Source organism: Pseudomonas bananamidigenes, assembly GCF_001679645.1.
Lineage (GTDB): Bacteria > Pseudomonadota > Gammaproteobacteria > Pseudomonadales > Pseudomonadaceae > Aquipseudomonas > Aquipseudomonas bananamidigenes.
The window spans coordinates 1-56,777 of sequence record NZ_LRUN01000042.1; the positions used below are offsets into that span (position 1 = coordinate 1).

The following is a 56,777-nucleotide window of genomic DNA, read 5'->3' on the forward strand; positions in this document are numbered from 1 at the left end:
CCCCCAGCCTCTGAGGATCGAAAACCATGCGCCCGCCCTACCGCACCGCACTGTTTGCCAGCCTGCTCGCCATCGTGTGTGCCGGTGTGCTGTGGGCTGCTTACGACTGGTTTCAGGGCCGTTACCTGCGGGCCTTCAGCGAACACACCGCGGTGTTTTCCGGCGACCCGCTGCGCCTGCCCGACGACCTCGCCGGCCCCGGCAATATCCGCCTGGTGCACTTCTGGGATCCGGCCTGCCCGTGCAATGTCGGCAATCAGCAGCACCTGACCGAGATGGTCGAACAGTTCGGCCCCAAGGGTGTGGAGTTCTTTGCCGTGCAGAAGGCCGGCAGCCACGGCCAGTTACCCGCCACTCTCAGCAACCTCAAGACCATCGCGGTGCTGCCCGGCTCCGAACAGATCCCCGCCAGCCCCGCCGTGGCGATCTGGGACCGCAGCGGCCAGCTGGCGTACTTCGGCCCCTACAGCGAAGGCCTGACCTGTAATTCCAGCAACAGTTTTATCGAACCGATCCTGCAGGCGTTGAGTGATGATCGTCCGGTGAGTGCGACTCATACGTTGGCGGTGGGGTGTTATTGTCCATGGGTGAGTGGGGAGTGATCAGTCTCGGGTCCACGATAGACATTACATCAACCCCAAAAGACGCCAGAAACATACTGATAGCCAAAAACTAAACCGCCTTGAATCCAGGCTTGTTATTGGCAGCGCGCCACTCTTTGACCTCCTTTACAACTCCTTCAGGACTGTCATCTCTATCATCTCTTGGGTAATAGATCAGATCCGAGCCGTCCGGATGCTCTGTTAACCGTCTGAACTCAATTACCAGTTTTACACCTTCCTCCTCTGTTCGAGCACCAGCATCAAAAATAGAAATTACAAAGTCCAAAAATTCCGCTTCCGTATAGTCTGAAATATTTAACATTCCATCATCCTACGAAATGGCACTCCTGACAAAAATATGCCAGAAGCGCTGTAATAACTTAATAAATCAATTTTTAAACCCAGGCTTTCCGTTGGCAGCCCGCCACTCTTTAACTTCCTTCACAATACCTTCCGGGCTATCTTCTCTATCATTCCGTGGATAGTAAATCAAATCCGAACCATCTGGATGTTCAGTCAATCGCTCAAACTCAAAAATCAATTTAACGTCTTCCTCTTCCGTCCTGGCTCCACTTTCACAAATCTCAACCACAAGATCCAAAAACTCTTTTTCCGTATAGTCGGAAATTAACTTGTCACTCATACTGACTCTCCTTCTTATGAATTTCCTTATGGCGACGAGGAGTAACTATCCGAATATTTTCAAGACCATAAACATTACCGCCGCTTGAGATTCTTATCTTGTGATGCAACTCAAATTTCACTGCCTCTCCTGCTCGCTCCAGTTTTGAAACGTAGGGTGACTTTCCTTTCTCCATCGTAGACCGGTTCTGTTTTTGAAACTGAGCCGCCAACTCCGGATCCCCGGCCACCGCCTTCCAGAACGCCTCCCGAAACGCCCGAAAATTCCTGAACTCCCGCCCTCGCAACTGATCGGCAATCTGCACTGGCACCGGCGCGCCTTCGCCTTGCGATGCGCTGGCAAGCCAGTTCCCCGACACCACCTGACCCATCCCTGTCGCGACGCCCGGATCCTCCCGCCGGTCCCGAAACATGATGTAGTTCGGCGGCAGCCCGGAGTCCGGCGGGAACACCAGGACATAGTCATCGAATCCGGCTTCGGAAACCGCCGGGAACGAATCGAGGCGTCCCTCGACCGGGATCACCGTCGCTCCGGTGTAGACCGGTGGATCCGACGGTTCGGCCGGTGAGATTGTCGAGCTGTTGCCCGGATTTACGATCGGCGTCCAGGTCAGGGTGCGTGGTGGAACATCGGCGGTGGTTGCGATGTAGACGTTGCGTTCGGCGTCGTAGGAAGCCGCCAGCACCCTGACAGTCGATGGAACGTTCAGGCCATCGGTCCTGACGACAAAGACCTCTGACTGTCCGCTCGCATCGGTCTTCGAACTGAATCGGTAAGGCAGATCGACCGCGCCCTCGGCAGCCGCAATGGCGTGCAGGTCTGGCGCCGGATCAGGCGCGATGTCCGACAGCGGCGTACTGAACGCATAACGGTCCGGCAGTTCGCCGTTACCCAGTTTCGAGGAGTAGACCAATGCGCTGACACCGACCACCGCGCCTGCCCCGACACTGACCGCCAGACTGCCCAAAGCCGTAATGGCGCTGCGAACCGCCGCTTGCAGGCTGACCGAAGCGGCCTCGGCAACCGCCAGGACTCCGGCCGACGTCATGAACAGCGGTCCAGCCGCAGAAGCGGCACCCGGTGCGCCGAAGGTATGGGCGGAACGAAGAGCCTCTGCCGCTGCCCGCGCTTGCTCATCGGCGATGCGTCTTGCTTCTGCCTCGGCGGCAATTCGCGCCTCTTCCCGCAGGCGTGCCTGCTCCTGCAAATGCCAGGCTTCCTGCTCCCGGGCAAGGCGTATCTCCTGCTGCAACCGCTCCGCCTCCTGAGCCCGGGCGATCAGACCGGCAAATGCGTCCGCCGCCGCGACCATATGCCGGGCGTTTTCCGAATGCAGAAGCGAAGCGTGATAGTCCTGCCAGCGCGTGCCCAGATCCGTATTGGCCTGCAGGTCCACCAGGTTTTTCAACGCCTCGAGCTCGGGCTTGCTCAACGGGGCGTTGATCGCCGGGTTGGCGATCGCATAGGGCCGGACGGCGGCTTGCTCGGCGGCGCGAATGTTGTCCGCTGCAATTTTGTAATTCGTGAGTGTTTGAGAAAGACTGCCCCCGGTTGACCCCGCCGCCGCAGCGATTCTTTCAACGAGAAATCCCGGCAGAAACTGGAAGCGGATATTCGTTTCCAGATTGACCACGGACAGCCTTTCGGCAGCAAGAATCTCCCGAGCGTCCCTGGTCAGTTGCGCTGCACCCTCCACCTGACTTCTTTGTGCAGCCAGGCCCGGTAGTTGATTGCCGATAATGGCCATCACCCATGCAAGGCGCCGCAGCTCCATGGCCGAACGATAGGCCCTGTCGATGGCCGCATAAGCGATGGAAATATCCGGCACCGGCGACGCCAGACTTTCCCGTATTTTCCTGAAGGACAAATCCTTCATCAGGAAAAACGGATTATGACCATACAAGGAATAAGCGCCCTCGGTATGGGCACGATACTCCAGCAACTTCGCGTGAATAACCTGAATGGTTACTTCCTGATCGGCCTTGACTTTCTGAAGCAATGAAAGTCCGACACCGGCCGCCTGCCTGGCCTGCTCTACTTCATTAGTGGCGACAGCTCCGAGATTGCTGAATATTCCCGCGTACTCAAGATCAATATGTGCCTGAGCATTCTGCTGCTCATGCATCAAGTCATCCCAAATAAACGGAGTTAACGGATTCAGTTGACCAGAACCTTGACCGATGCCTCTATGCGGCCCTTCATTCAATCCCCAACTTCCCGAAAAAAACCCACCTTGCGCCAATCGAACCGGCGCAGTTGTCTGGATGGGTATCGGTGCCAGTTCATATTTCCCCGGTGCGGTCTGCTTGTGCGGTCCAAGATAGTTTTCAATATCACTCATACGACTTCTCCATGTCAGTTATTCCATGTATCGAATTCGCAAACTTCGCTTTAGTCCTCCGTTTTTTCTCGAGGTCTTTTATAGGCCTGCCCCGTTAAACGTCGCAATAACAGACCTGTAGTGCACTTCCCGAAAACCTGAAGGAAACTTCCTATTCCAGAAATACTGTGTTATGAAATCCCGGTTGCGCGCTTCAACTGGATCAGCACCATCAATGCCTTCATATAAATAGAACGACAGGGAGCAGATTTTTCATGAAAAAAGGCTTGACCGTACTTGCGCTGCTGATCGTCATTCCCGCCATCGGAGTTGGCGGATACCTCTACAGCAAGCAACCGACGCGTCAGGGCCAGGTGGAGTTGCGCAACCTGCAAGGCTCGGTGACGGTGCGTTACGACGAACGCGGCGTGCCGCACATCCGTGCCGAAAACGAAACCGACCTTTATCGCGCCCTGGGCTACGTGCACGCCCAGGATCGTCTGTTCCAGATGGAAGCCATGCGCCGTCTGGCCCGGGGCGAACTGGCCGAAGTGCTCGGGCCGAAACTGCTCGACACCGACAAACTGTTTCGCAGCCTGCGCATCCGCGAGCGCGCCGCCAGTTACGTGGCCGGCCTGGACAGGCAGTCACCGGCGTGGAAGGCCCTGCAAGCCTATCTGGACGGCATCAACCAATATCAGGACTCGCACGCCGCCCCTGTCGAGTTCGACGTGCTGGGCATCCCCAAGCGGCCTTTCACCGCCGAAGACACCATCAGCGTCGCCGGCTACATGGCCTACAGCTTCGCCGCTGCGTTTCGCACCGAACCGCTGCTGACCTACGTGCGCGATCAACTGGGCGCTGACTACCTCAACGTCTTCGACCTCGACTGGCAGCCCAAGGGCGTGCTCGCCAAGGGCCGCGCCGGCACCGCACCGACCCTCGCTGCCGATGACTGGAAAGACCTGAACGCCCTCGCCCGCCTCAGCGAGCAGGCACTGATCGACAACGGCCTGCCACAGTTCGAAGGCAGCAACGCCTGGGTGATTGCCGGCAGTCGCAGCAAGGGCGGCAAGGCCTTGCTGGCCGGCGACCCGCACATCCGTTTCTCGGTGCCGTCGGTGTGGTACGAAGCGCAGCTGTCGGCGCCGGGCTTTGAACTCTACGGCCATCATCAGGCGCTGGTGCCGTTTGCGTTTCTGGGACACAACCTGGATTTCGGCTGGAGCCTGACCATGTTCCAGAACGATGACCTCGACCTGATCGCCGAAAAGGTCAACCCGGACAACCCGAACCAGGTCTGGTATCACGGCCAGTGGACGGACATGGTCAGCACCGAGCAGCAGATCGCCGTAAAGGGCCAGGCCCCGGTGACCATCACCCTGCGCCAGTCGCCCCACGGGCCTATCGTCAACGATGCACTTGGCACCGCCGCCGGAAAAACCCCGATTGCCATGTGGTGGGCGTTTCTCGAAACGCCGAATCCGATCCTCGATGGTTTCTACCAGCTCAACCGCGCCGACACTCTCGCCAAGGCCCGCGCCGCAGCGGCCAAGGTGCAGGCGCCGGGATTGAACATCGTCTACGCCAACGCCAGGGGCGATATCGCCTGGTGGGCTTCGGCGCTGTTGCCCAGGCGTCCGGCCGGGGTCAAACCCGCGTTCATCCTCGACGGCAGCGGCAACCAGGCCGACAAGGACGGTTACTTCCCGTTCAGCGCCAACCCGCAGGAAGAGAACCCGGCCCGGGGCTATATCGTCTCCGCCAACTTCCAGCCCGTGTCGCCGACCGGCCTGGAGATTCCCGGTTATTACAACCTTGCCGACCGTGGCCAGCAACTCAACCGCCAGCTCGCCGACAAGAACGTGAAGTGGGACAACGAGGCCAATCAGAAGCTGCAACTGGGCACCACCACCGGTTATGGCCCGCGCGTGCTGGCGCCGCTGCTGCCGGTATTGCGTGAAGTGGTGAGCGACCCGGCACAACTGAAACTGGTCGGGCAACTGGCGCAGTGGCAAGGCGATTACCCACTGGACTCGGTCAGCGCGACGGTGTTCAACCAGTTCCTCTATGACCTGGCCGACGCGGCAATGCGTGATGAGCTGGGCAACGACATGTTCGAGACCCTGCTGTCGACCCGCGTGATCGATGCGGCGTTACCGCGCCTTGCGGCGAATGCCGATTCACCGTGGTGGGACAACCGCAACACCCCGGGCAAGGAGAGCCGCGCCGACACCGTGCGCACCGCATGGCAGGCGAGCATGGCGCACCTGAAACAGACCCTCGGCGACGATCCCTCCGGCTGGCAATGGGGCAAGGCCCACACGCTGACCCATGGCCATCCGCTGGGGCAACAGAAACCGCTGGACCGCATCTTCAATGTCGGCCCGTTCGCCGCACCCGGCTCCCATGAAGTACCGAACAACCTCTCGGCGAAGCTCGGCCCGGCGCCGTGGCCGGTGACCTACGGCCCGTCGACCCGGCGGCTGGTGGACTTCGCGGATCCGGCTCACAGCCTGACCATCAACCCGGTCGGCCAGAGCGGCGTGCCGTTCGACAGCCACTATGACGATCAGGCGGAGGCGTATGTGGACGGGCTGTATGTGCAGGCGCATTTCAGTGATGAAGAGGTGACGGCGAATACGCGCAGTACCTTGAAGCTGTTGCCGGCGCGGGCAGCTCAATAGATTTTTGCTGACTGGAGCGGCCCCTTCGCGAGCAAGCTCGCTCCCACATTGGATCGCGGTTTCCTGTGGGAGCGAGTTTGCTCCGGGCGGCGTTCCGACGAAGGGGCCATTCAGAACAAAACAGATCTCAAACCATCGCCGCAAAATTCGACCGGAATTGCTGCGGCGTCACCCCCAGCCGCCGGTTGAACACGCTGCGCATGTGTTGCGCGTCGCGAAACCCGCACTGATACGCCACCGTTTTCAACGGCGCCGTGGTGCTTTCAAGCATGACCCGCGCCGCATCCACCCGCGCCCGCTCGACGAACTCCGCCGGAGTCACTTTCGCCTCTCGGGCAAACACCCGGGAGAAATTCCTCGCACTCATGTTCGCGGCATTCGCCAGATCGGCGATGGTCAAGTCACCGGTGAGATTGGCCAGCACGTACAACTGCACCATCGCCACCGCCGACGTCGGTTCGGCATGCGGCGTGAGAAACGGACTGAACTGCGACTGCCCGCCCGAGCGCTGGGTGAACACCACCAGCCGCTTGGCCACGCTCAGCGCTGTGTCGGCCCCGTAATCACGCGCCAGCAGGTACAGCGACAGATCGATCCCCGCCGTCACCCCCGCCGAGGTGTAGAGCTGACCATCCTCGACGTACAACCGATCGGCCTCGACCCGGCTCGACGGGCACAACTTCGCCAGCGCGCCGGCGTCGTTCCAGTGAGTGGTGACCGTGTGTCCCTCCAGCACCCCGGCACGGGCGAGCATGAACGCACCGTTGCAGATCGAGCCGAACCGCCGCGCCCGTCCGCAGGCTTCCCGCAGCCAGCGATCGAACGTTTCGCCGAAATCCAGGAACGGCAACTGCGGTCCACCGGCCACCAGCAGCAAATCGTACGCCTGCGATGCATCGCTGAAATGCCGGTGAGCACTCAGTGTCAGCCCGTTCGAACACGCCATCGGCCCGCGCTCGACGCCGATCACTTCCAGCCGGTAGTGATTCTCCGGCGCCAGGAAGCGATTGGCCTCGGCGAACACATCCATGGGACCGCTGACGTCCAGCGCCTGCACGCCGGGAAACACCACGATGGCAACGGTTCTGTTCATGGCGATGTCGGCTCCCTGGAATGGCGAATCAGCGCCAACCCTAGCCAATCCTCGCCACAGAAGCGAGCTGGCACGATTTGCAGGTGGAATGGCAAGGATCGCAGCCATGGATCGATTGTCCGGCTCTGCCCCCGGGAACAGACTTTCTTCACCAGCGCCGCAACGGCGTTTTCGACGAGGAAGCTCAACATGACCACGACCATTGCCGGTATCAAGATCCCTGACAGCGCCCTGGCGCGAGCCACCACCGAATACATCCGCGACATCGAATCCGATTTGCTTTACCACCACTCGCGCCGGGTTTTTCTGTTCGGCGCCTTGAGCGGTGAACGCAAGCAATTGGCCTACGACCCTGAGCTGCTGTACGTCGGCGCGATGTTCCATGATCTGGGTCTGGTCGAAGGTCACCGCAGCGATGACGAGCGTTTCGAAGTCGATGGCGCCAACGCGGCGGCCGCATTTCTCAAGCCTTACGGTCTGAGCGACGACGACATCGAACAGGTCTGGCTGTCGATCGCCCTGCACACCACGCCAGGCGTGCCGAAGCATTTGCGGCCGACCGTGGCGCTGGTGACCGCTGGCGTCGAAATGGACGTGCTGGGCATGGATTACGCGGCGTTCACTGCCGTGCAGCGTGAGGCGGTGGTGCATGCGCACCCACGGGGCGAGGGTTTCAAGGAGTGCATCATCTGCGCGTTTGCCGACGGCTTGCGTCATCGCCCGCAGACCACATTCGGCAATGTGAAGACCGATGTGCTGAAAGATCAGATGCCGGGGTTCAAGCCGATGAATTTCGTTGACGTCATCCGCAGTTCTCCCTGGTCTGCATAAACGAAATGTGGGAGCGAGCCTGCTCGCGAAAGCGCGGTGTCAGCCAACATCTGAGTCGACTGGCACTCCGTCTTCGCGAGCAGGCTCGCTCCCACATTGGGATTCGGGTTGGCCTTGAGGAAGGGCCAACCCGGTTTTGCTCACGCCACTTCCGGCGTCGGCGCCCGGCGCACGTCCGGTTGCTTCCACGAATCGGCGGCACTTTCTTCGATGGCCTGCTGGATCGCCTTGCGGCGCGCCTCTTCGGCACGGCGGCTGAAGAACCAGACCATGAAGGTCACCAGCGACACTGCCAGCAGAATCAGGCTGGCCACGGCGTTGATCTCCGGTTTCACACCCAGACGCACCGCCGAGAACACTTCCATCGGCAGGGTCGTCGAGCCGGGGCCGGAAACGAAGCTCGCCAATACCAGGTCATCCAGCGACAGGGCGAAGGACATCATGCCGCCCGCCGCCAGCGATGGCGCGATCATCGGGATGGTGATCAGGATGAACACCTTCCACGGCCGCGCACCCAGATCCATGGCGGCCTCTTCGATCGACAGATCCAGCTCACGCAGACGCGCCGACACCACCACCGCCACATACGCCGCACAGAACGTGGTGTGAGCGATCCAGATGGTGACGATACCGCGCTCCTGCGGCCAGCCGATCATCTGCGCCATCGCCACGAACAGCAGCAACAGCGACAGACCGGTAATCACCTCGGGCATGACCAGCGGCGCCGTCACCAGGCCACCAAACAGCGTACGGCCCTTGAAACGGGTGATGCGGGTCAGCACGAACGCCGCCAGCGTACCCAGCGCCACTGCCGCGACGGCGGTGTAGCAGGCGATTTCCAGCGAACGCACCACCGAGCCCATCAGTTGCGTGTTGTCGAGCAGGCCGACATACCACTTCACCGACCAGCCGCCCCACACCGTCACCAGTTTCGAAGCGTTGAACGAGTAGATCACCAGGATCAGCATCGGCAAGTAGATGAACAACAGGCCGAGCACCAGCATCAGGCTGGAGAAACGGAAGCGCTTCATTCTTTACCCTCCATTTCCTTGGCCTGACTGCGGTTGAACAGGATGATCGGCACGATCAGGATCGCCAGCATCACCACCGCCAGGGCGGATGCCACCGGCCAGTCACGGTTGTTGAAGAACTCTTGCCAGAGCACTTTACCGATCATCAGGGTTTCCGGGCCGCCCAGCAGTTCCGGAATCACGAACTCGCCCACCACCGGGATGAACACCAGCATGCAGCCGGCGATGATGCCGTTCTTGGACAGCGGCACGGTGATTTTCCAGAAGCTGTTGAAGGTGCTCGAACCCAGATCGGACGCTGCCTCCAGCAAGCTTGGATCATGCTTCACCAGGTTGGCGTACAACGGCAGGATCATGAACGGCAGGTACGAATAGACGACACCGATGTACACCGCCAGGTTGGTGTTGAGGATCTGCAGCGGCTCGTCGATCAGGCCCATGCTCATCAGGAACCCGTTGAGCAGGCCGTTGTTGCTGAGGATGCCCATCCACGCGTAGACCCGGATCAGGATCGCGGTCCAGGTCGGCATCATGATCAGCAGCACCAGCACGGTCTGCGTTTCCTTGCGGGCCGTGGCGATGCCGTAGGCCATCGGATAGCCGATCAACAGACACAGCAGCGTACTGAAGAACGCCATCTTCAGCGAACCCAGGTACGCCGAGAGGTACAACTCGTCGTCGCCGAGCATCGCGTAGTTGCCCAGATTCAGCAGCAACTGCAGTTTCTGCTCGGCGTAGGTGTAGATCTCGGTGTACGGCGGGATGGCCACGTCCGCTTCGGCAAAGCTGATCTTCAGGACGATGAAGAACGGCAGCATGAAGAACAGAAACAGCCAGATGAACGGAACCCCGATGACCAGTTGACGGCCACCGGGAATTATTCGATTGAGCCGGCGTTTGAATTTGCGCATGTTCATGAGCGAAGTACCACGCCGCTGTCATCTTCCCAGTACACGTACACCTGATCGCCCCAGGTCGGACGTGCGCCACGGCGTTCGGCGTTGGCCACGAACGACTGCACCAGCTTGCCGCTCGGCAATTCGACGTAGAACACCGAGTGCCGCCGAGGTAGGCGATGTCGTGCACCTTGCCGCTGGACCAGTTGTATTCACAGGTCGGCATTTCGGCGGTGACCAGCAGTTTCTCCGGACGGATCGCATAGGTCACGGACTTGTCCTGCACCGAAGTGCTGATGCCGTGACCGACGTAGATCTGCCGGTCGAGGTCCTTGCAGGTGATGGTCGCGTGGCCTTCGGCGTCGTCGATCACTTCGCCTTCGAAGATGTTCACGTTGCCGATGAATTCACAGACCAGACGGCTGGTCGGGGTTTCGTAGATGTCGATAGGACTGCCGATCTGGGCGATCCAGCCCAGGTGCATGATCGCGATGCGCTCGGCCATGGTCATGGCTTCTTCCTGATCGTGGGTCACCATCACGCACGTCACACCCACGCGCTCGATGATTTCCACCAGTTCCAGCTGCATCTGCGAACGCAGTTTCTTGTCCAGCGCGCCCATCGGCTCGTCGAGCAGCAACAGCTTCGGCCGCTTGGCCAGCGAACGTGCCAGCGCCACGCGCTGACGCTGACCGCCGGACAGTTGATGCGGCTTGCGCTTGGCGTACTGGCTCATCTGCACCAGCTTGAGCATCTCGGCCACGCGGGCATCGATCTCGGGGGCCGGGATCTTGTCCTGCTTGAGACCGAACGCGATGTTCTGCGCCACGGTCATGTGCGGGAACAGCGCGTAGGACTGGAACATCATGTTGATCGGTCGCTCGTACGGCGGCATGTCGGTGATGTCGACGCCGTCGAGGAAAATGCGCCCCTCCGTGGGCCGTTCGAACCCTGCCAGCATCCGCAGCAGAGTGGATTTGCCCGATCCCGAACCGCCGAGCAGGGCGAAGATCTCGCCCTTCTTGATTTCCAGGGACACATCGTCCACGGCAACCGTCTCGTCGAACTTCTTCGTGACCCGGTCGATTTTAACCAGCACCTGCTTGGGTGTCTGGTCGCCCTCGAGGGCTTTCTTATAGGCGCCGGAGGCAACTGCCATTTACGAAACTCCCAGAAAAAAAACAGTGCAGTTCGCCCACGCAAGACGAACCCAGGATGGTTTGCGCGTTATTTACCCGACTTGACCTTGGTCCAGTTGCGGGTCATCAAACGCTGAATGTTCGGTGGCAACTCGGTGGACACGTAAGTCTTGTCGAGCACGGCCTGCGGCGGATAAACCGCTTCGTCGGTACGGATGGACTGCTCCATCAGCTTGTCCGCCCCCGGGTTGGGATTGGCGTAGCCGACGTAATCACTGACCTGGGCGATGACCTCAGGTTTCAGCAAATAGTTGATGAAGGCGTGGGCTTCCTTGACGTTCGACGAATCCTTCGGGATCGCCAGCATGTCGAACCAGAGCGCACCACCCTCTTTCGGAATCGAGTAGGCGATGTTCACGCCCTTCTTGGCTTCTTCGGCGCGATGTTTGGCCTGGAAGATGTCGCCGGAGAAGCCGATGGCCACGCAGATATCGCCATTGGCCAGGTCGCCGATGTATTTCGAGGAATGGAAGTAGGTGACGTAGGGGCGCACCGCCAGCAACTTGGCCGTGGCTTTCTCGTAATCCTTGGGATTGGTGCTGTTGGCATTCAGGCCCATGTAGTTGAGCACGGTCGGCATCATTTCATCGGCCGAATCGAGGAACGCGACGCCACAGCTGTGCAGCTTCTTGATGTTCTCCGGCTCGAACAGCACGCTCCAGGAGTCGATCCTGTCGATGCCCAGCACGGCCTTGACCTTGCCGACGTTGTAACCGATGCCGTTGGTGCCCCACAGGTACGGCACGGCGTACTGGTTGCCCGGGTCGTTCTGTTCCAGTCGTTTGAGCAACACCGGATCCAGATTGGCGTAGTTCGTCAGTTGCGCCTTGTCGAGCTTCTGGAACGCGCCGGCCTTGATCTGTTTGCCGAGGAAGTGGTTCGACGGCACGACCACGTCGTAACCGGTACGCCCGGCGAGCAGTTTGCCTTCCAAAGTCTCATTGGAATCGAACACGTCGTAGACCGGTTTGATGCCGGTTTCTTTCTGGAAATCGGCCAGGGTGGTCTCGCCGATGTAATCCGACCAGTTATAAATATGCACAGTACCGGCAGCCTGGGCACCGACAGCGAAGGTCAGGCCGGCAGCGGCCAGCAGGGCATTGCGCAAGGAAGAAAAAATAGGCAAGTGGAGGTCCTCTAATTCAGTTGGGCCCAAGTTGCCCCGCGCTGCGTGACAGTCACGGTTGCCCGGCAACAAAACCGGCGCGCAACTTACCTTCGAAAAACCGTTGCAGCAAAACTTTCTGTCATTTAATTGCACCACTGGCCGCCCGGATGAAGGCGACGGCCAGTGGTGACGGCCTCAAACCGGCTTATTTGCCGGATTTGATCTTGGTCCAGCTGCGAGTCATTTCACGCTGGGTCGCCGCCGGCAGATCGGCGATGGCATACAGCTTGGCCTGCACGTCGGCTGGCGGGTAGATGCCCGGATCGCTGGTGATTTCTTTCTCTACCAGTGGTGTTGCAGCGGCGTTACCGTTCGGGAAGCGTACGGCGTTGGTGATGCCGGCCATGACTTCAGGCTTCTGCAGGAAGGTCATGAACTTGTAGGCGCCTTCAACGTTTTCGGCATCCTTCGGAATGGCGACCATGTCGAAGAAGCTGCCGGCGCCTTCCTTCGGAATGGCGTAGCTGACTTTCACCTTGTCACCGGCCTCGGCGGCACGGGACTTGGCCTGCTGCACGTCACCCGAGTAGCCGACCGCTACGCAGATGTTGCCGTTGGCCAGGTCCGAGATGTACTTGGAGGAATGGAAGTAGGTGATCGAAGGACGAATCTTGAGGAACAGGTCTTCGGCTTTCTTGATGTCATCTTTCTTCTGGCTGTCGGTTGGCAGGCCCAGGTAGTGCAACGCGACCGGGAGCATTTCGGTCGGTGAATCGAGGAAGCTCACGCCGCAGCCCTTGAGCTTGGCGATGTTTTCCGGCTTCAGCAGTACGTCCCAGGAATCGATCTTGTCGACGCCCAGCGCAGCCTTGACCTTCTCCGGGTTGTAGCCGATGCCGATCGAACCCCACATGTACGGGAACGCGTGTTTGTTGTCCGGGTCGCTGACCGACACGGCCTTGAGCAGGTCCTGGTTCAGGTTCTTCCAGTTGGGCAGCTTGGAGCGATCCAGTTCCTGGTACACGCCGGCCTTGATCTGCTTGGCCAGGAAGTTGTTCGAAGGCACGACGACGTCGTAGCCGGACTTGCCCGCCAGCAGTTTGGCTTCCAGCGTTTCGTTGGAATCGAATACGTCGTAGACCACCTTGATCCCCGACTCTTTCTCGAAGTTCGCGATGGTGTCCGGAGCGATATAGTCGGACCAGTTGTAGACGTGCAGCACTTTGTCGTCCGCGTGCACCGCGCCCGCCATCATGCCCGCGACGGACAGGGCCAGAAGTGTCTTGCCAGCAAGCTTTTTACCTAATGCCTTCATGCGTCATGCTCCAAATTTTTCTTTTTTGAACCACTTTGTTCAGCGGCCGAACCCCGACAACTGGAACCGCGGCTAGTCTGGCAAGATACGAGGCGGTCTTTCAAGAAAAGACCAGCCTTTGCAAAGGCTCCGAGCAACAGCACGACAGTTCCATCGCTCAGAGCCTAGCACTTAGCCCTGCAATGCACTGAGGGTCAGGTCCAGGCACTTGCGGGCCTTGGTCACCAGCTCATCGATCTCCGCCTTGCTGATCACCAGCGGCGGCGCAATGATCATGGTGTCGCCCACGGCTCGCATGATCAGGCCGTTGTCGAAACAGAACTGGCGGCAGATCATGCCTACACCCTTGCCTTCGTAGCGCTTGCGAGTGGCCTTGTCCTGCACCAGCTCGATGGCCCCCAGCAGACCGACCCCGCGCACTTCCCCCACCAACGGGTGATCGTTCAGTTCGCGCAGACGTTTCTGCAAATACGGTGCCGTTTCCTCATGGGCGCGCTCGATGATTTTCTCTTCGCGCAGAATCCGGATGTTTTCCAGCCCCACCGCCGCCGCCACCGGGTGCCCGGAATAGGTGAAGCCGTGGTTGAAATCGCCGCCCTCGTTGAGCACCTTCACCACCTCGTCACGCACGATCAGGCCACCCATCGGGATGTAACCGGACGTCAGGCCTTTGGCGATGGTCATCATGTGCGGCTTGAGGTCGTAGAAATCGCTGCCGAACCATTCGCCGGTACGGCCGAAACCGCAGATCACCTCGTCCGCCACGAACAGGATGTCGTATTTGGCGAGGATTTCCTTGATGCGCGGCCAGTAGGTGTCTGGCGGAATGATCACACCGCCGGCGCCCTGGATCGGCTCGGCAATGAAGGCACCGACGTTGTCGACGCCGACTTCCAGAATCTTCTCTTCCAGCTGATTGGCCGCCCAGATGCCGAACTCTTCCGGGGTCATGTCACCGCCTTCGGCGAACCAGTACGGCTGGGCGATGTGGACGATGCCCGGGATCGGCAGATCGCCCTGTTCGTGCATATACGTCATGCCGCCCAGGCTGGCGCCGGCCACGGTGGAGCCGTGGTAGCCGTTCTTGCGGCTGATGATGACTTTCTTGTTCGGCTGGCCCTTGATCGCCCAGTAGTGGCGAACCATGCGCAGCATGGTGTCGTTGCCTTCAGAGCCCGAACCGGTGAAGAACACATGATTCATGCCTTCCGGCGCGACGTCGGCGATGGCCTTGGCCAGTTCCAGCGCCGGCGGGTGCGCGGTCTGGAAGAACAGGTTGTAGTAAGGCAGTTCACGCATTTGTTTCGCGGCGGCTTCGGCCAGTTCATCGCGACCGTAGCCGATGGCCACGCACCACAGGCCGGCCATGCCATCGAGGATCTTGTTGCCCTCGCTGTCCCAGAGGTACACGCCCTTGGCGTTGGTGATGATCCGTGGGCCCTTCTCTTTCAGCTGTTTGAAGTCGCTGAACGGGGCCAGGTGGTGATCGCTGCTGAGGGTTTGCCACTCACGGGTTTGCGGGTTGTTGCTGGTCATGCCAATTCTCCTTGTTATCGGTGAAGGCGCGGCGTGCGTGCGCCGCGCCGGGCGTATCAGACGGCGAACAGCAGGTATTCGCGCTCCCACGAACTGATGACGCGCTTGAAGTTTTCATGCTCGGCCCGCTTGACCGCGACGTAGCCGGTGATGAAGTTCTTGCCCAGGTATTTCTCGATGGTGGCGCTCTTCTCCATGCGCTCCAGGGCGTCCTCGATGGTCAGCGGCAGGCGCAGGTTGCGGCGCTCGTAACCACGGCCCACCACCGGCGCGCTCGGGTTGATCCCTTCGATCATGCCGATGTAACCGCAGAGCAGGCTCGCGGCAATCGCCAGATACGGGTTGGCATCGGCACCCGGCAGGCGGTTTTCCACCCGACGGTTCTGCGGCCCGGCATCCGGAACGCGCAGGCCCACGGTGCGGTTTTCTTCGCCCCACTCCACGTTCACCGGTGCCGAGGTATCCGGCAGGAAGCGGCGGAACGAGTTGACGTTCGGGGCGAACAGCGGCAACAGCTCGGGAATCAGTTTCTGCAGGCCACCGATGTGGTGCAGGAACAGCTGGCTCATGGTGCCGTCGTCATTGGAGAAGATGTTTTTGCCGGTCTCGATGTCGATGATGCTCTGGTGCAGGTGCATCGCACTGCCCGGCTCGCCGGTCATCGGTTTGGCCATGAAGGTCGCGGCCACATCGTGCTTGAGCGCGGCTTCGCGCATGGTGCGTTTGAACACCAGGATCTGGTCGGCCAGGGACAGGGCATCACCGTGACGGAAGTTGATTTCCATCTGCGCGGTGCCGTCCTCGTGAATCAGCGTGTCGAGATCCAGTTCCTGCAGTTCGCACCAGTCGTAGACGTCTTCGAACAGCGGATCGAACTCGTTCGCCGCTTCGATGGAGAACGACTGACGACCGATTTCCGGACGCCCGGAACGGCCGACCGGCGGCTGCAACGGATAGTCGGGGTCGTCGCTGCGCTTGGTCAGGTAGAACTCCATTTCCGGCGCCACGATCGGCTGCCAGCCTTTGTCGGCATAAAGCTTCAGGACTTTCTTGAGCACGTTGCGCGGCGACAGCTCGATCGGGTTGCCTTGCTTGTCGTACGTGTCGTGGATCACCTGGGCGGTCGGCTCGATGGCCCACGGCACCAGATACACGGCGCTTTGATCGGGACGGCAGACCATGTCGATATCGGCCGGGTCGAGCAGTTCGTAATAGATGTCGTCTTCGACGTAGTCGCCAGTCACCGTCTGCAGCAGAACGCTCTCCGGCAGGCGCATGCCCTTTTCGGCGATGAACTTGTTGGTCGGCGAGATCTTGCCCCGGGTGATTCCGGTCAGGTCGCTGATCATGCATTCGACTTCTGTGATCTTGTGGTCTTTCAACCAATCGGTGAGCTGGTCGAGGTTGTTGCTCATAAATGCCTCTGGGCTGAGTCTCCTGACACGTGTCAGGCAGGTTTGACGCACGGGGCGTCGCGTTAAAGGGGGCTTGTTTGCGCGCAGTGCCGGCTTACGCCCGGCACCGCGCATGGACAATGAAGGAGGAGCTTACCTGCCCTTTACGCTGGCGTTGCATTTCCTGTGCACATCCAGAGTGTGCAGAATCACGGGCACGGCGACGGGCGCGGTGCCGGCCGGGAACCGGAAAGAGATCTATATTGAAAGGAGAAACACTGAAAGGGATGCCCATCCCCGCGTCCAGAATATCGGACGCCGGCGCCTGATCCGCCAAGGACAAAGAGATCACTGGCAGAATGCGGGCCTGGTTGCCGGCTGCGCTGCGAACGGACGTGTCGCCACTGATGTGATAAGCATGCAGACCGTACCGAACGGAGCAGTCGGTGACGCCGATTAACGGCAGGCGAGACATGAAGCACCCCGGTATTATTGCTGTTATGGGTTTGACCCGAGCTTAGCCTTGTTCATTTTTTTACACAACACCCCCGTAAAAAATACAACACGGCCTGCTCAAGCCTGCGGGTGGCACGTCTTTCGCGGATAAAAAAATGCCCCAAAGTGCCCCATAAATGCCCTTGCCGCGCTTTTTCAGGGCAGAAAAGGCCTCGCTTGACTTCGGCATGCCGTTCGGGTTGACTGAAACCAGAAAAGATCAATGATTGATATATTTAACAAAAAAGGTGTTGCATCATGTCGGTACCCCCGCGTGCCGTTCAGCTTAACGAAGCGAACGCGTTCCTTAAGGAACATCCTGAGGTTCTGTACGTTGACCTTCTGATTGCGGATATGAATGGTGTGGTGCGCGGCAAGCGCATCGAACGCACCAGCCTCCACAAGGTTTACGAGAAAGGCATCAACCTGCCGGCCTCCCTGTTTGCCCTGGACATCAACGGTTCGACGGTGGAAAGCACCGGCCTGGGCCTGGACATCGGCGACGCCGATCGAATCTGCTATCCGATCCCCGGCACCCTGAGCAACGAACCCTGGCAGAAGCGTCCGACCGCGCAGCTGCTGATGACCATGCACGAACTCGAAGGCGACCCTTTCTTCGCCGATCCGCGTGAAGTGCTCCGTCAAGTTGTTGCAAAGTTTGACGAGCTTGGCTTGACCATCTGCGCAGCCTTCGAGCTCGAGTTCTACCTGATCGATCAGGAAAACGTGAACGGTCGCCCTCAGCCGCCACGCTCGCCGATCTCCGGCAAACGCCCGCATTCGACCCAGGTGTACCTGATCGACGACCTCGACGAATACGTCGACTGCCTCCAGGACATTCTGGAAGGCGCGAAAGAGCAAGGCATCCCCGCCGACGCCATCGTCAAGGAAAGCGCCCCGGCGCAGTTCGAAGTGAACCTGCACCACGTCGCCGACCCGATCAAGGCCTGCGACTACGCGGTATTGCTCAAGCGTCTGATCAAGAACATCGCCTACGACCATGAAATGGACACCACCTTCATGGCCAAGCCGTACCCCGGCCAGGCAGGCAATGGTCTGCATGTGCATATTTCGGTTCTCGACAAGGCCGGCAAAAACATTTTTGCCAGCGAGGATCCCGAGCAGAACGCCGCGCTGCGTCACGCGATCGGCGGTGTGCTCGAGACCCTGCCCGCGCAGATGGCTTTCCTCTGCCCGAACGTCAACTCTTACCGCCGTTTCGGCGCGCAGTTCTACGTGCCGAATTCGCCGAGCTGGGGCCTGGACAACCGCACCGTGGCCCTGCGCGTACCGACCGGCTCCGCCGACGCGGTCCGCCTGGAACACCGCGTTGCCGGCGCCGACGCCAACCCGTATCTGCTGATGGCTTCGGTGCTGGCGGGCGTGCATCACGGCCTGACCAACAAGATCGAGCCACCGGCCCCGACCGAAGGCAACAGCTACGAGCAAAACGAGCAGAGCCTGCCGAACAACCTGCGCGATGCCCTGCGCGAGCTGGACGACAGCGAAGTCATGGCGAAGTACATCGATCCGAAATACATCGACATCTTCGTCGCCTGCAAGGAAAGCGAGCTGGAGGAGTTCGAACACTCCATCTCCGACCTTGAGTACAACTGGTACCTGCACACCGTTTAAGCGGATTGCAGCAAATGAAAACGCCGTTGGCTGCTCAGCCCGCGGCGTTTTTTTATTGGCCTCTGTGGCAGAGATTCAAGCTCTGCGTACAATGCCCGCTGCCCTGCAGGAGACATTCATGACGCGTCCCGCCCCCGTCCGTAAACCCCGTGCCCGCAGTCAGGCGCGGATCGACTCGATACTCGACGCCGCGCGTACGCTGCTGGCCGCCGAGGGCGTGGCGAGCCTGTCGATCTACAGCGTCGCCGAGCGCGCGCAGATCCCGCCCTCCTCGGTCTACCATTTCTTCGCCAGCGTCCCGGCGTTGCTCGAAGGTCTGACGGCGGATGTTCACGCGGCTTTTCGCGCCTGCCTGCAGGCACCGATCGATCACGACGCCCTGCGCGACTGGCGCGACCTGTCACGACTGGTCGAACAACGGATGCTGGAGATCTACGACGAAGACGCCGCCGCCCGCCAGTTGATCCTGGCGCAGCACGGCCTGACCGAAGTCACCCAGGCCGACCGCCAGCATGACCTCGAACTCGGCGACTTGATGCACAAGTTGTTCGACCATCACTTCGAACTGCCGAAGCTGCCGGATGACGTGCATGTGTTCGCGCTGGCGATGGAACTGGGCGACCGCGTCTACGCCCGCTCGGTGCAGCAGCATGGGCAGATCACCCCGCGCATGGCCGAGGAAGGAATGCGGGTGTTCGATGCCTACATCGGGCTGTATCTGCCGCCCTATCTGCCCAAGCGAATTCTCTAGCGCATTCGCCGGCCTCATCGCGAGCAAGCTCGCTCCCACAGGTTCAGTGCCTCTCACAGATTCTGCGAGCACCACAAATCACTGTGGGAGCGAGCTTGCTCGCGAAGGCCGCACCGCCGATTTCCGGTCAGGCACAAAAAACCCCGAAGGGCTCACACCCTCCGGGGTTGTTTTTTACTCACAGGCTTACAACTTGGCGATGGACACCTCGGTGGATTTCACGAAGGCGATCACTTCGCTGCCGACCTCCAGTTCCAGCTCCTTGACCGAACGGGTGGTGATGACCGACGTGACGATGCCGGAGGCGGTCTGCACGTCGATTTCCGACAGCACGTCGCCGAGAACGATCTCCTTGATCGAGCCCTTGAACTGGTTGCGTACGTTGATGGCTTTGATAGTCATGGCATTGATTCCTGTCGTTTGCTTGAGTTATTGAGCCCAGCGCAGTTGCGTAGGCAAGGGTGAAACAGGTTCCGGCGCCGGCGGCTCGCCGGGCAGGGACAACACACGGTTGAGCACTTCGGTTTCCAGCGCGGCCAGCCGATGGGAGCCACGCACCCGAGGGCGCGGCAGTTCGACCTGCAGATCGAGACCGACTTCACCGTCCTCGATCAGAATCACCCGGTCGGCAATCGCCACCGCCTCGCTGACGTCATGGGTCACCAGCAATACGGTGAAACCGTGCTGCTGCCAGAGACGCTCGATCAGTTGCTGCATCTCGATGCGGGTCAGGGCATCCAGCGCACCCAGCGGCTCGTCGAGCAACAGCAGGCGCGGCTGATGAATCAGGGCCCGGGCCAGCGCCACACGCTGCTTCTGCCCGCCGGACAACGCCGCCGGCCACTCATTGGCACGATCGGCCAGGCCCACCGCTTCCAGCGCCTCCAATGCCTGCGGGCGCCAATTGCCTTTCAGGCCGGGCCCGACGTTGTCGATGATCTTTTTCCACGGCAGCAGCCGCGCCTCCTGGAACATCAGCCGGGTATCTTCCCGGGCATCGCCGAGCGGCGCGGCACCTGCCAGCAGATCGCCGCCGGTGGGCTGGTCGAGGCCGGCGAGCAAACGTAGCAAGGTGCTCTTGCCGCATCCGCTGCGCCCGACCACAGCAACGAACTGCCCCGCCGGAATGTGCAGGTCGATATCACGCAGCACCTGCCGCGCGCCGAAGGTCTTTTGCAGGTTGCGCACCACCAGCGGAATCCCGCGCAGCAGGCGCGGAGGTTGTTGAGCGGTCATGCCGCACCTCCTTTCGCCGCTTGATAGGCCGGATGCCAGCGCAACCACACGCGCTCAAGTCCCCGGGCCGCAAGATCGGCCAGTTTGCCGAGCACCGCGTAAAGCAGAATCGCCAGCACCACCACGTCGGTCTGCAAAAACTCCCGGGCGTTCATCGCCAGGTAACCGATGCCTGAGCTGGCAGAGATGGTTTCCGCCACGATCAGCGTCAGCCACATGAAACCCAGGGCAAAGCGCACGCCGACCAGAATCGAAGGCAACGCACCCGGCAGAATCACCTGCCAGAACAGGCTGAAACCGGACAGGCCATAACTGCGCGCCATTTCCACCAGCGCGGGATCGACGTTGCGGATGCCGTGATAAGTGTTGAGGTAGATCGGGAACAACGTGCCCAGCGCCACGAGGAAAATCTTCGCCGACTCATCAATGCCGAACCACAGGATCACCAGCGGGATCAGCGCCAGGTGCGGCACGTTGCGGATCATCTGCACCGAACTGTCGAGCAGACGCTCGCCCCACTTCGACAGCCCGGTGATGAACCCCAGCGTCAGGCCGATGCTGCCGCCGATGGTGAAACCCAGCGCGGCGCGCCAGCCGCTGATTGCCAGGTGCGTCCAGATTTCGCCGCTGCGCACCAGGCTCACGCCGGCCTCGATCACGGCCACCGGTGCCGGCAGAATCCGCGTCGACAGCCAACTCGCCGACACCGACAACTGCCACACCGCCAGCAGCAACACCGGCAACGCCCAGGGCGCGAGGCTGTGGATAAATTTATTCATGGCGGCGCCTCAGCTCTGCGACGCGGCTTTGGGAAGAATGTCGTTGGCCACCATCTCGCCAAACGGACTGACATAACCGGCGCTTTTCGGCAGTTCCGGGCGTTCGACGTCGAGGTGCGGGAACAGCAGCTCGGCCACCCGATACGACTCTTCGAGGTGTGGATAACCGGAGAATATGAAGGTATCGATGCCGAGCGCCGCGTACTCCTTCACCCGTGCCGCCACGGTCGGGCCGTCGCCCACCAGTGCCGTCCCGGCACCGCCGCGCACCAGACCGACGCCGGCCCACAGGTTGGGGCTGACTTCGAGGTTGTCGCGACTGCCTCCGTGCAGCGCGGCCATGCGCTGTTGACCGACCGAGTCGAAGCGCGCCAGCGAAGCCTGGGCACGTTTGATGGTGTCATCGTCCAGATGCGAAATCAGACGATCCGCCGCCTGCCAGGCTTCGGCGTTGGTTTCCCGTACGATCACATGCAGGCGGATGCCGAAGCGCACGGTGCGACCCAGCCTGGCGGCCTTGGCGCGAACCTGTTCGATCTTCTCGGCCACAGCCGCTGGCGGCTCGCCCCAGGTCAGGACCATTTCCACTTGTTCCGCTGCCAGATCCTGCGCGGCTTCCGAAGAGCCGCCGAAGTACAGCGGCGGACGCGGCTGCTGAAGCGGTGGATAGAGCAATTTGGCGCCCTTCACGCTGATGTGCTCGCCGTCGTAATCCACGGTTTCGCCTTCCAGCACACGGCGCCAGATCCGGGTGAATTCCACCGAAGCCTGATAACGCGCTTCGTGATCGAGGAACAGACCGTCGCCGGCCAGCTCTTCCGGATCGCCGCCGGTCACCAGGTTGAACAGCGCACGACCACCGGACAGACGATCCAGAGTCGCCGCCTGACGCGCCGCCACCGTCGGGGAAATGATCCCGGGGCGCAAGGCGACAAGGAACTTCAGACGTTGAGTGACCGGGATCAACGAGGCCGCCACCAGCCACGAGTCCTCGCAGGAACGGCCGGTGGGAATCAGCACGCCGCCGAAGCCCAGACGATCCGCCGCTTGCGCGACCTGTTGCAGATAGCCGTGGTCGACGGCGCGGGCGCCTTCGGCGGTGCCAAGGTAATGGCCGTCGCCGTGGGTAGGCAGGAACCAGAAGATGTTGAGGCTCATGGAGTGGTCTCCTTGGGGATTCGTTTTACTGGGCTTGGGTAACCGAGCTTTGGGCCACAGCGGCCGGTGGGGTCCAGATCACATCCTTGATGCTCAACGGCTTGGGAATCAGCTTGAGCTGGTAGAAGGTGTCGGCGATTTTCTGTTGCGCAGCGACCACTTCCGGGGTGAGGAACAACGCTCCATAGCCTTGGCGTTTCACCGAAGTCAGGGTGATGTCCGCCGGCAGACCGAGCAGTGGCGCGACCTGTTGGGTGACGTCTTGCGGGTTGGCTTTCGACCACTCACCGACGGCGCGCACTTCTTCCACCAGGGTCTTGATCACCTCGGGATGTTTCTGTGCGTAGGGTTTGGTCGCCAGGTAGAACTGATGGTTGTCGACGATGCCCTTGCCGTCACGCAGGGTGTGCGCTTGCAGTTGTTGCTCGGCGGCGGCCTGGTACGGGTCCCAGATGACCCAGGCGTCGACGCTGCCGCGCTCGAACGCGGCGCGGGCATCGGCCGGCGGCAGGAATACGGTTTGAATGTCAGTGTACTTGAGGCCGGCGTCTTCCAGCGCACGCACCAGCAGGTAGTGGACGTTGGAGCCTTTGTTCAAGGCGACTTTCTTGCCCTTGAGATCCGCCACCGACTTGATCGGTGAGTCTTTCGGCACAAGGATCGCCTCGCTGTTGGGCGCGGGCGGCTCGTAGGCCACGTAGAGCAGGTCGGCACCCGCCGCCTGAGCGAAGACCGGCGGCGTTTCGCCGGTGACGCCAAAGTCGATGGAACCGACGTTCAGGCCTTCCAGCAGTTGCGGGCCGCCGGGGAATTCAGTCCATTGAACGTCGACGCCTTGGGCGGCGAGGCGTTTTTCCAGCGTGCCCTTGGCCTTGAGCAGCACCAGCGTGCCGTATTTCTGATAACCGATCCGCAGCGTCTCGGCCTGTGCTTGAGTGATGGCGCCGAAGGACACAGCCGCAGCAAACAGAGCGACCAGACCACGACGCAAAAATACAGTGCGCATAGCGCTCTCCTTTTTGCTGTTGGGTTTTGGCTGCACCTGCTTGCCCGTTGGCGGGCGAGTAAGGCCAGTACCTCAAATCTTGATAGGGTTCAAATGCTCCAGCGAGCACTCAGCAAACGTTCGTTCAACAACCCCGGTTCCAGCGGCTTCGGCCGGCGGGCCATGGCACTGACAAACTGGTCCAGTGCCTCGTGCAACCGCTGCTCCAGAGCTGGCGCCAACTGCGCCGCAGCACTGCCTTCGCCATAGGCGATCTGACTGTCTTCGGCAAAAATCCCTTGCAGCATTTCCTGCGCCTTCAAGGCCGACAACACCGGTTTGAGCGCGTAATCGACCACCAGCATGTGGGCGATGCTGCCGCCGGTGGCCATCGGCAAAACGATCTTGTGACTCAAGGCACGTTCCGGCAGCAGATCCAGCAGGGTCTTCAGCGCGCCCGAGAACGACGCCTTGTAGACCGGCGTGGCGATCAGCAAGCCGTCGGCGTTTTCAATCTGTTGCAGCAGGTCGAGCACCTTCGGGCTGTTGAAGCGGGCATGGAGCAGGTCCTCGGCCGGGAAATCCCGTACCTGATAACTCACCACTTCCACCCCTTGCTGCTGCAACCAGCGTTGCGAGCGCTCCAGCAACACTCCGGAACGGGAGCGTTGACTGGGACTGCCACCGAGTGAGACGACCAGCATTCAGACGATTCCTTGCGCGTTACCGGCGATTCGCGGGTTGCGATCTCGCTTCAATGTCAGTGACCTTAACAGCTGATTCATATATCCATAAATCATATTTATTCATTTGGTTATTCTTTATTGAGATATGCATTTCACTTTCTTTCGGGCAAAAAAACAGGCCGTTAAAACGGCCTGAAACCCTGCATCGTGGTTTTTGCTGATCGCCCGCTGATTGATCGTTCCCACGTCGAGGCGTCGAACCGTCCGCGTGGGAACGATCCGGAGAAGGTTATTTGTTCGGCTGTGGTGTGAGGCGCAGGTACGGCTTCACCGCGCGATAACCCTTCGGAAAGCGCTGCTTGATTTCGTCTTCGTCCTTGAGCGACGGCACGATCACCACTTCGTCACCGTCCTGCCAGTTGGCCGGTGTGGCCACCTTGTAGTTGTCGGTGAGCTGCAGCGAATCAATCACCCGCAGGATTTCGTGGAAGTTGCGCCCGGTACTCGCCGGGTAGGTGATGGTCAGGCGGATCTTCTTGTTCGGATCGATCACGAACAGCGAGCGCACGGTCAGGGTGTCGCTGGCATTCGGATGGATCAGATCGTAGAGATCGGACACCTTGCGGTCGGCATCGGCCAGGATCGGGAAGTTGACGATCGTGTTCTGGGTTTCGTTGATGTCCTCGATCCACTTGTGGTGCGAATCCACCGGGTCGACCGACAGCGCGATGGCTTTAACGCCGCGTTTGCTGAACTCATCCTTGAGCTTGGCGGTGAAACCCAGCTCGGTGGTGCACACCGGAGTGAAGTCCGCCGGATGGGAAAACAGCACGCCCCAGCTGTTGCCGAGCCACTCGTGAAAACGAATCTTGCCGGCGCTGGAATCCTGTTCGAAATCGGGGGCGATATCGCCGAGTCTGAGGCTCATGGTGCTGCTCCTGATGAGTGGTTGGAGACCTCAACTGTAGCTCGGGATTCGCCATTCATAAAAAGAATAAATAACTAGATATCTAGATCATTTACGAATATTAAACTTCTGTTCACTGGACGCTCGCCGGCAACGCGCCGAACATCGGCCCCAAGGTTCGAGAAGGCCTTGAGTTGCTGTAAAGAGGGAAATGTCGGGAAAGGTCTACGGGGGTGGGCCGGACCCGAAACGCAAAAGCCCCGTCCGGCGCAATGCCGGACGGGGCTTTTTTACATCAACTGTTCGAGCGCGCTGTTACAGCAGCGGGATCGAGTAGCTGACGATCAGGCGGTTTTCATCCTGGTCGCGCTGACCCGGGATGTCGTTGCGCCAGGTAGCGTTCTTCCACATGAAGCCCAGGTTCTTGGCCGGACCTTCCGGAATCACGTAACCGATGGTCAGGTCGCGCTCCCACTCGGAAGCACCGTTGCCGTTCTCACGACGGTTGGAGCCCACAGTGTCGATGTCGCTACCACGCAGGTAGACCATACCGGCGGTCAGGCCTGGCAGGCCGACTTTGGCGAAGTCATAGGAGTAGCGGGCTTGCCAGGTTTTCTCGCCGGCACGACCGAACTTCTGGATCTGCATGTCGGTAATGGTGTAGTTCGACGAGCCGTCGCCCTGGTTCAGCCATGGGAAGTCGGAGCTGCCATTGGAAACCTGGTAGCCGCCACCGAAGGTGTGACCTTCAACGGTGTACAGGAAAAGGCCGCTGTACAGGTTGTTGTCGATAGGACCCTTGCCGCTGACGTTGCCGACATAGTTACCGTTGCCGAAGTAGGCAGAGTTGTTGCCGTTGGCGCCGTCGTCGGAGCTGTGGAAGTAACGGAAGTCAGACTTCAGCACGCCCGGGCCGATTGCCCAGTTGTGAACCAGACCCAGGAAATGTTGCTTGTAGAAGTCTTCCAGGTTGCCGTAGTAGTACTGGGCAGTCAGGTCCTTGGTGATCTTGTAGTCACCGCCGGCGTAGTAGAACTTGTTGCTGTTGGCGACACGTGCGTTGGCACCGCCAATGGACAGGTTCTCGTTGTTGCTGGAGTTACGACCTTTCACGGCTTCGATCTGACCGGCAACCAGAGACAGGTCCTTGATTTCGCCGGAAGTGATCTGGCCACCCTGCCAGGTCTGTGGCAACAGACGACCGTCGTTGGTCACGATGACCGGGTTCTTTGGCTGCAGGGTACCCAGCTTCAGTTCGGTCTGGGAGATCTTGGCCTTGGCGGTCAGGCCCAGGCTCGAGAAGTTGTCGACAGCTTCACCGTTGGACTTGCTCGGGAACACAGTGCCGCCGTAGGAAGTCGAGGTTGCACCGTTGGTACCGCCGCCCGAATCAAGACGGATCCCCAGCAGACCGATGGCATCCAGGCCGAAACCTACAGTGCCCTGGGTGTAACCGGAAGTGAAACGCAGGTCGAAGCCCTGGCCCCACTCTTCGTTCTTGCTCTGTACACCGGAAGCCGTTCTGGCAGCGCTGTCACGGTTGTCAGTGTTGATGTAGAAGTTACGCAGGCCCAGGGTGGCCTTGCTGTCTTCGATGAAACCGGCTGCGCCTGCCTGCTGCGCAATAACCCCTACCGCCACGGCCAGAGCCAGGGTGGACTTGTTCATGTATCGCTCCTCTCGTTTCTAATTCTTGTGTTCCTGGTCCGGGGTCTGACGCCCCTGGATCCTAAGATGCGCGATTAGCGCCAGACCGTGACTGACAAGTCAATCGCAACCTTGTGTGTCTACGACCAAGGTCTAATCGCAGTTATTCGGTCCTTGCAGGGTAGAGACTTCCAGATAAATCCAAAAAGAATTTATTGATTCTTTTTAATACCACCCAGGAATATAGCCAACAGTGACCATCCGTACCGGGATACAGCGTATCGGCGACTAAGCTCATTCCTAAATGGTATTTGTGAGCCTTTTTTTAGATCGTTTAGCTTTGGCGAAACCCCGATTCGTCAAACCCTATCGAAAAGGCGACGCCATCATGGCCAAACGCGCACTATCTAGTCAATTTGTTACAGTTTGTGTGTCGGCGCTGATTTCTTTTTCTGTCCATGCTTCCAGTCTCACCGTCGGCTACCAGACCGGCATCGATCCAAGCAAAGTCCCCCAGGCCGACGGCGTTTACGAGAAGACCATAGGCGAAAAAATCGATTGGCGCCGCTTCAACAGCGGTCCGGAAGTAGTGACAGCCATCGCCTCCGGTGACGTCCAGATCGGCAACCTCGGCTCCAGCCCGCTGGCCGCCGCCGCTTCACGCCATCTGCCGATCGTCGCATTTATCGTTTCGGCGCAGATCAATGCCGCCGAGTCACTGGTGGTGCGCAATGGCAGTGGCATCGACAAACCGGAAGATCTGGTGGGCAAGACCATCGCCACACCCTTCGTTTCCACCTCCCACTACAGCCTGCTCGGCGCACTCAAGCACTGGGGCCTGGATGCCTCGAAAGTCAAAGTGGTGAACCTGCAACCTGCAGAAATAGCGGCGGCCTGGAAACGTGGCGACATCGATGGCGCCTTCGTCTGGTCGCCGGCGCTGGGTGAAATCCGCAAGACCGGCAAGACCCTGACCGATGCCGCGCAGGTCGGCCAGTGGGGTGCTCCAACCTTCGAAGTCTGGGTTGCGCGCAAGGATTTCGCCGAGAAGCATCCGGAGATCGTGGCCAAATTCGCCAAGGTGACCCTGGACTCGTTCGCCGACTACGCCGCTCATAAAGACGGCTGGACGGCCGATTCGGAGCCAGTGCAGAAAATCGCCAAACTGACCGGTGCCAACGCCGCCGACGTCCCGGAATTGCTCGCAGGTTCGGCGTTCCCCGATGCCAAAACACAACGGACCGCAGCACTACTGGACGGCGGCACGGCGAAGGCGATTGGCGAGACGGCGAAATTTTTGAAGGAACAAGGCAAGGTCGAGACGGTGTTGCCGGACTATTCGCCGTACGTCAGCGCCAAGTTCATCACCGATTGAACCTGTGGTGAGGGAGCTGGTTCCCGCTGGAGGCCAAAGGACTCCCCATTTCTGCGATCGCAGGTTTTGGGGCCGCTTCGCAGCCCAACGGGAGCAAGCTCCCTCACCACAATGTTTGGCAGGCCCCTTTATCAGAGGGACTTTTCGAAGATCTTCGAATTGCGCTGATAGTTATAGAGAGAAGCCCGGGCCGCCGGCAGGCGCTCGACGCTGCTCGGTTCGAAGCCGCGCTCACGGAACCAGTGAGCGGTGCGGGTGGTGAGAACGAACAGCGTCTTCAGGCCCTGCGCCCGGGCACGGGTCTCGATGCGCTCCAGCAGTTCATCGCCACGTCCGCCATGGCGATACTCGGGATTCACCGCCAGGCACGCCAGTTCACCGGCATCGGAATCGGCAATCTGATACAGCGCTGCGCACGCGATGATCATCCCTTCGCGCTCGACCACGCTGAACTGCTCAATCTCACGCTCCAGCACTTCACGGGAGCGGCGTACCAGAATCCCCTGCTCTTCCAGCGGACTGATCAGGTCGAGCAGACCGCCGACGTCTTCAATCGCCGCCTCGCGCACCAGTTCGAATTGCTCCTGGGCCACCAGCGTACCGCCACCGTCGCGGGTGAACAGTTCGGTCAGCAGTGCGCCGTCTTCGGCATAACTGACGATATGGCTGCGCGCCACGCCGCCACGGCAGGCTTCGGCGGCGGCATCCAGCAGTTCCGCCTGATAGTTGCTGCCCAGACGCTGCAAATGCGCCGGCACTTGTTGCGGGCGCAGTTCGCGCACCAGTTTGCCGTTTTCGTCGATCAGGCCGAGGTCAGCGCCAAACAGCAGCAGTTTGTCGGCTCCCAGATCGATGGCGGCGCGGGTGGCGACGTCTTCGCAGGCCAGGTTGAAGATCTCACCGGTCGGCGAATAACCCAGCGGCGACAGCAATACGATGGAGCGCTCGTCGAGCAGACGGTTGATGCCCTTGCGGTCGACCCGGCGCACTTCGCCGGTGTGGTGATAGTCGACACCTTCCAGCACGCCGATCGGCCGCGCGGTCACGAGGTTGCCGCTGGCCACCCGCAGGCGCGAGCCCTGCATCGGCGACGAGGCCATGTCCATCGACAGCCGCGCTTCGATGGCGATGCGCAACTGGCCGACCGCATCGATCACACACTCCAGCGTGGCTGCATCGGTGATGCGCATGCCGTGGTGGTAATGCGGGGTCAGGCCGCGCGCGGCGAGACGGGTTTCGATCTGCGGACGGGAACCGTGAACCAGCACCAGCCGCACGCCGAGGCTGTGCAGCAGCACGATGTCATGGACGATGTTGCCGAAATTCGGATGCTCCACGCCGTCGCCGGGCAGCATGACGACGAAGGTGCAGTCGCGGTGGGCATTGATATAAGGAGACGCGTGACGAAGCCAATTGACATATTCGGGCATGAACCTGGGCCTGTAATAAATAGCAGCCGGAAAAGGGGCGAAACGGAAAACGCACAGCGGGCTGATGGTTATCGTCGGAACAGGCTTGGCGACACGCGCGCTCTCCTCATGAATACGGGTTGGCAGGACGGCAATTTATACAGCTTTGAGACAGTAATGTTCGATCAACTGCCGCAATAGATGCACGGTAGGCTGCAAACGTGACATTTCAAGGTACTCGTCCGGCTGATGGGCACAGGCGATGTCGCCGGGGCCGAGTACGATGGTTTCGCAACCAAGGCGCTGAAGATAAGGCGCTTCGGTGCCGAACGCTACCGCTTCGGCCGAGTGGCCGGTGAGTTTTTCGGCCATTCGCACCAGTTCGGCGTCCTCGGACTGCTCGAACGGCGGCACTTCAGGGAATAACGGCGCGTAATCGATCTTCACCCGATGCCGTTCGGCGACCGGATTGAGCTTGCGCAGGATCTCGGCCCGCAGCACTTTCGGGTCCATGCCAGGCAGCGGTCGCAGATCGAACTCCAGCGAACACTGGCCGCAGATGCGGTTGGGATTGTCGCCACCATGGATGCAGCCGAAGTTCAGGGTCGGCTGCGGCACGCTGAACTGCGGGTTGTTGAATTCCCGCTGCCACAAAAGGCGCAGGCCGCGCAGCTCGCCGATGGCATCGTGCATGGCTTCGAGGGCGCTGTGCCCCAGGCGCGGATCCGACGAATGGCCGCTCTGCCCGAGGATATCGATGCGCTCCATCATGATGCCTTTGTGCATGCGGATCGGCTTGAGCCCGGTCGGTTCGCCGATCACCGCCGCCCGCCCCAGCGGCTGCCCCGCTTCGGCCAGCGCCCGGGCGCCGGACATCGAACTTTCTTCATCGCAGGTGGCGAGAATCAGCAACGGCTGTTTGAACGGCTGGTCGAGCAACGGCTGCACGGCTTCGATGATCAGGGCGAAGAAGCCTTTCATGTCGCAACTGCCGAGGCCGACCCAGCGACCGTCGACTTCGGTGAGTTTCAGCGGGTCGGTTTTCCACAGCGCGTCGTCGTAAGGCACCGTGTCGCTGTGCCCGGCCAGCACCAGCCCGCCGGGACCGCTGCCAAAGCTGGCGAGCAGGTTGAACTTGCCGGGGCTGACCTGCCGGATATCGCAGCCAAAGCCCAGGTCGCCGAGCCATCCGGCGAGCAGATCGATCACCGGCCGGTTGGATTGATCCAGATTCGGTTGGGTGCAACTGACCGACGGCACGGCGATCAGTGCAGCGAACTGGTCCTGCATGGATGGCAAAGGCATCGCTGACTCCAACTCCCGGATTGAAGTCCATCATAGAACCATCCGGCGACAGGAATAAACCGCCACAAGGCGTAGGAAGGTTCAGTCCTGTACACTGCACGGCCTTGGCAGCCACACATTCACCGGCTGCGCTCCCGATCCTGGATTTTCCGGCCATGCAGAAAGAAACCGAAATCAAACTCCGCGTCAGCCGCGAAACCCTCGCCGCCCTGCGCGAGCACCCTCTCCTGAAAAAACGCAACAAAAGTGGCTGGGAACGCCGTGAGTTGATGAATCAGTACTTCGACACGCCCGAGCGTGACCTGGCCCGGGCCAAAGTCGCCCTGCGCCTGCGCAAGGACGGCGAAGAAGTGATCCAGACCCTCAAGACCCGCGGCCAGAGCGTTGCCGGTCTGTCCGAGCGTAACGAGTACGACTGGCACCTGCCCAAAGCCAAACTCGATGTGAAGAAACTCGACGGCGAATGCTGGCCCGAGTCCCTTGCCGACCTGGACAAGAAAACCCTGAAACCCATCTTCACCACCGATTTCGTCCGCGAGCGTGCCGAAATCGCCTGGGGTCGCGGCAAGACCAAAGTGGTCATCGAAGCCGCGCTGGACCTGGGCCATGTGGTGGTCGGCAAACAGAAAGAAGAAATCTGCGAGCTGGAACTGGAACTGCGCGAGGGCGAGCCTGCCGCGCTGCTGGAGCTGGCCGCCGAACTGGCCGAAACCCTGGCCCTGATGCCGTGCGATATCAGCAAGGCCGAGCGCGGCTATCGCCTGTACGACGCCAACAGCTATTCGCTGAGCCTGCCGGCGCCGGCCATCACCGCCGAAACCCCGCTGGACGACGCTTTCGCCGCCCTGAGCTGGCACTTGCTCGGCAGCAGCCAGCGTCTGGCCGAACAGTATCGTTTCAACGGCCACTGGCGCCTGCTGCAGGACTGGGTCGAGAACCTCGCGGAAATGCGCGCCCTGCTCAGCAGCCTCGGCCAGGCCGCACCGCGTCAGTCGACCCACGATCTGCGTGTGGCACTGGATGCCTTGCTGGAAGACTGGCGTCCGCTGGTACAGGTCGGTCTTGAAGACGAAGACGTGCGCAAAGCCGCACCGGAGCAATTTCTCGAAGAACTGGAAGACCCGCGCTGGGGCCTGTTCTCGCTGAATGCTTCGCGCTGGTTGCTGGCCCGCACCTGGGCTGCCGACCGCAACACCCGTGGCAATCGCCAAGGTGCCGCGCAGTTGCAAAGCTGGCTGCCGCGCCTGCTGGGCGAAGAAGCCACTTCACTGCAATTGCAGCGCTATCAGCAGCAACCGGAAGATCTGGCCGAGCAACTGCCGCGCATCGAACGCATCCAGGTCTGGCTGCACCACGCGCGCAACGTGCTGGAGATCCCGGAAATGGACCGGCTGTACGGCGAGCTGAACAAACTGGCGCAACTGGCCAACGAGCCGACCATCACCGATGAACTGCTCGATGCGCGCAAGCATCAGGCGATTGCGGTTTATCAGAATCGTGCCTGGAAAACGCTGCTGCGCCTGTAATCCCCGACAACAGAAACTGTGGCGAGGGAGCTTGCTCCCGCTGGAGGCCGAAGGACTCCCAATTCCGGCAAGCACCGGTTGGGGACTGCTTCGCAGCCCAACGGGAGCAAGCTCCCTCGCCACAAAGGGATTCAGCGCAATACCGGCAAACTCGTCGTCGACTTGATCTCCGACAACGCCACAATCGAGTTCACTTCCTGGATTCCCGGCACCAGCGACAGCTTCTCGAAGAAGAACCGCTCATACGCCTCGATGTCCGCCGCGACGATGCGCAACATGAAATCCACCGCTCCCATCAGCACATAACACTCCAGCACTTCGGGAAAGCCGCGAATCGCCTCGGTGAATTCGGTGAAGTTCGAACGGCCGTGGGCGTTGAGTTTGATTTCGGCGAAGATCTGCGTGTTCAGGCCGATTTTCTTGCGATCGAGCAAGGTCACCTGGCCGCGAATGATCCCCTCCTCCTTCATCCGTTGTATCCGTCGCCAGCACGGCGACTGCGACAGGCCCACCTGCTCGGCGATCTGTGCGCTGGACAGGGAAGCGTCCTCTTGCAGCAGAGCGAGAATACGTCGGTCGTAGCTGTCCAGCTCGCTTTGCATAAATAAACCTCAAAACTGGTACATGGTGAATTGGCTATTCATCGCAGCCGTAAGATCAGTTCATCTTAGACAAGAAATGTCCGGTCTCGAATGTAAAAATTTCTGCACTCATTCCGGAGACCTCCCATGCCACACCTTGAAGCCGTCAACACCCCGGCGCCCCGTCCCGATGTGTGGAACGTCAACAACACTCATTGCCTTGCGCAATACCAGATACTGGCCGAGGCGAGCCCGATCTGCTGGTGCGTGTGCTGAACCTGTTCGCCTTGCAGTTCCTCACGCCTGAGCAGGTCAATGTCCAGCGTCTGGACGACCTGCTGTCCATCGACATCATCATGGGTGGCCTGAGCTGGCATCGCGCCGGGGTGATCGCGGAAAAACTTCGTAACCTGATCAGTGTGTGTTCGGTGAATCTGCAAAACCCCGATGCGGCGTGGGGTGCGCCGACTCAGGCAGCCGGCTGAAAAAATCGGAAACGCCTTCGTCGGGTAGTGGCCCAACGGTCGGTGGGGCCACGACTATCCTTTGCGGACTGTCGTTCAAAAGGAGCCCGCATGTCCGTTCAACTCGCCACTCAGGACCGCTGGCTGGATCTCAATGATGTATTGCGTGAACTGGTCGCCCAGGGCTTCATCAGCCAGGACTCGGCCGAACACGCTCTGAACGCCCGTCGCCGGCAGGCGACCCTCGGTCAGATGCATCCGCTGGAGTTCATCGCCGGCCAGCAACTGGACGACCTCAGCCGTCCGGGCAAACACCTGGACCTCGAAAGCCTGACCCTGTGGCTGGCCCAGCAGGCCGGCCAGCCATACCTGCGGATCGATCCGCTGAAGATCAACGTCGCCGCCGTCACGCCGCTGATGTCCTACGCCTTCGCCCAGCGCCACAAGATTCTTGCGGTGTCGGTCGACCGCGATGCGGTGACCGTGGCCAGCGCCCAGCCTTATGTCACGAGCTGGGAAGCCGATCTGACCCACGTCCTGAAACTGCCGGTCAAACGGGTGGTGGCCAACCCGGCGGACATCCAGCGCTTCAGCGTCGAGTTCTTTCGCCTCGCCAAGTCGGTCAGCGGCGCCAGCAACACCGACCAGCCGGGCAGCAACCTCGGCAACTTCGAACAACTGCTCAACCTTGGCGCCAGCGATCAGGAGCCGGACGCCAACGACGCGCACATCGTCAACATCGTCGACTGGCTGTTCCAGTACGCCTTCCAGCAACGGGCCAGCGACATCCACATCGAGCCACGGCGCGAGCAAGGCACGGTGCGCTTTCGCATCGACGGCGTGTTGCACAACGTCTATCAGTTTCCGCCACAGGTGACGATGGCCATCGTCAGCCGCCTGAAGAGCCTCGGTCGGATGAACGTCGCCGAAAAGCGCAAACCCCAGGACGGGCGGGTCAAGACCAAGACGCCGGACGGCGGTGAAGTGGAACTGCGCCTGTCGACCCTGCCCACCGCCTTCGGCGAAAAAATGGTGATGCGGATCTTCGACCCGGAAGTGCTGCTCAAGGATTTCGACCAGCTCGGGTTTTCCGCCGACGACCTGCGCCGCTGGCAGGACATGACCCGCCAGCCCAACGGCATCATTCTGGTGACCGGCCCGACCGGTTCGGGCAAGACCACCACGCTGTACACGACCCTGAAAAAACTGGCGACCGCGGAGGTCAACCTCTGCACCATCGAGGACCCGATCGAGATGGTCGAGCCGGCCTTCAACCAGATGCAGGTCCAGCACAACATCGACCTGACTTTCGCCTCCGGCGTACGGGCACTGATGCGGCAGGACCCGGACATCATCATGATCGGCGAGATCCGTGACCTGGAAACCGCCGAAATGGCGATCCAGGCCGCATTGACCGGACACCTGGTGCTCTCGACCCTGCACACCAACGACGCGCCGAGCGCCATCAGCCGCCTGCTGGAACTCGGCGTGCCGCATTACCTGATCAAGGCCACGGTGCTCGGCGTCATGGCCCAGCGCCTGGTGCGCACGCTGTGTCCGCACTGCAAGGCGCCGCTGCCGGTCGCCGAAGAGGACTGGCAAACCCTGACCCGGCCATGGCAGGCACCGCTGCCGGGCAACGCACAACGGGCCATCGGTTGCCTGGAGTGCCGCGACACCGGTTATCACGGGCGCGCCGGCGTCTACGAAATCATGCAACTGACCGACAGCCTCAAGGCGTTGATCAGCCCGGATACCGATCTGACCGCGCTTCGGCGTCAGGCCTTCAAGGAAGGCATGCGCAGCCTGCGACTGTCCGGCGCGCAAAAAGTCGCGGCGGGGCTGACGACCATCGAGGAGGTGCTGCGGGTGACACCGCAGAGCGAGCAGAAGTAATCCGGCACGGAACCGGATCGACGAAATGGCGATCCAACCCGTTATTCAACACCAGTGGAGTCACCCCTCATGCGTCTCAAACTTGCTGTCGCCACCCTCGCCCTGCTGTCTCTGCCCGTCGGTTCGGCAATGGCCGACAGCTTTTGGCGTAACGTCATTTCATCCGGCGCCACCACCGGCTCGACGTACCTGACCTTCAAGGATCACAAGCTGATCGTCGCCGCCCAGGACGACGCCGGCAGTTTCGTCGCCAGCGATGGCGGTATCCGTGGCCCGTACCTGGAAGCCGCCATGCAGAAAGTCCGCGCCGACAATCCTGGTCTGCAGGCCACGGACATGGAACTGGCGAACGCGATCCTGGCGAAGAACGCCGTGGCTTCGGAATAAACCTGTCGCCCACAAAAATGCCGCTCACACGAGCGGCATTTTTTTTTGCCCGCCGATCAGCGGTAATCGTCCACCGGCACACAGGCGCAGAACAGGTTGCGGTCGCCATAGACGTTGTCCACCCGATTCACCGCCGGCCAATACTTGTGCGCCCTGGTGTGTGCATCCGGCGTGATGCCCTGCTCGATGCTGTAAGGCCGCTCCCAGACGCCGGTGACATCGGCCAGCGTATGGGGCGCCCGCTTGAGCGGGTTGTCTTCGGCCGGCCAGTTGCCGTTCTGCACTTCGGTGATTTCCGCACGGATGCTCAGCATCGCACCGATGAAGCGGTCCAGTTCTGCCTTGGACTCACTCTCAGTCGGCTCGACCATCAGCGTGCCCGGCACCGGGAACGACATGGTCGGCGCGTGGAAGCCGTAATCCATCAGGCGCTTGGCGACGTCTTCCTCACTGATGCCGGTCTGCGCTTTCAACGGTCGCAGGTCGAGAATGCATTCATGGGCCACCCGATCATTGCGCCCGGTGTAGAGCACGGGAAAGGCACCGGACAAATGCTGCGCCAGGTAATTCGCCGCAAGAATCGCCACTTCGCTGGCGTCCGCCAGTTGCGGCCCCATCATGGCGATGTACATCCAGCTGATCGGCAAAATGCTCGCACTGCCCCAGGGCGCTGCGCTCACCGCGCTGTTCTGCGGTTGCGGCCCGTCGATCGGCACTACCGGATGATTGGCGACGAATGGCGCCAGGTGCGCCCGCACGCCAATCGGCCCCATGCCCGGCCCGCCGCCACCGTGGGGAATGCAAAAGGTCTTGTGCAGGTTCATGTGCGACACATCGGCGCCAATGTCTGCCGGCCGCGCCAGCCCGACCTGGGCATTGAGGTTGGCGCCATCCATGTACACCTGACCGCCGTGCCTGTGGATAACGTCGCAGATTTCGCTGATGCCTTCCTCATATACACCGTGGGTCGACGGATAGGTCGCCATCAGGCACGACAAGTTGTCTCCCGCCTCGGCAGCCTTGGCCTTCAAGTCCTCCAGATCGACGTTGCCCGCCTCGTCGCACTCGACGATCACCACCCGCATCCCGGCCATCTGTGCCGAGGCCGGGTTGGTGCCGTGGGCCGAGGACGGAATCAGGCAGATATCGCGCCCGCCCTGCTGACGGCTTTCGTGGTATTTGCGGATGGCCAGCAACCCGGCGTACTCGCCCTGAGCCCCGGAATTGGGCTGCATGCAGATCGCGTCGAACCCGGTGATCGCACACAGCCAGCGCTCCAGCTCTTCGATCATCAGCGTGTAACCGACCGCCTGCTCCCGGGGCACGAACGGGTGCAGGTTGGCGAACTGCGGCCAGGTGATCGGGATCATTTCGCTGGTGGCGTTGAGTTTCATGGTGCAGGAGCCCAACGGGATCATCGACTGGTTGAGCGCCAGATCCTTGTTCTCCAACTGCTTGAGGTAACGCAGCATCTCGGTTTCGCTGTGATGGGCGTTGAACACCGGGTGGCGCAGATACGGCGAGTTGCGTTGCAGGTTCTCGGGAATTCCGGAAACCAGCGCTTCGGCATCGAGTTCTTCGACGTTGAGCCCATGATCGACACCCAACAGCACATCGAACAGTTTGCCGACGGTGCGCTCGTCACAGGTTTCATCGAGACTAAGACCCAAGTGGCCGCGACCGAGAATGCGCAGGTTGATCTGCGCAGCCTGAGCACTCTCGATGATCGCTGTCTGCGCGCCGCCGACGTCCAGGGTCAGCGTGTCGAAAAACTGCTGGTTGATGCGTTTGATACCGTGACGCTCGAGGCCGGCAGCGAGGATGCAGGTCAGCCGATGGACTCGCTGGGCAATACGTCTCAGCCCTTCCGGTCCGTGGTACACGGCATAGAAACTGGCGATGTTGGCCAGCAGCACCTGGGCCGTGCAGATGTTCGAATTGGCCTTCTCCCGGCGAATGTGCTGCTCGCGGGTCTGCAGGGCCATGCGCAGCGCCACGTTGCCTCGCGCATCTTTCGAGACACCGATGATGCGCCCGGGAATCGCCCGTTTGTATTCCTCGCGACTGGCGAAAAACGCCGCATGCGGCCCGCCGTACCCCATCGGCACACCGAAGCGCTGGGACGAGCCGAACACCACATCGGCGCCCAGTTCACCCGGCGGGGTCAGCAACAGCAGACTCAGCAGATCGGCCGCGACACAGGCCAGCGCCTGTTGCGCATGCAGGTGATCGATCAACGGACGCAGGTCGCGGACCTCGCCATGGGTGTCGGGGTATTGCAGCAATGCGCCGAACACCTGATGTTGCTTCAAGTTATCCACAGCGTCGACGATCAGCTCGAAACCGAAGCCTTCGGCGCGAGTCCGGACCACGGAAAGGGTTTGTGGATGACAGTTTTCATCGACGAAAAACAGATTGCTCTTCGACTTCGCCACACGCTTGGCCAGCGCCATGGCTTCGGCGGCCGCAGTGGCCTCATCGAGCAGCGAAGCATTGGCCAGCTCCAGACCGGTGAGGTCGATGGTCAGTTGCTGGAAATTGAGCAACGCTTCGAGCCGGCCCTGTGCGATCTCCGGTTGATACGGCGTGTAAGCGGTGTACCAGCCAGGATTTTCCAGCACATTGCGCAGAATGACCGTCGGCGTGAGAGTGCCGTGGTAGCCCATGCCGATCAGGCTGGTCCAGACCTGATTCTGTTCGGCGTACCCGCGCAGTTTCGCCAGCGCAGCCTGCTCGTCCAGCGCGGGCGGCAGGTCAAGCTCACGATTGAGTCGGATGGCGGGCGGAACGGTCTGCTCGATCAGTTCGATCCGGCTGCCCAGGCCCAGGCTGTCGAGCATGGCCTGCTGTTCGGCGGCATCGGGGCCGAGGTGACGGCGCAGGAAGGCCTGGGGGTCGCGTAACTGGCTCAAGGACGGCAACTGGGACATGACGGGCTCTCTCCTGGCTGGCGCTCGGCGTCAATGCAACACGGTCAAACCAGCATAGCAGTCGATGCCGTCGCGGACGGCTTGGCGGCGGGTGGTCGGACGGGGCATGCTGTGGCACCAGCAACACGTGCCCAACCCTTGGATGATCGAGTCCTCATGAGCCAACTGCCGTTTCTGCCGTTTTCCAAACCTGTCATCGACGAAGCCACCATCGCCGCTGTCGGCGACGTCCTGCGTTCCGGCTGGATCACCAGCGGGCCGAAGGTCCAGGCCTTCGAAGCGCAACTGTCGGAGTATTTCGGCGGGCGCCCGGTGCGCACCTTCAACTCCGGCACCTGCACCATGGAAATCGCCCTGCGCATCGCCGGTATCGGACCGGGTGACGAAGTGATCACCACGCCGATCTCCTGGGTCGCCACCGCCAACGTGATTCTTGAAGTGGGCGCCACCCCGGTGTTCGCCGACATCGACCCGGTCACCCGCAACATCGACCTGGATAAACTGGAAGCGGCCATCACGCCGCGTACCAAAGCGGTCATCCCGGTCTACCTCGCCGGGCTGCCGGTGGACATGGAGCGCCTGTACGCCATCGCCAAAAAACACAACCTGCGCATCGTCGAAGACGCCGCGCAGGCCCTCGGTTCGAGCTGGAACGGCCAGCGCATCGGTGCCAGCGGCGACTTCGTGTCGTTCAGCTTCCAGGCCAACAAGAACGTGACCTGCTCCGAAGGTGGTTGCCTGGTGCTGAACACGCCCGAGGAAGCACGTCTGGCGGAGAAATATCGCCTGCAAGGCGTCACCCGCACCGGCTTCGACGGTCTGGATGTCGATGTACTCGGCGGCAAATTCAACATGACCGACGTCGCAGCGACCATCGGCCTCGGCCAGTTCGCCCACATCGAAGCCCTCACTGCTCATCGTCAGGAACTGGCGCGTCATTACTTCAAGTGCTTTGGCGACGACTTCGAAGCCACGTACGGCGCGCAACTGCCGCCGGCCGATTTCACCAACAGCAACTGGCACCTGTTCCAGCTGGTATTGCCGGAGCGCAAGGACGGCTTGCCGGCACGGGCCACGTTCATGGAGCAGATGCAGGCGCTGGGTATCGGCATCGGTTATCACTACCCGCCGATCCACTTGCTGAGCCTGTACCGTGAGCGCGGTTTCAAGGAGGGCATGTTGCCGGTGGCCGAGCGGGTCGGACGGCTGATCGTGTCGTTGCCGATGTTCACCGCGATGAGCAAAGCCGATGTCGAGCGCTCAGTGGCGGCGGTCAAAGCGGTGCTGGGCAACGCCTGAGCCATCCCCGATAAAAAGGCTGCGTTCAGAAAAAAGCCCCGACGGATCGGGGCTTTGCGGTGGCGCGTGAAGCTTATTCGCCGATGGATTTCCTGTAGGCATCGGCGTCGAGCAGCTTGTCCAGCTCGGACTTGTCGCTTGGCTTGAGCTTGAAGATCCACGACTCATACGGTTCTTCGTTCAGCAGTTCCGGCGAATCCGCCAGTTCCTCGTTGACCGCGATCACTTCGCCGCCGACCGGGGCATAGATGTCGGAAGCGGCCTTGACCGATTCCACAACACCCGCCGCATCACCGGCAGCAAACACCTTGCCGACTTCAGTCAGCTCGACGAACACCACGTCGCCCAGCGCTTGCTGTGCGTGATCGCTGATGCCCACGGTGACGGTGCCGTCGGCTTCCAGGCGCGCCCATTCATGACTTTCGGCAAAACGCAGGTCGGCGGGGATATTGCTCATGCTCGGTGTCCTCAAGAAATTGTCAGCGGTCGTACCCGCCGGGAAAGGTTAGATCAAGGTTTTGCCGTGGCGGACGAAGGTCGGTTTAACCACTCGTACCGGATACCACTTGCCACGGATTTCCACTTCGGCGCGGTCGGCTGTCGCCATCGGTACGCGCGCCAGGGCAATCGACTTGCTAAGCGTAGGAGAGAAACTACCACTGGTGATCTCTCCTTCGCCAACATCAGCGATACGAACCACCTGATGCGCACGCAAAACCCCGCGTTCCTCGAGCACCAGGCCCACCAGTTTGTGCTGCACGCCAGCGGTTTTTTCCGCTTCCAGCGCATCACGACCGATGAACCGGCGCGTGGCCGGCTCCCAGGCGATGCTCCAGGCCATGTTCGAGGCCAGCGGCGAAACGTCTTGATGAATATCCTGACCGTAGAGATTCATGCCGGCTTCCACCCGCAACGTATCGCGGGCACCGAGGCCAATGGGAGAAATGCCGGCGCCTACCAGATCGTTGAAGAATCCGGGGGCCTGATCGGCCGGCAGGGCGATTTCCAGCCCGTCTTCGCCGGTGTAACCGGTACGGGCAATGAACCAGTCGCCGTCGACCTGGCCTTCGAAAGGCTTGAGCACCTGGATCAGACTGGCGCGGGACTGGGTCACCAGTTCGGCAATCTTCTGCCGGGCATGAGGGCCTTGAATGGCGAGCATCGCCAGATCGGTGCGTTCGCGCAGCTGCACGTCGAAGCCGGCAAGATGCGCCTGCATCCAGGCCAGATCCTGATCGCGAGTCGAAGCGTTGACCACCAGCCGGTAACCGTCATCGAGGCGATAGACGATCATGTCATCGACAATGCCGCCGCGCTCGTTGAGCATCGTGCTGTACAACGCCCGGCCCGGGCTGTGCAGGCGTTCGACGTCGTTGGCCAGCAAATGCCGGAGCCAGGCCCTGGCCTGTTGGCCGGTGACATCGATCACGGTCATGTGGGAAACATCGAACACCCCGCAATCGCGACGCACCTCGTGGTGTTCCTCGACCTGCGAGCCGTAATGCAGTGGCATGTCCCAACCGCCAAAATCGACCATCTTCGCGCCGAGGGCGAGATGCAGGTCATACAGAGGCGTACGCTGTCCCATGGGTTTCTCCTTCCGGGCGTGGCGAAGGTGCGGAGCGCTGCTGCACGGTTTGAAAACCCCGCAAGGAAGGCCCTCAGCCGACTTCAGCGACAGGGTCTGTCAGACGGACCGCACCGAATGCCGCGCATTGTAGCCGCATGCTTCAGGTCTCACTACTAAGTGTTTCCGTGGGCCGAACGACGGATCAGTCCAATGACCGGCAACAAGCCGACCAGCACCAGCGTCAGCGCCGGCAACGATGCCCGCGCCCATTCACCTTCGCTGGTCATCTCGAAGATGCGCACAGCCAGCGTGTCCCAGCCAAACGGGCGCATCAGCAGGGTCGCCGGCATTTCCTTGAGCACATCGACGAACACCAGCAGCGCGGCGCTGAGCGTGCCGGGCAGCAGCAACGGCAGATACACTTTGAAAAACAGTCGCGGCCCACTGACACCCAGGCTACGTGCCGCTTCGGGCAAAGAGGGCCGTATACGCGCCAGACTGCTTTCCAGCGGCCCGTAAGCCACCGCCACGAAGCGCACCAGATACGCCATCAGCAACGCCGCCAGACTGCCCAGCAGCAGCGGTTTGCCCTCACCGCCGAGCCAGCCTGAGAGCGGAATCACCAGCTCCCGATCCAGATAACTGAACGCCAGCATGATCGACACCGCCAGCACCGAGCCCGGCAACGCGTAGCCGAGATTGGCCAGACTGACGGCGGAGCGGATGGCCGGCGTCGGTGCCAGACGCCGGGCGAACGCCAGCAACATCGCCACGCTGACGGTGATCAGCGCCGCCATGCCGCCCAGATACAAGGTGTGCAGAATCAGCCCGGCGTAGCGCTCATCCAGATCGAAACGCCCGCGCTGCCAGAACCACACCAGCAGTTGCAGCACCGGAATGACAAACGCACAGGCGAACACCAGACCGCACCATCCGGTCGCTGCCCAGGCCCTGGCCCCGCGCAGGTGATACAGCGCCTTGACCCGCGGTCGCTCGTTGCCCGCCCGATTGGCGCCCCGGGCGCGACGTTCGCCGTACAACACCAGCATCACCACCAGCAACAACAGACTGGCCAGTTGCGCAGCGCTCGACAGGCTGAAGAAGCCATACCAGGTCTTGTAGATCGCGGTGGTGAAGGTGTCGAAGTTGAACACCGACACCGCGCCGAAATCCGCCAGGGTTTCCATCAAGGCCAGCGCCACACCGGCACCGATGGCCGGCCGCGCCATCGGCAATGCCACCCGCCAGAACGCTTGCCACGGTGACTGGCCGAGCACCCGCGCCGCTTCCATCAGGCCTTTGCCTTGAGCGAGAAACGCGGTGCGCGCCAGCAGATAAACGTAGGGGTAGAACACCAGCACCAACACCAGAATCACGCCACCGGTGGAGCGCACTCGCGGCAGACGCAAACCGGTTCCGAACCATTCGCGCAGCAGGCTTTGCACGGGTCCGGCGAAGTCCAACAGGCCGACGAACACGAACGCCAGCACATAGGCCGGGATTGCGAACGGCAGCATCAGCGCCCAGTCGAGCCAGCGCCGACCGGGGAATTCGCAGAGGCTGGTAAGCCAGGCGAGGCTGACGCCCAACAGGGTCACGCCGATGCCGACGCCGACGACCAGCGTCAGGGTGTTGCCCAGCAGGCGCGGCATCTGGGTTTCCCACAGGTGCGACCAGATCTGCTGGTCGATGGTCTGCCACGACAGCAGTAGGACGCTGAGGGGCAGCAGCACCAACGCGGCGATGGCGAAGACAATGGGGTACCAGCGGCGTTGGGCGGGGTGGGACAAGGAAACGCTCTCGTTCAAATAATTGTGCCCACGCTCTGCGTGGGCACACATTCCGTGACGCTCTGCGTCACGCTGTCGATGATGCGACGCAGAGCGTCCAGGGCTGCATTCCCACGCGGAGCGTGGGAACGATCAACTCGCAGCGTCAGTTCCAGCCCGCCCGATCCATCATCCGGATCGCTTCAGCCTGACGCTTGCCCGCCACTTCGACCGGCAGCGTATCGGCCACGAACTGCCCCCACGCCGCCACTTCTTCCGAAGGCTTCACCGCCGGATTCGCCGGGAATTCCTGGTTCACGTCAGCGAAGATCTTCTGCGCTTCAGGCGTGGTCATCCACTCCACCAGCGCCTTGGCCGCTTCCGGGTGCGGTGCATGTCTGGTCAGGCCGATGCCCGACAGGTTGACGTGCACACCGCGGTCCGCCTGGTTCGGCCAGAACAGTTTCACCGGCAGATCCGGCTTTTGCTTGTGCAGGCGACCGTAGTAGTAAGTGTTGACGATGCCCACATCGCACTGGCCGGCATTGATCGCTTCGAGCACCGCGACGTCGTCGGAGAACACGTCGGTGGACAGGTTGTTGACCCAGCCCTTGAGGATCTTTTCGGTTTTCTCGGCACCGTGGACTTCGATCAGGGTGGCGGTCAGCGACTGGTTGTAGACCTTCTTCGCCGTGCGCAGGCACAGGCGACCTTCCCAGTTCTTGTCGGCCAGCGCTTCGTAGGTGGTCAGCTCGCCCGGTTTCACGCGCTCGGTGGAATAGGCGATGGTCCGCGCGCGCAGGCTCAGGCCGGTCCAGGCGTGGCTGGAGGAGCGATATTGCAGGGGAATGTTGGCGTCGATGGTTTTCGAGGTGAAGGGCTGGAGAATGCCCATCTGCTCGGCCTGCCACAGGTTGCCGGCATCGACGGTCAGCAGCAGGTCGGCGGTGGCGTTCTCGCCTTCGGCCTTGATCCGTTGCATCAGCGGCGCTTCCTTGTCGGTGATGAACTTGATCTTCACCCCGGTCCTGGCGGTGTAGGCATCGAACACCGGTTTGATCAGCTCATCGATGCGCGAGGAGTAGACCACCACCTCGTCGGCGGCCTGAGCGGCGGTGCTGCCGATCAGGGTCAGGGCCAGGGCGGTCAGAAGACGCTTGGATGCCAACATGGAAGTGATCTCTCGGTCGGAAAAAAGTGGCCCAAATGATAAGGACTCACATTTACCAGCTCAATCGATCACTTTCCCAAGGAGTTACCAGATGTTGCACGGCATAGGCGGTGCCTGATCTGACGCCTTCGCGGGCAAGCCCGCTCCCACAGGGTTCCAGGGTGTACTCAAATTGGAATTTCACACTGACCACTGTGGGAGCGGGCTTGCTCCGGGCGGCGATCCGACGAAAGGGCCCTCAGTCTCAACGGAGAATTAAGATTTAGCCAGGACGGGAAGGTCCCCGGTCAACCCCAACGCTTCACGCACGAACAGCGCTTTGGCCTCGGGCATCTGCTCGACGATTTTCAACCCGGTATTGCGCAACCAGCGCAGCGGCAGCGGATCGGCCTGGAACAACCGCTCGAAGCCTTCCATCGCCGCCATGAGCGCCAGGTTGTGCGGCATGCGCCGACGCTCGTAGCGGCTCAGGACTTTCACGTCCGCCAGCCGTTCGCCGCGTTCGTTGGCTTGCAGCAACACCTCGGCCAGCACGGCGGCATCGAGGAAACCGAGATTCACCCCCTGCCCCGCCAACGGGTGGATGGTGTGCGCCGCGTCGCCGATCAGCGCGAGGCCTTCGGCCACATAGCGCTTGGCATGGCGTTGACGCAGCGGCACGCACAGCCGCGGGTCGGCACTGACGACCTCGCCGAGGCAGCCTTCGAAGGCGCGCTCCAGCTCACGGCAGAAATCCGCTTCATTCAACGCCATCAGCCGTTCGGCCTCACTCGGCGTGGTCGACCAGACGATCGAGCACCAGTCCTGCTGCCCGTCCCGCTCCAGCGGTAGAAACGCCAGCGGCCCGTGATCGGTGAAACGCTGCCATGCGGTCATGCGGTGCGGTTTGCTGCTGCGCACACTGGTGACGATAGCGTGGTGCAGATAATCCCATTCGCGGGTGGCGACACCGGTCAGACGGCGCACGGCGGAGTTGGCGCCGTCCGCCGCGATCACCAGCGGCGCACGCAAGGTGCGGCCATCGGCCAGGGTCAGCAGCCAGTCGTCACCGGAGCGGCGCATCTGCTCCAGCCGCGCATTGGCCAGCAGGCCCAGGTCACAATCGTGCAAACGGTCGAGCAAGGCGTCCTGCACCACGCGGTTTTCGACGATGTGGCCGAGCACTTCGGCGTGCACGCTGCTGGCCGAGAAGTGGATCTGCCCGGTGCCGCTGCCGTCCCAGACGTGCATGTCGGTGTACGGACTGCTGCGTCGGTTGACGATGCCGTCCCACACGCCGAGGCGATCGAGAATCCGCTGGCTGGCTGCCGACAGCGCGCTGACTCGTGGCTCGAACGGTGCGTCGCCGGCGAAGGGTTTGACGCTCAGCGGGCTGCCGTCGAGCAGCAGGACTTCCAGCCCGCTGTCCTGCAACGCCAGCGCCAGGGCGCTGCCGACCATTCCGGCTCCGACAATCAGCACATCCGCGCGCATTTCCATGCTTTAAACCTGTCTCGCTGGCGGCTCGAGCCGCACGTAAAGGGTTTTACCGATCCGCACCATCGGGTTACCGACATCGAAATACGGCAAGTAGACACTCATGATCCAGCGCATCGGCCGTGCCTTGCCAGACTGTCCGATCAGCCGCTCACGCATCCGGCCGCGTCCCCAGCCCCATGGCCTGACGGGCGAACCAGCGTTTGGCCGGCGGCAGCAGATCGAGGCCCAGCAGGCCGATGTTGCGTCCCAGCGAAACCAGTGGCTGGGTACTGCCGAACAGCCGCGTGACCTGATCGGAGAAGCCTACGGTGAGGTCCTGATCCAGACGCTGACGCTCGCGATACGCCTGCAACGTGGCGAAATCCCCCAGCGGTTTGTCGCTGGCCAGCAGTGCGGCGGCCAGTGCATCGGCATCGCGCAGGGACAGGTTGAAACCCTGCCCGGCAATCGGGTGCAGGCTGTGGGCAGCGTTGCCGAGCACGGCCAGATGCGAACGCACCTGCTCTTCGGCCTCCACCAGCGACAGCGGATACAGATGCCGCGCGCCGACCTGTTTCAGAGTGCCGAGGCGGTAACCGAACACGCCTTGCAACTCACTGAGGAAGTCGCGTTCATTCAGTTGCGCCAGACGTTGCGCGTCCATGCCCAGACGGGTCCAGACCAGCGCGCAGCGGTTTTCCGGCAGCGGCAACAAAGCCATCGGGCCTTCGTCGGTGAAGCGCTCGAAGGCCATGCCGTTGTGCGCTTCGCTCGGGGTGATGTTGGCGATCAGCGCGCTCTGGTTGTACGGACGCTTGCGCACGTTGATGCCCAGTTGCTCGCGCAGACCGGAGCGGCCGCCATCGGCGAGCACCGCCAGATCGCACTCAAGAGTGGTCTCATCGTTGAGGGTCAAGCGATAGCCGTCCGGCAGCGGCTCCATGCGAGTGACCTCCGCCGGGCAACGCCAGCTGATCACGTCCTTGTCGACGTGCTGCCACAGGCAATGACCGAGCCAGGCGTTTTCCACAACATAACCCAGCGCCGGCACGCCCTCTTCCATCGCCGACAATCGAGCGGTGGAGAAACGGCCACGGTCGGACACATGAATCTGCTTGATCGGCTCGGCGCGACGGGAAATTTCCTGCCACACACCCAGCCGTTGATAAATCTGTCGGGAACCAAAAGACAGCGCCGAGGAGCGGGCATCGTAACTTGGCTGCCAGCTGTCGCCGGGAGCAAACGGTTCGATCAGCACGATCTTCCAGCCACGCGCCCTGGCCCCGGCCTGCAACGCCAGCGCCAGACTGGCGCCGACCAGGCCACCACCGATGATTGCCAGATTGACCCGACTCATGCTGCACCGGTCCGTGCCTGCGCCATCAGCGCTTCGATTTCGGCGACGGTTTTCGGCACGCCACCCGTCAGGATTTCACAACTGCTCTTGGTCACTACCACGTCGTCCTCGATGCGCACGCCAATGCCGCGCCACTTCTTCGCTACATTCTGGTTGTCCGGGGCGATGTAAATGCCCGGTTCCACGGTCAGCGCCATGCCGACCTCCAGCACGCGCCATTCGCCACCGACCCTGTACTCGCCGACGTCATGCACATCCATGCCCAGCCAGTGGCCGGCGCGGTGCATGTAAAACGCCTTGTAGGCCTCCGAAGCGATCAACTCATCCACCTCGCCCTGCAACAGCCCCAGCTTCACCAATCCGGCGGTAATGACCCGAACCGTCGCTTCGTGCGCCTGGTTCCAGTGCCTGTTCGGGGCGATTTCGGCGAAGGCGGCTTCCTGCGCGGCCAATACCAGTTCGTAGATCGCCTTCTGCTCGGTCGAGAACTTGCCGTTCACAGGCCAGGTACGAGTGATGTCGCTGGCATAGCAGTCGATCTCGCAACCGGCGTCGATCAATACCAGATCGCCGTCCTTGAGCTGCGCGTCATTCTGCTGGTAATGCAGGATGCAACTGTTGCGCCCCGACGCGACGATCGATCCGTAGGCCGGCATCTTCGCCCCGCCCTTGCGGAATTCGTAATCGAGTTCGGCTTCCAGGCTGTACTCGTACAATCCGGCACGACTGGCCTGCATCGCGCGGATATGAGCCTGGGCGGAAATCCGCGCCGCTTCGCGCATCACCTTCACTTCTGCCGCCGATTTATACAGGCGCATGTCGTGCAGCAGGTGATCCAGGGCAACGAATTCGTTCGGCGGCTGGGCGCCGAGGTGGGCCTTGGAGCGGATCACGTTGATCCAGTCCATCAGGTGGCGGTCGAATTCCGGGTTGCTGCCCATCGCCGAATACACCCGGTCGCGGCCTTCGATCAGGCCCGGCAGGATGTCGTCAATGTCTGTGATGGGGAAAGCGTCGTCGGCGCCGTAATCACGGATCGCGCCTTCCTGGCCGGCGCGCAGGCCATCCCAGAGTTCCCGTTCGGCGTTGCGCTCACGGCAGAACAGTATGTATTCGCCATGTTCGCGACCGGGCATCAGCACGATCACCGCCTGCGGCTCGGGGAAACCGCTGAGGTACTGGAAGTCGCTGTCCTGACGGTAGACGTGCTCGACGTCGCGGTTGCGAATGGCAACCGCGGCGGCTGGCAGGATGGCGATGCTGTCGGGTTCCATCTGCGCCATCAGCGCCTTGCGGCGACGGGCGTATTCCGCTTTCGGGATATGGATCATGGGCAGATGGCTTTCCCTGGCACGCGATCAGTGCAGCGACGGCTTGGCGGCTGGCGGCACGTCGGTTTTCCTGGTTTCGGAGAACAGCAGCAGCGGCGCTACACGCAGGTACTCCATGACTTCCATGTAGTCGCTTTCGCCGTCTTCGGACTCTTCCAGAGCATCTTGCACCTGGGAGATCGCCGCCAGATCCTGCAACACTTCGGTGGCCTCGGTGCTCAGCATGCTGCTGTCGCGGCAGTTCAGACCGAAACCGGTGAGGAAGCCCTGGCACCACTGGCCCAGTGCGGCGGCGCGGTCGGCCAGCGGCACGTCATCGGTCGGCAACAGCAGCACGACGGTCACGTCGTCGCCGGTGAGCTCGCCCTTGACCATTTCCTGCAGGCCGACGAGGGCGTTGCGGACGTTGTCCTGAATATCGCCTTCGAGCAGTTCGGCGGCGTCGATCAACCAGCCTTCATTGTCGAAGCCGGCACCGGCGCAGCTGCGGCCGAGCAGCAGGCCATGCAGTTCGGCAGGCGAGACGTTGTGACCGCTGGCAGTCAGCAGGGTGGCAAAGGCTTGGTACGGGGAATTCTGAATGGGCATGGGCAGCTAGGCGCCAGACGGCGCTATGTCTAGAATGAAGGCCTTGTATCCTACATCGACAGACACGCCAAGACCATTAAAGGCTGCCTCCCGGCCAAACCCATCAGACCGAATCAGTGGACACAATGGAAGACACCGACCTGCAAGCGCTGATGGCCAGACTCGAGCTGCTGATTACTCGGGTCGAGCAACTAAAGAGTCAAAACGCACTCTTACTAGCTCAGGAAAAGACCTGGCGCGAGGAACGCGCTCACCTCATTGAAAAAAACGAAATCGCCCGGCGTAAGGTCGAATCGATGATTTCGCGCCTCAAGGCCCTGGAGCAAGACTCATGAGTTCAAGCAATAGCGTTACCGTGCAGATCCTCGACAAAGAATATTCGATCATCTGCCCCCAGGAAGAACGCAGCAACCTGGTCAGTGCCGCACGCTATCTGGACGGCAAGATGCGCGAGATCCGCAGCAGCGGCAAAGTCATCGGCGCCGACCGCATCGCCGTGATGGCCGCCCTGAACATCACCCACGATCTCTTGCACAAGGAAGAGCGCCCGGACATCCAGACCAGCGGCTCGACCCGTGAACAGGTACGCGACTTGCTCGATCGGGTCGATCTGGCGCTGGCCGACGATCCGGACATCAGCAAGGGCTGATTCACCGGACCGCTTGAGGTATACTCGCCGCACTCCCTGGGGTGCTTGCCAGTTGACGATGTCCCTGAGCCGATTTGCACTACCCTGGGGGTTGCACGTTGGGCTGGTGTGCATGTCCGCCAGACGGAAAGCCTTAAAGCCTACTGCATCCTCCACCTTGAACTCTCGGGTTCAAGGGCTAAGTCGACAGCGGCTCATCCGGGGAGCCTGATTCGAATCCGATGCCGGTGCATGCCGGCATCGGATTTTTTATGCGTACGTTTTCGTCCCATCCTGCCGAAGCCGACCATGACCGAACCCGCGCTGCTGCCCCGCCCCCAACTGCGCCGCCTGCTGCGCAAGGCCCGCCGCTCCCTGACGCCGAGCCAGCAACGCGCGGCCGCCGAAGGCCTGTATAAACAGCTGGCACAGGACCCGCAATTTCGCCGGGCGAAACATATTTCCCTGTACCTGCCCACCGACGGCGAAATCGATCCGCGCCTGTTGTTGCGCGCCGCCCAGCGTCGAGGCAAGAAGACCTACCTGCCGGTGCTGAGCGCCTGGCCACGTACCAAAATGGTCTTTCAGCAGATCAGCCCCGGCGAGAAACTGCGGCGCAATCGCTTCCGTATTCTGGAGCCACGGGTCAATCCGGCCCGTCAGCGCAAGATATGGGCACTGGATCTGGTGTTGTTGCCATTGGTGGGATTCGACGACGTCGGCGGACGCCTGGGAATGGGCGGCGGTTTCTACGACCGCAGCCTTGCGTATCTGGCCCGCCGCCAGAGCTGGCGCAAACCGACGCTGCTGGGCCTGGCCCATGAATGTCAGAAGGTCGAACGACTGGCACAGGCCAGCTGGGATGTACCGTTGCAGGGAGCGGTGACCGACAGGGCGCGGTATTTCGCAGGGTAGACGCCGCGAGGGAGTCAGCGGCGTCGGAAAGACGGTTTCAGCGTTTGAATGCGGTCGACTGCTGTACCTGTTGCGCTACTTCAATCGGAGCATCGGTCTTGTTGGCCCACAGGCTTTGCGCATAACCGGTGGTCACGACGCCCAAGCCGAACAAAATCACCAGAGTCCACAGCAAATCCGGTTTGCGTTTCATCGATTGCCCCCCTCAAGGCACATCATCACGATGACAGCAGCGGTTTCCATTCGTAGGCCGTGCAGCAGCGTCAAGCTTTAAAGGCCGGCATTTTGCGACAACGTGAACCGCTGCGCAAATGCTGGCGTCAACCGACTGTCGGTTTGTCATAAAATTGCCCGACAACCTGCCCAATGACCCTTTCAGGAGCACACGACATGGCCTTTTGGCTGATGAAATCCGAGCCCGACGAACTCTCGATCAAGGGTCTGGAAAAGCTCGGCAAGGCGCGCTGGGACGGGGTGCGCAACTATCAGGCCCGCAACTTCCTGCGGGCCATGGCGGCAGGAGATGAGTTCTTTTTTTATCACTCCAGCTGTCCTGAGCCGGGGATTGCCGGGATCGGCAAAATCATCCAGGCCGCGTACCCGGATCCCACCGCACTGGAACCGCAAAGCCACTACTTCGACCCGAAAGCCACGCCGGAGAAAAACGCCTGGAGCGCCATCGACGTCGCTCATGTCGAGACGTTTTCCCGGGTGTTGAAACTGGATTACCTGAAGCAGCAGGCCGCGCTGGCCGAAATGCCACTGGTGCAGAAAGGCTCGCGACTGTCGGTGATGCCGGTGACGGCCGAGCAATGGGCGGCGGTTATTGCGTTGAAACCCTGAGTCATTTGTCGCCTGACAAAATGCCATCGCGAGCAAGCTCGCTCCCACAGGGTTCAGCGGCGATCACACAAATGTGTTGCACCACAAAACCTCCGTGGGAGCGAGCTTGCTCGCGATGAGGCCCGCCCGGACAACGAATGTCTTACTGAATGATCAGGTTGTTGAACAACAGATCCTCGACCACCGGCTTGCCGGTTTCGTCATTCATCACTTGCTGGGTCTGCTTCAAGGCTTCCTGACGCAGCTTTTCCTTGCCTTCGATACTGCCCATCGCATCGGTAGTCTGCTGGGTGAACAGCGCCACCAGCTGATTGCGGATCAGCGGCTCGTTGGCCTTGACCAGTTTGGTCGCTTCGTCGCCGGTCACCCGCAACGCCACGTCGGCCTTGTAGACCTTGAGCTTCGGTGTGCCGTCGAGCCCGTAGTTGCCCACGAACGGCGGGCTCAAGGTGATGTAGTTGACCTTCGGCGCCTCGCCTTCTTTGGCTTCTTCGGCCAGCGCTGCCACAGGCAGAGACAGGGCCAGCAACAACATGATCCACGCTTTCACAATTCGCTCCTTATCCGGTTTGCGGCCTAGCATAACGACCCGCCGCGCAAGCACAAGCTTATGGCGGACTATCAGGGCCGGGCATGCTCGTTGACCCGTTGACTGCCACACCTACACTTATCGGCCATCACTCCCAAAGGAATAGCCCTGATGAAAGCCGTGCTGTGCAAAGCCTTCGGCCCTGCCGAATCGCTGGTGCTGGAAGACGTCGCCAGTCCTGTCGCGAAGAAGAATGAAATCCTGCTGGATGTGCACGCCGCCGGGGTCAACTTTCCGGACACGCTGATCATCGAGGGCAAGTATCAATTCAAGCCGCCCTTTCCGTTCTCGCCCGGTGGCGAAGCTTCAGGCGTGGTCAGCGCGGTGGGGGAGAAGGTCAGTCACTTGAAGGTTGGTGATCGAGTCATGGCCCTGACCGGCTGGGGCAGCTTCGCCGATCAGGTCGCGGTGCCGGGCTATAACGTACTGCCGATTCCACCGACGATGGATTTCAACACCGCCGCGGCGTTCAGCATGACCTACGGCACCTCGATGCACGCACTCAGGCAGCGCGGCAATCTGCAGCCGGGTGAAACCCTGCTGGTGCTCGGTGCCTCCGGTGGTGTTGGTCTGGCCGCCGTGGAGATCGGCAAGGCCATGGGCGCCCGGGTGATCGCTGCCGCCAGCAGCGCAGAGAAACTCGCCGTGGCCAAGGCTGCCGGTGCTGACGAACTGATCAACTACAGCGAAACCAGTCTCAAGGACGAAATCAAACGCCTGACCGACGGCCAGGGTGCCGACGTGATCTACGACCCGGTCGGCGGCGACCTGTTCGACCAGGCCATTCGCGCCATCGCCTGGAATGGCCGACTGCTGGTGGTCGGCTTCGCCAGCGGACGCATTCCCGAACTGCCGGTCAACCTTGCGCTGCTCAAGGGCGCGGCGGTACTCGGGGTGTTCTGGGGCTCCTTCGCCCAGCGCCAGCCCCAGGACAACGCGGCGAACTTCCAGCAATTGTTCGGCTGGTTTGCCGAGGGCAAGCTGAAGCCGCTGGTGTCGCAGGTGTATTCACTGAGCGAAGCCGCACAGGCGATCAATGATCTGGGACAGCGCAAGGCTGTGGGCAAGGTGGTGGTGCAGGTGCGCTGACTGAATTGGCGATTCGGATGCTGTCCGGATCGCCATTCACTGCGTCCGGCACTAAAGCAACTTGCGGACATCTTCCGGCAAAAACCTCGTGAACCTGCTCACCGGCCACTGTCGGCAACGCCAGACGACGCCCTCCACGCTTCGGTTCAGTCTGGCAATCAGCGCGAGTCTTTCGTCTTTCGACAGTGGTGGCTTGAAGAGAGCGCTCGACAAGTGGTCACGGAGATAGTGAAACGGCGCCGAGTCGACCCATGAATACTCGGGCATTCGATTGAGCAGTTCGTTGAACTCTCGGCATTTCAACTGCTGAACCCATTGGTGGGCACCCTCCGGCGCTTCGAGGAGAAAGACCATGGGCGCCACGATTTCCTGTCTGGCAGGCTTGTCGGCGTCAACCGTCCACGGCTTGAACCTCCACTGTTCTATCGCATCCCTGACCGCCTGCGCCAGATCCGGATGATCACTTTGCAGAATGCTGATTTCGCTCACCGAACCATCCGAATTGGCCATGAAACGGACCTTAACGTCACCGGTGATCCCCGCTCTCGATAACGCAGGCGGGTAAACCGGCCTGGGGGTGTTGTCCGGAATCACAAACACTTCTCCCGCCTGAGCAGGGAAAATGACCAACAAAACGACAGCCATGATCCATTGCTTCATTCCCGTACCTTCCGCACTGACACGCCCTCTCGGCAACATCACAAAGGTTACGGAGCAATGATTTTCAACTGAATAGCGCGGCTTCTGAAGTGAATGCAGGAAATTGCCCAAGTCTCGACGGGAAATTGGGTGCAAGCGTGAAGGAATCATCTACCAGTAACTTTTCCGACGGACTACTTCCCCTGGCTTGCGTCCGCCTCGTCACCTGGCAACAAATGCTCCAGAACCTTCCGGCTGTCGGTCCTGATGATCTGGCCCTTATCGTCGAAGCGCAGCACGATCAGCCAGTCGTACACCTCGTCCGGCCATTTTTTTTGCCCCATCAGGGCTGTACTGTCGCCGCCGAACGCCTGAATCAGCTTGTTGATATGGCCATGGTGCCAGGCGATCAGGATCGTCGGCGCCTCATTGCTCTGGCGCAGCAGCCTGACCAGCTCATGCACGTCCCCGTTGATGTAAGGCTGTTCGACCGGCAGGTCCAGGCGTTGGGCCAACGGTGTCAGGGTCAGGCGCGAGCGGGAACTCACCGGGCTGTCAGCGGCGGCAATCAATCGTTCAGGGGTCAGCATCTGCCCATCCAGCTTCAACGGATTGAAATAGTCGGCGTAGGCGAGAGCCCGCTGTTCGCCCCGGGCATTGAGTACCGCGCCCTCGGTCGGTTTCTCCGCATGACGGATGATCAGCACCGTGGCATTACGCAAACCGGATTGTGCAGGGTGGTCGGCGTAAATCAATGTCAGCGCCGCGACGGCAATAAACGTCACCGCCAATAAGCGGCGCATCATCATGCGAACCTTCAAAGCCATCATTCATCTCTGCAGAACAGTCGGTTGACCGATGCGAGTCTAAGCCGCCTCATGTTCATAAGTGGTGAAAACGCCCTGTTCTTACAGCTGAGCGACAGGTTCGTAAAAGAACGTGCGACTTCCAACATTTTCCGCTGTTTTGCCGACGGGAACCGGTGCTATTTTCGGTAACGAAACTGTAACATTCGCATCCGCAGTCAAAACAAGAAATCTGGAGCTCTTGAATGTTTGCTTTCTTTCGACCTGCCGCACATCAGGCTCCTTTGCCTGAAGAAAAAATAGACAGTACCTACCGACGCCTGCGCTGGCAGATCTTCGCCGGTATCTTCTTTGGTTATGCGGGTTACTACCTGCTGCGCAAGAACTTCTCCCTGGCCATGCCTTACCTGATCGACGAAGGCTACAGCCGGGGCGATCTGGGTCTGGCAATGTCCGCCATCGCCATTGCCTACGGCCTGTCCAAGTTCCTCATGGGCCTGGTGTCCGACCGTTCCAACCCGCGCTACTTCCTGCCCTTCGGCCTGCTGGTTTCAGCGGGGGTGATGTTCATTTTCGGTTTCGCGCCCTGGGCAACGTCCAGCGTGACCATGATGTTCATCCTGCTGTTCATCAACGGCTGGGCCCAGGGCATGGGCTGGCCGCCGAGCGGACGGACCATGGTGCACTGGTGGTCGCAGAAGGAACGCGGCGGCGTGGTGTCCGTATGGAACGTGGCGCACAACGTCGGCGGCGGCCTGATCGGCCCGCTGTTCCTGATCGGCATGGGCCTGTTCAATGACTGGCACGCGGCGTTCTACGTGCCGGCGGCGGTGGCCCTGGCGGTGGCGGCATTTGCCTTCATCACCATGCGTGACACCCCGCAATCGGTCGGCCTGCCGCCGATCGAGAAGTACAAGAACGACTACCCGGAAGGTTACGACGCCAGCCACGAAGACGAATTCAGCGCCAAGGAAATCTTCGTCAAATACGTGCTGCGAAACAAAATGCTGTGGTACATCGCCATGGCCAACGTCTTCGTCTACCTGCTGCGCTATGGCGTACTGGACTGGGCGCCGACCTACCTCAAGGAAGCCAAGCACTTTGACGTCGACAAGACGTCGTGGGCGTACTTCTTCTATGAGTGGGCGGGCATTCCGGGCACGCTGCTGTGCGGCTGGATGTCGGACAAGATCTTCCGTGGCAACCGCGGCCTGACCGGCATGGTGTTCATGGCCCTGGTGACCCTGGCGACCCTGGTTTACTGGCTGAACCCGGCCGGCAACCCGACCATCGACATGATCGCGCTGTTCTCCATCGGCTTCCTGATCTATGGCCCGGTGATGCTGATCGGCCTGCAGGCCCTGGAACTGGCACCGAAGAAAGCCGCCGGTACGGCTGCAGGCTTTACCGGCCTGTTCGGTTATCTGGGTGGTTCGGTCGCGGCCAGTGCCGCCATGGGCTACACCGTGGACCACTTCGGCTGGGACGGCGGTTTCGTGCTGCTGGTGGGCGCCTGCCTGCTGTCGATGGCCTTCCTGGCCCCGACCTTGATGCACAAGCGAGCCACCAGTCAGAGTCGCGAGGCAGTCGCCTGATCGGCTTTTGACCGGCAGCGCTTGAGCCGCGCCTCCAGATTCCGGTCTGGCATGGCGTGGCTGCGCAGGGCGTGAGCGGTCTGCTCGACATAATCGCGAGTCGTACCGTAACGCCCGCAAGCACTTTCGAACACCTGGCTCAGCACATGATCCGGCAGATTGCCGGCATAGCTGGGCAGGTGTCGCTCCAATACAAACCCCAGCGCCTGTACCCGGTTGCCATCTTCAAGACGGCAGTTGAGCCAGTGCGGGCGATAGGACGGAAACGGCATCTCGCGTTTCCACAATGCATACAGCGCACTGTCGAGGTTGTCTTCCGGCAG

At 61.1% G+C, this 56,777-nt stretch carries 52 protein-coding genes, 1 other RNA gene and 2 pseudogenes (1 of these 55 running past the window's edge); 19 read left to right on the forward strand and 36 right to left on the reverse strand.

Going from position 1 to position 56,777, the window contains the following annotated elements; all coding sequences use genetic code 11:
- The first annotated feature begins 26 nt into the window (after positions 1–26).
- Positions 27–602, forward strand: coding sequence for a DUF6436 domain-containing protein (locus BBF94_RS15565; protein ID WP_065259881.1), 576 nt, complete (start codon positions 27–29; stop codon positions 600–602).
- A gap of 70 nt (positions 603–672) precedes the next feature.
- On the opposite strand, the gene BBF94_RS15570 is transcribed toward BBF94_RS15565, so the two are convergent.
- From BBF94_RS15570 to BBF94_RS15580, 3 genes are all read right to left on the reverse strand, one after another.
- On the reverse strand, positions 673–924 hold the full coding sequence (locus BBF94_RS15570) for a bacteriocin immunity protein (protein ID WP_065259882.1): 252 nt from the start codon (positions 922–924) through the stop codon (positions 673–675).
- Positions 925–990: 66 nt separating this feature from the next.
- Complete coding sequence (locus tag BBF94_RS15575) at positions 991–1,245, reverse strand: bacteriocin immunity protein (RefSeq protein WP_065259883.1); 255 nt, start codon at positions 1,243–1,245, stop codon at positions 991–993.
- On the reverse strand, positions 1,238–3,586 hold the full coding sequence (locus BBF94_RS15580; protein ID WP_065259884.1) for an S-type pyocin domain-containing protein: 2,349 nt from the start codon (positions 3,584–3,586) through the stop codon (positions 1,238–1,240). The genes BBF94_RS15575 and BBF94_RS15580 overlap by 8 nt, the downstream gene beginning before the upstream one ends.
- 254 nt (positions 3,587–3,840) lie before the next feature.
- Here BBF94_RS15580 and BBF94_RS15585 point away from each other — a divergent pair, with 254 nt between their 5' ends.
- Positions 3,841–6,252: a penicillin acylase family protein gene (locus BBF94_RS15585; RefSeq protein WP_065259885.1), complete on the forward strand. Its 2,412-nt coding sequence runs from the start codon at positions 3,841–3,843 to the stop codon at positions 6,250–6,252.
- Between the two features lie 127 nt (positions 6,253–6,379).
- On the opposite strand, the gene BBF94_RS15590 is transcribed toward BBF94_RS15585, so the two are convergent.
- Positions 6,380–7,345, reverse strand: a complete 966-nt coding sequence (locus tag BBF94_RS15590; protein WP_065259886.1) for a GlxA family transcriptional regulator — start codon at positions 7,343–7,345, stop codon at positions 6,380–6,382.
- A gap of 189 nt (positions 7,346–7,534) precedes the next feature.
- On the opposite strand from BBF94_RS15590, the gene BBF94_RS15595 reads away from it, so the two are divergent.
- The gene (locus BBF94_RS15595) at positions 7,535–8,176 is read left to right on the forward strand and encodes an HD domain-containing protein (RefSeq protein WP_065259887.1); all 642 of its coding nucleotides are present in this window, start codon (positions 7,535–7,537) and stop codon (positions 8,174–8,176) included.
- A gap of 140 nt (positions 8,177–8,316) precedes the next feature.
- On the opposite strand, the gene BBF94_RS15600 is transcribed toward BBF94_RS15595, so the two are convergent.
- From BBF94_RS15600 to BBF94_RS15630, 7 genes and pseudogenes are all read right to left on the reverse strand, one after another.
- Complete coding sequence (locus tag BBF94_RS15600) at positions 8,317–9,207, reverse strand: ABC transporter permease subunit (RefSeq protein ID WP_065259888.1); 891 nt, start codon at positions 9,205–9,207, stop codon at positions 8,317–8,319.
- Positions 9,204–10,085: an ABC transporter permease subunit gene (locus BBF94_RS15605; RefSeq protein WP_260523589.1), complete on the reverse strand. Its 882-nt coding sequence runs from the start codon at positions 10,083–10,085 to the stop codon at positions 9,204–9,206. The genes BBF94_RS15600 and BBF94_RS15605 overlap by 4 nt, the downstream gene beginning before the upstream one ends.
- 35 nt (positions 10,086–10,120) lie before the next feature.
- Positions 10,121–11,262 (reverse strand): annotated as a pseudogene (locus BBF94_RS15610) (ABC transporter ATP-binding protein).
- A gap of 68 nt (positions 11,263–11,330) precedes the next feature.
- Positions 11,331–12,428, reverse strand: a complete 1,098-nt coding sequence (locus BBF94_RS15615) for a polyamine ABC transporter substrate-binding protein (RefSeq protein ID WP_065259890.1) — start codon at positions 12,426–12,428, stop codon at positions 11,331–11,333.
- A gap of 187 nt (positions 12,429–12,615) precedes the next feature.
- Entirely contained in the window at positions 12,616–13,725 is a 1,110-nt protein-coding gene (locus BBF94_RS15620; protein ID WP_065259891.1) for a polyamine ABC transporter substrate-binding protein, read from the reverse strand.
- A 171-nt stretch (positions 13,726–13,896) separates the two neighbouring features.
- Positions 13,897–15,261 carry an aspartate aminotransferase family protein gene (locus tag BBF94_RS15625; protein WP_065259892.1) on the reverse strand — a complete coding sequence of 455 codons (1,365 nt, stop codon included), beginning with the start codon at positions 15,259–15,261 and terminating at the stop codon, positions 13,897–13,899.
- A gap of 56 nt (positions 15,262–15,317) precedes the next feature.
- The gene (locus BBF94_RS15630) at positions 15,318–16,676 is read right to left on the reverse strand and encodes a glutamine synthetase family protein (protein WP_065259893.1); all 1,359 of its coding nucleotides are present in this window, start codon (positions 16,674–16,676) and stop codon (positions 15,318–15,320) included.
- A 112-nt stretch (positions 16,677–16,788) separates the two neighbouring features.
- Here BBF94_RS15630 and BBF94_RS27640 point away from each other — a divergent pair, with 112 nt between their 5' ends.
- The 3 genes from BBF94_RS27640 to BBF94_RS15640 all read left to right on the forward strand — a co-directional run bounded on the left by BBF94_RS27640 (position 16,789) and on the right by BBF94_RS15640 (position 19,536).
- Complete coding sequence (locus BBF94_RS27640; RefSeq protein WP_141676589.1) at positions 16,789–17,115, forward strand: hypothetical protein; 327 nt, start codon at positions 16,789–16,791, stop codon at positions 17,113–17,115.
- A 293-nt stretch (positions 17,116–17,408) separates the two neighbouring features.
- Positions 17,409–18,785, forward strand: a complete 1,377-nt coding sequence (locus BBF94_RS15635) for a glutamine synthetase family protein (protein ID WP_065259894.1) — start codon at positions 17,409–17,411, stop codon at positions 18,783–18,785.
- A 118-nt stretch (positions 18,786–18,903) separates the two neighbouring features.
- Positions 18,904–19,536: a TetR/AcrR family transcriptional regulator gene (locus BBF94_RS15640; RefSeq protein WP_065259895.1), complete on the forward strand. Its 633-nt coding sequence runs from the start codon at positions 18,904–18,906 to the stop codon at positions 19,534–19,536.
- 186 nt (positions 19,537–19,722) lie between these two features.
- Here the strand turns inward: BBF94_RS15640 and BBF94_RS15645 are convergent, their stop codons facing one another.
- The 8 genes from BBF94_RS15645 to BBF94_RS15680 all read right to left on the reverse strand — a co-directional run bounded on the left by BBF94_RS15645 (position 19,723) and on the right by BBF94_RS15680 (position 26,955).
- Positions 19,723–19,938 carry a TOBE domain-containing protein gene (locus BBF94_RS15645; RefSeq protein ID WP_065259896.1) on the reverse strand — a complete coding sequence of 72 codons (216 nt, stop codon included), beginning with the start codon at positions 19,936–19,938 and terminating at the stop codon, positions 19,723–19,725.
- A gap of 27 nt (positions 19,939–19,965) precedes the next feature.
- The gene (gene ssuB / locus BBF94_RS15650) at positions 19,966–20,772 is read right to left on the reverse strand and encodes an aliphatic sulfonates ABC transporter ATP-binding protein (protein WP_065259897.1); all 807 of its coding nucleotides are present in this window, start codon (positions 20,770–20,772) and stop codon (positions 19,966–19,968) included.
- Entirely contained in the window at positions 20,769–21,551 is a 783-nt protein-coding gene (gene ssuC, locus BBF94_RS15655; RefSeq protein ID WP_065259898.1) for an aliphatic sulfonate ABC transporter permease SsuC, read from the reverse strand. The genes ssuB and ssuC overlap by 4 nt, the downstream gene beginning before the upstream one ends.
- Positions 21,552–21,560: 9 nt before the next feature.
- Positions 21,561–22,709: an FMNH2-dependent alkanesulfonate monooxygenase gene (ssuD, locus tag BBF94_RS15660; protein WP_065259899.1), complete on the reverse strand. Its 1,149-nt coding sequence runs from the start codon at positions 22,707–22,709 to the stop codon at positions 21,561–21,563.
- 25 nt (positions 22,710–22,734) lie between these two features.
- Positions 22,735–23,715 (reverse strand): sulfonate ABC transporter substrate-binding protein, encoded by a 981-nt coding sequence (locus tag BBF94_RS15665; protein WP_065259900.1) that lies wholly within the window; start codon positions 23,713–23,715, stop codon positions 22,735–22,737.
- 89 nt (positions 23,716–23,804) lie between these two features.
- Entirely contained in the window at positions 23,805–24,398 is a 594-nt protein-coding gene (ssuE, locus tag BBF94_RS15670; RefSeq protein ID WP_065259901.1) for an NADPH-dependent FMN reductase, read from the reverse strand.
- Between the two features lie 271 nt (positions 24,399–24,669).
- On the reverse strand, positions 24,670–25,308 hold the full coding sequence (locus tag BBF94_RS15675) for a peroxiredoxin (RefSeq protein WP_065259902.1): 639 nt from the start codon (positions 25,306–25,308) through the stop codon (positions 24,670–24,672).
- A gap of 294 nt (positions 25,309–25,602) precedes the next feature.
- Positions 25,603–26,955 (reverse strand): OprD family porin, encoded by a 1,353-nt coding sequence (locus BBF94_RS15680; RefSeq protein WP_065259903.1) that lies wholly within the window; start codon positions 26,953–26,955, stop codon positions 25,603–25,605.
- A 364-nt stretch (positions 26,956–27,319) separates the two neighbouring features.
- Between BBF94_RS15680 and tauA the strand changes: the two genes are divergently transcribed.
- Positions 27,320–28,309: a taurine ABC transporter substrate-binding protein gene (gene tauA / locus BBF94_RS15685; protein WP_141676590.1), complete on the forward strand. Its 990-nt coding sequence runs from the start codon at positions 27,320–27,322 to the stop codon at positions 28,307–28,309.
- Positions 28,310–28,440: 131 nt separating this feature from the next.
- On the opposite strand, the gene argA is transcribed toward tauA, so the two are convergent.
- Complete coding sequence (gene argA, locus BBF94_RS15690) at positions 28,441–29,739, reverse strand: amino-acid N-acetyltransferase (protein ID WP_007951778.1); 1,299 nt, start codon at positions 29,737–29,739, stop codon at positions 28,441–28,443.
- Between the two features lie 135 nt (positions 29,740–29,874).
- Positions 29,875–31,023 (reverse strand): acetylornithine deacetylase, encoded by a 1,149-nt coding sequence (argE, locus tag BBF94_RS15695; RefSeq protein WP_065259905.1) that lies wholly within the window; start codon positions 31,021–31,023, stop codon positions 29,875–29,877.
- Positions 31,024–31,178: 155 nt separating this feature from the next.
- Between argE and BBF94_RS15700 the strand changes: the two genes are divergently transcribed.
- On the forward strand, positions 31,179–32,549 hold the full coding sequence (locus BBF94_RS15700; RefSeq protein WP_065259906.1) for a CYTH domain-containing protein: 1,371 nt from the start codon (positions 31,179–31,181) through the stop codon (positions 32,547–32,549).
- Positions 32,550–32,680: 131 nt separating this feature from the next.
- Here BBF94_RS15700 and BBF94_RS15705 read toward each other — a convergent pair whose 3' ends face one another.
- Positions 32,681–33,151: an Lrp/AsnC family transcriptional regulator gene (locus BBF94_RS15705; protein ID WP_065259907.1), complete on the reverse strand. Its 471-nt coding sequence runs from the start codon at positions 33,149–33,151 to the stop codon at positions 32,681–32,683.
- Between the two features lie 126 nt (positions 33,152–33,277).
- Here BBF94_RS15705 and BBF94_RS15710 point away from each other — a divergent pair.
- From BBF94_RS15710 to BBF94_RS15720, 3 genes and pseudogenes are all read left to right on the forward strand, one after another.
- Positions 33,278–33,615 (forward strand): annotated as a pseudogene (locus BBF94_RS15710) (hypothetical protein).
- Between the two features lie 90 nt (positions 33,616–33,705).
- Entirely contained in the window at positions 33,706–35,490 is a 1,785-nt protein-coding gene (locus BBF94_RS15715) for a GspE/PulE family protein (RefSeq protein ID WP_065259908.1), read from the forward strand.
- 69 nt (positions 35,491–35,559) lie between these two features.
- Positions 35,560–35,877 (forward strand): DUF2388 domain-containing protein, encoded by a 318-nt coding sequence (locus BBF94_RS15720; RefSeq protein ID WP_007951791.1) that lies wholly within the window; start codon positions 35,560–35,562, stop codon positions 35,875–35,877.
- A gap of 56 nt (positions 35,878–35,933) precedes the next feature.
- On the opposite strand, the gene gcvP is transcribed toward BBF94_RS15720, so the two are convergent.
- Positions 35,934–38,807 (reverse strand): aminomethyl-transferring glycine dehydrogenase, encoded by a 2,874-nt coding sequence (gene gcvP, locus BBF94_RS15725; RefSeq protein ID WP_065259909.1) that lies wholly within the window; start codon positions 38,805–38,807, stop codon positions 35,934–35,936.
- Positions 38,808–38,963: 156 nt separating this feature from the next.
- On the opposite strand from gcvP, the gene BBF94_RS15730 reads away from it, so the two are divergent.
- Positions 38,964–40,106, forward strand: coding sequence for a DegT/DnrJ/EryC1/StrS family aminotransferase (locus BBF94_RS15730; RefSeq protein WP_065259910.1), 1,143 nt, complete (start codon positions 38,964–38,966; stop codon positions 40,104–40,106).
- 73 nt (positions 40,107–40,179) lie between these two features.
- Here the strand turns inward: BBF94_RS15730 and gcvH are convergent, their stop codons facing one another.
- The 8 genes from gcvH to BBF94_RS15770 form a co-directional block, all read right to left on the reverse strand.
- Positions 40,180–40,563 (reverse strand): glycine cleavage system protein GcvH, encoded by a 384-nt coding sequence (gene gcvH / locus BBF94_RS15735; protein WP_065259911.1) that lies wholly within the window; start codon positions 40,561–40,563, stop codon positions 40,180–40,182.
- 48 nt (positions 40,564–40,611) lie between these two features.
- Positions 40,612–41,694 (reverse strand): glycine cleavage system aminomethyltransferase GcvT, encoded by a 1,083-nt coding sequence (gene gcvT, locus BBF94_RS15740; RefSeq protein ID WP_065259912.1) that lies wholly within the window; start codon positions 41,692–41,694, stop codon positions 40,612–40,614.
- Between the two features lie 155 nt (positions 41,695–41,849).
- Positions 41,850–43,466: an ABC transporter permease gene (locus BBF94_RS15745; protein ID WP_065259913.1), complete on the reverse strand. Its 1,617-nt coding sequence runs from the start codon at positions 43,464–43,466 to the stop codon at positions 41,850–41,852.
- A 145-nt stretch (positions 43,467–43,611) separates the two neighbouring features.
- Positions 43,612–44,616, reverse strand: a complete 1,005-nt coding sequence (locus tag BBF94_RS15750; protein WP_065259914.1) for an extracellular solute-binding protein — start codon at positions 44,614–44,616, stop codon at positions 43,612–43,614.
- Between the two features lie 255 nt (positions 44,617–44,871).
- Positions 44,872–46,089: a 2-octaprenyl-3-methyl-6-methoxy-1,4-benzoquinol hydroxylase gene (locus BBF94_RS15755; protein WP_176704468.1), complete on the reverse strand. Its 1,218-nt coding sequence runs from the start codon at positions 46,087–46,089 to the stop codon at positions 44,872–44,874.
- Positions 46,090–46,243: 154 nt separating this feature from the next.
- Positions 46,244–47,431 carry a 2-octaprenyl-6-methoxyphenyl hydroxylase gene (ubiH, locus tag BBF94_RS15760; RefSeq protein WP_065259916.1) on the reverse strand — a complete coding sequence of 396 codons (1,188 nt, stop codon included), beginning with the start codon at positions 47,429–47,431 and terminating at the stop codon, positions 46,244–46,246.
- Entirely contained in the window at positions 47,428–48,762 is a 1,335-nt protein-coding gene (gene pepP, locus BBF94_RS15765; protein WP_065259917.1) for a Xaa-Pro aminopeptidase, read from the reverse strand. The genes ubiH and pepP overlap by 4 nt, the downstream gene beginning before the upstream one ends.
- Before the next feature lie 27 nt (positions 48,763–48,789).
- Complete coding sequence (locus BBF94_RS15770; RefSeq protein WP_065259918.1) at positions 48,790–49,350, reverse strand: YecA/YgfB family protein; 561 nt, start codon at positions 49,348–49,350, stop codon at positions 48,790–48,792.
- A 125-nt stretch (positions 49,351–49,475) separates the two neighbouring features.
- On the opposite strand from BBF94_RS15770, the gene BBF94_RS15775 reads away from it, so the two are divergent.
- From BBF94_RS15775 to BBF94_RS15790, 4 genes are all read left to right on the forward strand, one after another.
- The gene (locus tag BBF94_RS15775; protein WP_007940359.1) at positions 49,476–49,685 is read left to right on the forward strand and encodes a TIGR02449 family protein; all 210 of its coding nucleotides are present in this window, start codon (positions 49,476–49,478) and stop codon (positions 49,683–49,685) included.
- Positions 49,682–49,999 carry a cell division protein ZapA gene (locus BBF94_RS15780; protein WP_065259919.1) on the forward strand — a complete coding sequence of 106 codons (318 nt, stop codon included), beginning with the start codon at positions 49,682–49,684 and terminating at the stop codon, positions 49,997–49,999. Before BBF94_RS15775 ends, BBF94_RS15780 begins: the two co-directional genes overlap by 4 nt.
- Positions 50,000–50,029: 30 nt before the next feature.
- Positions 50,030–50,208, forward strand: a non-coding RNA gene (ssrS, locus tag BBF94_RS15785) — 6S RNA.
- Positions 50,209–50,287: 79 nt separating this feature from the next.
- Positions 50,288–50,893 (forward strand): 5-formyltetrahydrofolate cyclo-ligase, encoded by a 606-nt coding sequence (locus tag BBF94_RS15790; protein ID WP_065259920.1) that lies wholly within the window; start codon positions 50,288–50,290, stop codon positions 50,891–50,893.
- A 37-nt stretch (positions 50,894–50,930) separates the two neighbouring features.
- On the opposite strand, the gene BBF94_RS28020 is transcribed toward BBF94_RS15790, so the two are convergent.
- Positions 50,931–51,086 (reverse strand): hypothetical protein, encoded by a 156-nt coding sequence (locus BBF94_RS28020; RefSeq protein WP_024014743.1) that lies wholly within the window; start codon positions 51,084–51,086, stop codon positions 50,931–50,933.
- Positions 51,087–51,283: 197 nt separating this feature from the next.
- Here BBF94_RS28020 and BBF94_RS15795 point away from each other — a divergent pair, with 197 nt between their 5' ends.
- Positions 51,284–51,736, forward strand: a complete 453-nt coding sequence (locus BBF94_RS15795; RefSeq protein ID WP_065259921.1) for an EVE domain-containing protein — start codon at positions 51,284–51,286, stop codon at positions 51,734–51,736.
- Positions 51,737–51,878: 142 nt separating this feature from the next.
- On the opposite strand, the gene BBF94_RS15800 is transcribed toward BBF94_RS15795, so the two are convergent.
- On the reverse strand, positions 51,879–52,286 hold the full coding sequence (locus tag BBF94_RS15800; protein ID WP_065259922.1) for a flagellar basal body-associated protein FliL: 408 nt from the start codon (positions 52,284–52,286) through the stop codon (positions 51,879–51,881).
- Between the two features lie 150 nt (positions 52,287–52,436).
- Between BBF94_RS15800 and BBF94_RS15805 the strand changes: the two genes are divergently transcribed.
- A complete protein-coding gene (locus BBF94_RS15805) occupies positions 52,437–53,414 on the forward strand; it encodes an NADPH:quinone oxidoreductase family protein (RefSeq protein WP_065259923.1) in 978 nt (325 codons plus the stop codon).
- 51 nt (positions 53,415–53,465) lie between these two features.
- Here BBF94_RS15805 and BBF94_RS15810 read toward each other — a convergent pair whose 3' ends face one another.
- Together BBF94_RS15810 and BBF94_RS15815 are read right to left on the reverse strand one after the other, a co-directional pair.
- Positions 53,466–54,074 (reverse strand): energy transducer TonB, encoded by a 609-nt coding sequence (locus BBF94_RS15810; protein WP_065259924.1) that lies wholly within the window; start codon positions 54,072–54,074, stop codon positions 53,466–53,468.
- Between the two features lie 173 nt (positions 54,075–54,247).
- On the reverse strand, positions 54,248–54,880 hold the full coding sequence (locus BBF94_RS15815) for a flagellar basal body-associated protein FliL (protein ID WP_065259925.1): 633 nt from the start codon (positions 54,878–54,880) through the stop codon (positions 54,248–54,250).
- A gap of 224 nt (positions 54,881–55,104) precedes the next feature.
- Here BBF94_RS15815 and glpT point away from each other — a divergent pair, with 224 nt between their 5' ends.
- Complete coding sequence (gene glpT, locus BBF94_RS15820) at positions 55,105–56,454, forward strand: glycerol-3-phosphate transporter (RefSeq protein ID WP_065259926.1); 1,350 nt, start codon at positions 55,105–55,107, stop codon at positions 56,452–56,454.
- Here glpT and BBF94_RS15825 read toward each other — a convergent pair.
- Positions 56,430–56,777, reverse strand: the 3' portion of a protein-coding gene (locus BBF94_RS15825; protein ID WP_065259927.1) for a gamma-glutamylcyclotransferase. Its footprint extends 321 nt past the window's final position; the window shows 348 of its 669 coding nt (coding positions 322–669); the start codon falls outside the window, past its right edge; the stop codon is at positions 56,430–56,432. The two genes, glpT and BBF94_RS15825, sit on opposite strands and share 25 nt — an antisense overlap.

Bases quoted from the DNA above. Each gene is read 5' to 3' on its own strand.
- BBF94_RS15700 (WP_065259906.1), top strand. From the start codon at position 31,179: ATGCAGAAAGAAACCGAAATCAAACTCCGCGTCAGCCGCGAAACCCTC.
- BBF94_RS15625 (WP_065259892.1), bottom strand. From the start codon at position 15,261: ATGACCAGCAACAACCCGCAAACCCGTGAGTGGCAAACCCTCAGCAGC.
- BBF94_RS15810 (WP_065259924.1), bottom strand. From the start codon at position 54,074: ATGAAGCAATGGATCATGGCTGTCGTTTTGTTGGTCATTTTCCCTGCT.
- ssuB (WP_065259897.1), bottom strand. From the start codon at position 20,772: ATGACCGCTCAACAACCTCCGCGCCTGCTGCGCGGGATTCCGCTGGTG.
- BBF94_RS15750 (WP_065259914.1), bottom strand. From the start codon at position 44,616: ATGTTGGCATCCAAGCGTCTTCTGACCGCCCTGGCCCTGACCCTGATC.
- BBF94_RS15640 (WP_065259895.1), top strand. From the start codon at position 18,904: ATGACGCGTCCCGCCCCCGTCCGTAAACCCCGTGCCCGCAGTCAGGCG.
- BBF94_RS28020 (WP_024014743.1), bottom strand. From the start codon at position 51,086: ATGAAACGCAAACCGGATTTGCTGTGGACTCTGGTGATTTTGTTCGGC.
- ubiH (WP_065259916.1), bottom strand. From the start codon at position 47,431: ATGAGTCGGGTCAATCTGGCAATCATCGGTGGTGGCCTGGTCGGCGCC.
- BBF94_RS15780 (WP_065259919.1), top strand. From the start codon at position 49,682: ATGAGTTCAAGCAATAGCGTTACCGTGCAGATCCTCGACAAAGAATAT.
- BBF94_RS15730 (WP_065259910.1), top strand. From the start codon at position 38,964: ATGAGCCAACTGCCGTTTCTGCCGTTTTCCAAACCTGTCATCGACGAA.
- gcvT (WP_065259912.1), bottom strand. From the start codon at position 41,694: ATGGGACAGCGTACGCCTCTGTATGACCTGCATCTCGCCCTCGGCGCG.
- BBF94_RS15755 (WP_176704468.1), bottom strand. From the start codon at position 46,089: ATGCGCGCGGATGTGCTGATTGTCGGAGCCGGAATGGTCGGCAGCGCC.
- BBF94_RS15570 (WP_065259882.1), bottom strand. From the start codon at position 924: ATGTTAAATATTTCAGACTATACGGAAGCGGAATTTTTGGACTTTGTA.
- argE (WP_065259905.1), bottom strand. From the start codon at position 31,023: ATGCCTTTGCCATCCATGCAGGACCAGTTCGCTGCACTGATCGCCGTG.
- BBF94_RS15770 (WP_065259918.1), bottom strand. From the start codon at position 49,350: ATGCCCATTCAGAATTCCCCGTACCAAGCCTTTGCCACCCTGCTGACT.
- glpT (WP_065259926.1), top strand. From the start codon at position 55,105: ATGTTTGCTTTCTTTCGACCTGCCGCACATCAGGCTCCTTTGCCTGAA.
- BBF94_RS15795 (WP_065259921.1), top strand. From the start codon at position 51,284: ATGGCCTTTTGGCTGATGAAATCCGAGCCCGACGAACTCTCGATCAAG.
- BBF94_RS15665 (WP_065259900.1), bottom strand. From the start codon at position 23,715: ATGCGCACTGTATTTTTGCGTCGTGGTCTGGTCGCTCTGTTTGCTGCG.
- BBF94_RS15675 (WP_065259902.1), bottom strand. From the start codon at position 25,308: ATGAGCCTCAGACTCGGCGATATCGCCCCCGATTTCGAACAGGATTCC.
- BBF94_RS15720 (WP_007951791.1), top strand. From the start codon at position 35,560: ATGCGTCTCAAACTTGCTGTCGCCACCCTCGCCCTGCTGTCTCTGCCC.
- BBF94_RS15790 (WP_065259920.1), top strand. From the start codon at position 50,288: ATGACCGAACCCGCGCTGCTGCCCCGCCCCCAACTGCGCCGCCTGCTG.
- BBF94_RS15705 (WP_065259907.1), bottom strand. From the start codon at position 33,151: ATGCAAAGCGAGCTGGACAGCTACGACCGACGTATTCTCGCTCTGCTG.
- pepP (WP_065259917.1), bottom strand. From the start codon at position 48,762: ATGATCCATATCCCGAAAGCGGAATACGCCCGTCGCCGCAAGGCGCTG.
- BBF94_RS15575 (WP_065259883.1), bottom strand. From the start codon at position 1,245: ATGAGTGACAAGTTAATTTCCGACTATACGGAAAAAGAGTTTTTGGAT.
- BBF94_RS15630 (WP_065259893.1), bottom strand. From the start codon at position 16,676: ATGAGCAACAACCTCGACCAGCTCACCGATTGGTTGAAAGACCACAAG.
- BBF94_RS15645 (WP_065259896.1), bottom strand. From the start codon at position 19,938: ATGACTATCAAAGCCATCAACGTACGCAACCAGTTCAAGGGCTCGATC.
- ssuE (WP_065259901.1), bottom strand. From the start codon at position 24,398: ATGCTGGTCGTCTCACTCGGTGGCAGTCCCAGTCAACGCTCCCGTTCC.
- BBF94_RS15775 (WP_007940359.1), top strand. From the start codon at position 49,476: ATGGAAGACACCGACCTGCAAGCGCTGATGGCCAGACTCGAGCTGCTG.
- BBF94_RS15585 (WP_065259885.1), top strand. From the start codon at position 3,841: ATGAAAAAAGGCTTGACCGTACTTGCGCTGCTGATCGTCATTCCCGCC.
- BBF94_RS15635 (WP_065259894.1), top strand. From the start codon at position 17,409: ATGTCGGTACCCCCGCGTGCCGTTCAGCTTAACGAAGCGAACGCGTTC.
- ssuC (WP_065259898.1), bottom strand. From the start codon at position 21,551: ATGAATAAATTTATCCACAGCCTCGCGCCCTGGGCGTTGCCGGTGTTG.
- ssuD (WP_065259899.1), bottom strand. From the start codon at position 22,709: ATGAGCCTCAACATCTTCTGGTTCCTGCCTACCCACGGCGACGGCCAT.
- BBF94_RS15680 (WP_065259903.1), bottom strand. From the start codon at position 26,955: ATGAACAAGTCCACCCTGGCTCTGGCCGTGGCGGTAGGGGTTATTGCG.
- BBF94_RS15580 (WP_065259884.1), bottom strand. From the start codon at position 3,586: ATGAGTGATATTGAAAACTATCTTGGACCGCACAAGCAGACCGCACCG.
- BBF94_RS15715 (WP_065259908.1), top strand. From the start codon at position 33,706: ATGTCCGTTCAACTCGCCACTCAGGACCGCTGGCTGGATCTCAATGAT.
- BBF94_RS15620 (WP_065259891.1), bottom strand. From the start codon at position 13,725: ATGAAGGCATTAGGTAAAAAGCTTGCTGGCAAGACACTTCTGGCCCTG.
- BBF94_RS15815 (WP_065259925.1), bottom strand. From the start codon at position 54,880: ATGGCTTTGAAGGTTCGCATGATGATGCGCCGCTTATTGGCGGTGACG.
- BBF94_RS15590 (WP_065259886.1), bottom strand. From the start codon at position 7,345: ATGAACAGAACCGTTGCCATCGTGGTGTTTCCCGGCGTGCAGGCGCTG.
- argA (WP_007951778.1), bottom strand. From the start codon at position 29,739: ATGCCCGAATATGTCAATTGGCTTCGTCACGCGTCTCCTTATATCAAT.
- gcvH (WP_065259911.1), bottom strand. From the start codon at position 40,563: ATGAGCAATATCCCCGCCGACCTGCGTTTTGCCGAAAGTCATGAATGG.
- BBF94_RS15595 (WP_065259887.1), top strand. From the start codon at position 7,535: ATGACCACGACCATTGCCGGTATCAAGATCCCTGACAGCGCCCTGGCG.
- BBF94_RS27640 (WP_141676589.1), top strand. From the start codon at position 16,789: ATGGACAATGAAGGAGGAGCTTACCTGCCCTTTACGCTGGCGTTGCAT.
- BBF94_RS15565 (WP_065259881.1), top strand. From the start codon at position 27: ATGCGCCCGCCCTACCGCACCGCACTGTTTGCCAGCCTGCTCGCCATC.
- BBF94_RS15600 (WP_065259888.1), bottom strand. From the start codon at position 9,207: ATGAAGCGCTTCCGTTTCTCCAGCCTGATGCTGGTGCTCGGCCTGTTG.
- BBF94_RS15805 (WP_065259923.1), top strand. From the start codon at position 52,437: ATGAAAGCCGTGCTGTGCAAAGCCTTCGGCCCTGCCGAATCGCTGGTG.
- gcvP (WP_065259909.1), bottom strand. From the start codon at position 38,807: ATGTCCCAGTTGCCGTCCTTGAGCCAGTTACGCGACCCCCAGGCCTTC.